The 44306-nt window shown below is 72.6% G+C and carries 36 protein-coding genes and 1 pseudogene (1 of these 37 only partly in view); 10 read left to right on the forward strand and 27 right to left on the reverse strand.

What is annotated here, in order from left to right:
• From ACYUD3_RS10900 to ACYUD3_RS10915, 4 genes are all read right to left on the reverse strand, one after another.
• Positions 1–279 carry the 5' portion of a hypothetical protein gene (locus ACYUD3_RS10900; RefSeq protein ID WP_470967319.1) on the reverse strand. Its footprint begins 39 nt before the window's first position, so 279 of the gene's 318 nt are visible here — the first part of the coding sequence; its start codon is at positions 277–279; its stop codon lies beyond the left edge, outside the window.
• Positions 276–1292, reverse strand: coding sequence for a fatty acid desaturase (locus tag ACYUD3_RS10905; RefSeq protein WP_470967322.1), 1017 nt, complete (start codon positions 1290–1292; stop codon positions 276–278). The genes ACYUD3_RS10900 and ACYUD3_RS10905 overlap by 4 nt, the downstream gene beginning before the upstream one ends.
• 174 nt (positions 1293–1466) lie before the next feature.
• The gene (locus ACYUD3_RS10910; RefSeq protein WP_470967324.1) at positions 1467–2375 is read right to left on the reverse strand and encodes a hypothetical protein; all 909 of its coding nucleotides are present in this window, start codon (positions 2373–2375) and stop codon (positions 1467–1469) included.
• A gap of 91 nt (positions 2376–2466) precedes the next feature.
• Positions 2467–3234, reverse strand: a complete 768-nt coding sequence (locus ACYUD3_RS10915) for a GntR family transcriptional regulator (RefSeq protein ID WP_470967327.1) — start codon at positions 3232–3234, stop codon at positions 2467–2469.
• 478 nt (positions 3235–3712) lie between these two features.
• Here ACYUD3_RS10915 and dapF point away from each other — a divergent pair, with 478 nt between their 5' ends.
• Positions 3713–4555: a diaminopimelate epimerase gene (gene dapF / locus ACYUD3_RS10920; protein ID WP_470967329.1), complete on the forward strand. Its 843-nt coding sequence runs from the start codon at positions 3713–3715 to the stop codon at positions 4553–4555.
• A gap of 68 nt (positions 4556–4623) precedes the next feature.
• Here dapF and ACYUD3_RS10925 read toward each other — a convergent pair.
• From ACYUD3_RS10925 to ACYUD3_RS10945, 5 genes and pseudogenes are all read right to left on the reverse strand, one after another.
• Positions 4624–5531 (reverse strand): annotated as a pseudogene (locus tag ACYUD3_RS10925) (erythromycin esterase family protein).
• Positions 5532–6111: 580 nt separating this feature from the next.
• Positions 6112–6750: a CatB-related O-acetyltransferase gene (locus ACYUD3_RS10930; protein WP_470967332.1), complete on the reverse strand. Its 639-nt coding sequence runs from the start codon at positions 6748–6750 to the stop codon at positions 6112–6114.
• Between the two features lie 121 nt (positions 6751–6871).
• Positions 6872–7096 carry a hypothetical protein gene (locus ACYUD3_RS10935; RefSeq protein ID WP_470967334.1) on the reverse strand — a complete coding sequence of 75 codons (225 nt, stop codon included), beginning with the start codon at positions 7094–7096 and terminating at the stop codon, positions 6872–6874.
• Positions 7097–7474: 378 nt separating this feature from the next.
• Positions 7475–9172 (reverse strand): hypothetical protein, encoded by a 1698-nt coding sequence (locus ACYUD3_RS10940; RefSeq protein WP_470967336.1) that lies wholly within the window; start codon positions 9170–9172, stop codon positions 7475–7477.
• A 73-nt stretch (positions 9173–9245) separates the two neighbouring features.
• A complete protein-coding gene (locus tag ACYUD3_RS10945) occupies positions 9246–11330 on the reverse strand; it encodes a hypothetical protein (RefSeq protein ID WP_470967339.1) in 2085 nt (694 codons plus the stop codon).
• A 140-nt stretch (positions 11331–11470) separates the two neighbouring features.
• On the opposite strand from ACYUD3_RS10945, the gene ACYUD3_RS10950 reads away from it, so the two are divergent.
• On the forward strand, positions 11471–11884 hold the full coding sequence (locus ACYUD3_RS10950; protein WP_470967341.1) for a hypothetical protein: 414 nt from the start codon (positions 11471–11473) through the stop codon (positions 11882–11884).
• Here ACYUD3_RS10950 and ACYUD3_RS10955 read toward each other — a convergent pair.
• The 7 genes from ACYUD3_RS10955 to ACYUD3_RS10985 form a co-directional block, all read right to left on the reverse strand.
• Positions 11859–13109 (reverse strand): TIGR02679 family protein, encoded by a 1251-nt coding sequence (locus ACYUD3_RS10955; protein WP_470967343.1) that lies wholly within the window; start codon positions 13107–13109, stop codon positions 11859–11861. The two genes, ACYUD3_RS10950 and ACYUD3_RS10955, sit on opposite strands and share 26 nt — an antisense overlap.
• A complete protein-coding gene (locus ACYUD3_RS10960) occupies positions 13106–17215 on the reverse strand; it encodes a TIGR02680 family protein (protein WP_470967346.1) in 4110 nt (1369 codons plus the stop codon). The genes ACYUD3_RS10955 and ACYUD3_RS10960 overlap by 4 nt, the downstream gene beginning before the upstream one ends.
• Positions 17216–17264: 49 nt before the next feature.
• The gene (locus ACYUD3_RS10965) at positions 17265–18458 is read right to left on the reverse strand and encodes a TIGR02678 family protein (RefSeq protein ID WP_470967348.1); all 1194 of its coding nucleotides are present in this window, start codon (positions 18456–18458) and stop codon (positions 17265–17267) included.
• On the reverse strand, positions 18451–20043 hold the full coding sequence (locus tag ACYUD3_RS10970; protein WP_470967351.1) for a TIGR02677 family protein: 1593 nt from the start codon (positions 20041–20043) through the stop codon (positions 18451–18453). The genes ACYUD3_RS10965 and ACYUD3_RS10970 overlap by 8 nt, the downstream gene beginning before the upstream one ends.
• A 116-nt stretch (positions 20044–20159) precedes the next feature.
• The gene (locus ACYUD3_RS10975) at positions 20160–20450 is read right to left on the reverse strand and encodes a 5-methylcytosine restriction system specificity protein McrC (protein ID WP_470967353.1); all 291 of its coding nucleotides are present in this window, start codon (positions 20448–20450) and stop codon (positions 20160–20162) included.
• Between the two features lie 90 nt (positions 20451–20540).
• The gene (locus ACYUD3_RS10980) at positions 20541–20999 is read right to left on the reverse strand and encodes a hypothetical protein (protein WP_470967355.1); all 459 of its coding nucleotides are present in this window, start codon (positions 20997–20999) and stop codon (positions 20541–20543) included.
• 276 nt (positions 21000–21275) lie between these two features.
• On the reverse strand, positions 21276–21677 hold the full coding sequence (locus ACYUD3_RS10985) for a hypothetical protein (RefSeq protein ID WP_470967357.1): 402 nt from the start codon (positions 21675–21677) through the stop codon (positions 21276–21278).
• Positions 21678–22602: 925 nt separating this feature from the next.
• On the opposite strand from ACYUD3_RS10985, the gene ACYUD3_RS10990 reads away from it, so the two are divergent.
• The 6 genes from ACYUD3_RS10990 to ACYUD3_RS11015 all read left to right on the forward strand — a co-directional run bounded on the left by ACYUD3_RS10990 (position 22603) and on the right by ACYUD3_RS11015 (position 30650).
• On the forward strand, positions 22603–24315 hold the full coding sequence (locus ACYUD3_RS10990; protein ID WP_470967360.1) for a Rossmann-fold NAD(P)-binding domain-containing protein: 1713 nt from the start codon (positions 22603–22605) through the stop codon (positions 24313–24315).
• A 99-nt stretch (positions 24316–24414) separates the two neighbouring features.
• Positions 24415–25293, forward strand: coding sequence for a class I SAM-dependent methyltransferase (locus tag ACYUD3_RS10995; RefSeq protein WP_470967362.1), 879 nt, complete (start codon positions 24415–24417; stop codon positions 25291–25293).
• On the forward strand, positions 25290–26876 hold the full coding sequence (locus ACYUD3_RS11000) for a serine hydrolase domain-containing protein (RefSeq protein WP_470967363.1): 1587 nt from the start codon (positions 25290–25292) through the stop codon (positions 26874–26876). Before ACYUD3_RS10995 ends, ACYUD3_RS11000 begins: the two co-directional genes overlap by 4 nt.
• A 40-nt stretch (positions 26877–26916) precedes the next feature.
• Positions 26917–28005, forward strand: coding sequence for a methyltransferase (locus ACYUD3_RS11005; protein WP_470967366.1), 1089 nt, complete (start codon positions 26917–26919; stop codon positions 28003–28005).
• A gap of 264 nt (positions 28006–28269) precedes the next feature.
• On the forward strand, positions 28270–29892 hold the full coding sequence (gene abc-f, locus ACYUD3_RS11010; RefSeq protein WP_470967368.1) for a ribosomal protection-like ABC-F family protein: 1623 nt from the start codon (positions 28270–28272) through the stop codon (positions 29890–29892).
• A 209-nt stretch (positions 29893–30101) separates the two neighbouring features.
• Positions 30102–30650: a CGNR zinc finger domain-containing protein gene (locus ACYUD3_RS11015; RefSeq protein ID WP_470967370.1), complete on the forward strand. Its 549-nt coding sequence runs from the start codon at positions 30102–30104 to the stop codon at positions 30648–30650.
• 54 nt (positions 30651–30704) lie between these two features.
• Here ACYUD3_RS11015 and ACYUD3_RS11020 read toward each other — a convergent pair whose 3' ends face one another.
• The 3 genes from ACYUD3_RS11020 to ACYUD3_RS11030 all read right to left on the reverse strand — a co-directional run bounded on the left by ACYUD3_RS11020 (position 30705) and on the right by ACYUD3_RS11030 (position 34065).
• Entirely contained in the window at positions 30705–31112 is a 408-nt protein-coding gene (locus tag ACYUD3_RS11020) for a PPOX class F420-dependent oxidoreductase (RefSeq protein WP_470967373.1), read from the reverse strand.
• A gap of 101 nt (positions 31113–31213) precedes the next feature.
• Positions 31214–32473 (reverse strand): cytochrome P450, encoded by a 1260-nt coding sequence (locus tag ACYUD3_RS11025; RefSeq protein WP_470967375.1) that lies wholly within the window; start codon positions 32471–32473, stop codon positions 31214–31216.
• A gap of 83 nt (positions 32474–32556) precedes the next feature.
• Positions 32557–34065, reverse strand: a complete 1509-nt coding sequence (locus tag ACYUD3_RS11030; protein ID WP_470967379.1) for a carboxylesterase/lipase family protein — start codon at positions 34063–34065, stop codon at positions 32557–32559.
• A gap of 158 nt (positions 34066–34223) precedes the next feature.
• Between ACYUD3_RS11030 and ACYUD3_RS11035 the strand changes: the two genes are divergently transcribed.
• The gene (locus tag ACYUD3_RS11035) at positions 34224–34823 is read left to right on the forward strand and encodes a TetR/AcrR family transcriptional regulator (RefSeq protein WP_470967381.1); all 600 of its coding nucleotides are present in this window, start codon (positions 34224–34226) and stop codon (positions 34821–34823) included.
• An 81-nt stretch (positions 34824–34904) separates the two neighbouring features.
• A complete protein-coding gene (locus tag ACYUD3_RS11040) occupies positions 34905–35792 on the forward strand; it encodes a LysR family transcriptional regulator (protein WP_470967384.1) in 888 nt (295 codons plus the stop codon).
• Here the strand turns inward: ACYUD3_RS11040 and ACYUD3_RS11045 are convergent.
• The 8 genes from ACYUD3_RS11045 to ACYUD3_RS11080 form a co-directional block, all read right to left on the reverse strand.
• Positions 35778–36545 (reverse strand): oxidoreductase, encoded by a 768-nt coding sequence (locus ACYUD3_RS11045; protein WP_470967386.1) that lies wholly within the window; start codon positions 36543–36545, stop codon positions 35778–35780. The two genes, ACYUD3_RS11040 and ACYUD3_RS11045, sit on opposite strands and share 15 nt — an antisense overlap.
• Before the next feature lie 108 nt (positions 36546–36653).
• Positions 36654–37808 carry an ABC transporter permease gene (locus ACYUD3_RS11050; protein ID WP_470967433.1) on the reverse strand — a complete coding sequence of 385 codons (1155 nt, stop codon included), beginning with the start codon at positions 37806–37808 and terminating at the stop codon, positions 36654–36656.
• A gap of 128 nt (positions 37809–37936) precedes the next feature.
• Positions 37937–38647, reverse strand: a complete 711-nt coding sequence (locus ACYUD3_RS11055) for an ABC transporter ATP-binding protein (protein WP_470967389.1) — start codon at positions 38645–38647, stop codon at positions 37937–37939.
• 251 nt (positions 38648–38898) lie between these two features.
• On the reverse strand, positions 38899–40623 hold the full coding sequence (locus ACYUD3_RS11060) for a peptidoglycan-binding protein (protein ID WP_470967391.1): 1725 nt from the start codon (positions 40621–40623) through the stop codon (positions 38899–38901).
• 311 nt (positions 40624–40934) lie between these two features.
• Positions 40935–41897 carry a hypothetical protein gene (locus ACYUD3_RS11065; protein ID WP_470967393.1) on the reverse strand — a complete coding sequence of 321 codons (963 nt, stop codon included), beginning with the start codon at positions 41895–41897 and terminating at the stop codon, positions 40935–40937.
• Positions 41898–41965: 68 nt separating this feature from the next.
• Positions 41966–42379 carry a hypothetical protein gene (locus ACYUD3_RS11070; protein ID WP_470967396.1) on the reverse strand — a complete coding sequence of 138 codons (414 nt, stop codon included), beginning with the start codon at positions 42377–42379 and terminating at the stop codon, positions 41966–41968.
• Positions 42380–42682: 303 nt separating this feature from the next.
• The gene (locus ACYUD3_RS11075) at positions 42683–43519 is read right to left on the reverse strand and encodes a hypothetical protein (protein WP_470967398.1); all 837 of its coding nucleotides are present in this window, start codon (positions 43517–43519) and stop codon (positions 42683–42685) included.
• Positions 43520–43550: 31 nt separating this feature from the next.
• Positions 43551–44060 (reverse strand): SigE family RNA polymerase sigma factor, encoded by a 510-nt coding sequence (locus ACYUD3_RS11080; protein ID WP_470967400.1) that lies wholly within the window; start codon positions 44058–44060, stop codon positions 43551–43553.
• Between the last annotated feature and the right edge of the window lie 246 nt (positions 44061–44306).

A 44306-nucleotide genomic window follows, 5' to 3' on the forward strand; every position in this document is an offset into this window, starting at 1 on the left:
CTCCCAGGCCATCCCCACACTCTTGAACAACCGGGGCCGGTCGAAGGCGGGTTGGACCTCCCCCCGGACCAGTGCCGCGAGCGGGACCAGCGCCTCCGGAGCGACGCCCGCCTGGATGAACCGACGGCCACCACAGTCGAGTCGGCCGACAGCAGGGAGCCGTCGAACAGCGGGGTGCGGGCGGGGGCCTGCCTCGGGGTCCAGTCCGGCCGGCAGGCTCGCGCGCAGGGCGGAGACGGCGGCGGGCAGGGAGGGGGCGGCGGGCAGGACGGTGATCACACGGGGGAGCCTTCCTCGGCCGCCGGACAGCGAAACCGGTCGAGGGCGCGGCGGTGCCGGGCGACGACCGAGCGCAGGGTGGCCGGGGTGAAGTGCGGTGCGGCCAGGTGGCGTTCGAGGGCGGGGAGGTAGTTCCAGCGGACGGCGGGGTGGGCCGAGTGGGCGTAGTGGTGGAGGTCGCCGTAGGGGAGCCAGGTGAGGGCGGCGAGGTGGGCGAGGGGGCCGCCGCGGGGGTAGAGGCGCAGGCAACGGCCGGCCTCGACCCAGGCGGGGGCGCCGGTGCGGGGTTCGGGGTCGAACCAGGTGTGCTCGTTCAGCAGGCTCAGCCAGGCGAGTTGGGGGTAGAGCAGGAGGCGCGGGACGAGGAGGCCGGCGAGCAGGGCGGGCCAGCCGCCGGTCGCGTACGCCGCCGCGGCGAGCAGCGCCAGGGCTGTCGTACGGTGCCAACTCCTGGTGTTCGTACGGATGTCGGCGGCCGTCGTGCGGATGCCGGTGGGGGTCAGGGGGAAGATCAGGGCGCGGCGGAAGCGGGGGCGGGAGACACCGGGGCGCAGGCCCGCGGTGTGGAGTTCGGTGAGGTTGGGGTCGGTCGTGAGGGTCGCGTGGGGGTGGTGGTCGCGGACGTGTCTGCGGCGGCGGGCGGTGACCGGGGCCAGGCCCAGGGGGTGGTGGGCGAAGAGTTCCGCGAGGAGGTGGTTGGCGCGGCGGGTGCGGGCGAGGACGCCGTGGACGGCGAAGTGGCTGATCTCCTGGAGGTGGCGGAAGTGGACGGCCACCGCGAGCGCCGCGGCGAGCGCCCCGAGCGGGCCCCGGCCGGCGAGCAGCCACCAGCCGGCGATCTGGGTCCACTGGCCGGCCAGCAGCAGGGCGGGCGTGAGGTTATTGGCCCGGGCCCGCTGGAGCGCGACCAGTTCGGCGGAGCCGGCGGTGCGCGGGCGGGACCGGGCGAAGTGCGCGCGGTCGATCTGACGCAGGGCGACGCCTGTGACGAGCAGGGTCAGGCACAGCAGCAAGGGCGGTCCCGAGGTAGCCGGAGGGGGGCGCGGTGGTCGCCCGCGCACGGTCGTCACACACGGTAAGCCGGTGAACCAGCTTTTCCGGAGGGGGAGTTGAGGTCTGTCCGAAACCCGTCCCACGGCGCCGGCACGCGCCGGGCCGCCCTGGTCACACCCGTCTCGATGCCCTTCTCACAGCCGCCCGACGATCTCCCCCGCGCGCCCCTCGTCCCACGCGTCCCCCTCCAACAACGCCCCCGCGCCCGCCTCGTACGTCTGTAGCGCGGTGGCGGCCGAGTCGGGCCCATGCCCCCAGACGGACTCGAAGCGCGCGGTCCAGCGGTCGACTCCCTTGAAGTAGACGGAGGATCGGCCCCGGGTGTAGTCGGCGTCGCCCTGTTCCTCCTCCAGGAGGACGGCGGCGGAGGCGAGGACGACGACGTCGACGGCGAGGTCGGCGCGCAGCCGGTCGCGTACCGCGAGTCCGCAGGTGACGCCCAACTCCCGGTGCATCCGGATGAGTTGGAGGAGGTCACGGGCGAAGTCGGCGCGCACGAGGTCGGCGCGGTGGCAGATGAACAGGCGCTGGATGGTGCCCCCGGCCTCGACCAGCCGGCGGTTGGCGGCGATGTACTCGCGGCGGCCGGTGAGCAGGGCGGGGTTGGTGGTGAGGTCGGTGGCGAGGATGCGCAGCGGCTCGGTGCGCGAGGCGACCAGGGTGTTGACGAGGAGGACGGAGAGGCGGGGCACTTCGGCGGCGTACACCCGCAGATGGCCGTCGACGATCTCGCCGTAGTCGGAGATCAGCTCCTGCTCCAGCTGGTCCCGGACCAGTTCGTAGTAACGGGAGTCGTCCATGTCCTTGGAATTGTTCGCGCGCCGCAATGTGATGTACCTGCCTCTCAGCCATAAGTGATTGATCGTGAGCCAGACGACGAGCAGGGTCTGGACGGCGAACAGCAGGTTTCTGACGCCTGACTGTTCATTCGCCCAGGCGATCGCGGGAATGACGATACCAGCGACGCCGATGAGTCCGTTCAGGACGGGCGAGATCAGCCAGTCCTTGACCCGGACCACCGGATCCGTGCGTGAAATGCTCATCCCGTAACCATCCCCCGGAATGATCCCGTCGATTCCGTGGATTTTCGCCGGGGGAGGGTGCGCAGTCGATTTAAAGCCGGTGCCGGGACACTTAAGACCCGGGTGTTTCGATCGGGAATTCGTACGTGATTTCCCATTGGTTCGCCGGGACCAGCACGTCCGCGGTCTCCACCGCCCGTCCCGTCGTGTCGAAGTGGGTGCGCTCGATCAGGGTGGCGCGGGAGCCGGCGGGCATGCCGAGGAGAAGCGCCTGCTCGCGGTCGATCTGGACGGCGCCGGGCACCTCGCGCACCCGGACGACCTTGATCCCGATCTCGGCCATCCGCTCGGCCACCCCGAGCCCGGAGAACGGCCCGCCCTCGGGCAGCACGACGAGGGTCCCGCCGGTGATCGACATGGGCTCCCAGCTGGTCATCAGCATCACGGGCCGGTACGGGCGCAGGAACTCGTAGACGGTGCGGACGCACAGCGCGCCCTCCGCGATCCCGAGCCGCCGCGCGATCCCGGCGGGCGCCGGCACCTTGGCCACGCTGTTCGCGTCCCACGTGCCGGGGAAGCCGACCGGGGCGATGCCCCAGTTGCCGACGCCGGAACGCCGGGTACGCCACAGCGTGAGCCGCCGCTCCACCGCGCGCACATAAGTACCGGACCCGGCGCGCCCTTCCAGGAGCCCTTCGTCTATCAAGAGTTCCTGGGCGCGGCGTACGACGTTCTCGCCGACGCCGCCGAGATCCTGGCCCAGCGCGACGCGGGATGGCAGTCTGTCGCCAGGGCGCCAGGTACCGTCCGCGATACGCGCTCTTATCGCCTCCGCCACCAGCAGGTAGGGAGCCGGGGAAGCCGAAGTCCCGTCGGCCATGCTCCTCCTCGCGGTCGCGGATCACTCTCCAGAGATTGACAAGTTAGTCCACTAGCTGAAAGCTAGTGGACCAGAAATGCGGAGGGTGATTATCGGGCGACCGGACGGCGGAGGACGTGGGCGAGAACCGCAGAAACTCCACCGTCGACGCCCTGGTCCGACGGCTCGCGGAGCTGACCGGAACTCACCCTCGCGTCGTGTGGGAATCGACCGGCGCCCGAATCGAATTCGACGTCACTCCCGAGGCGAACGCGCACTGGCGGGAGGTGCTCGGAATCCTGGAACGGGGGGTGGCATTCGGGACGACGGACTCGGGGCGGCGGAAGGTGGCGTGGCTGCGGGTTGAGGTGGAGGGGGCGGATGGGGGCGCTGGGGGAGCTGATGGCGGCGCGGGGAGCGCGAACGGAAGCTTGGGGGGCTTAGGGGGCGCGAGCGGGAATTCAGAGCGCCCCGACGGGGAACAGGGCCCCACCCCCTGATGCCTTTACCCCTGCCTTTCGCGAAAGGCCACGGCGCCCACAACGACTTCATCGTCCTGCCCGACCCCGCCGCGAACCTCGCCCTCTCCCCCGCCGACGTCTCCCGGCTCTGCCACCGCCGTACCGGCATCGGCGCGGACGGTCTGCTGCGCGCCGTGCGCTGCGCCGCGCTCCCCGAGGCCGCTCCCATGACCCGGCAGGCGGAGTGGTACATGGACTACTACAACGCGGACGGTTCGCGGGGGACGATGTGCGGCAACGGGATACGCGTCCTGGCCCGCTACCTCACCGGCCAGGGCCTCTGCCCGCCGGGCCCCACCCCGATCGCGACGCGGGCCGGCGTCCACACCGTCCATGTCCCCCGCGACGACGCTCCCTTGACCGTCGACATGGGCCACCCGTACCTCCCCGGCACCCCGGGCATCACCGTCACCACCGGCACCCACCACTGGCCGGCGACCCACGTAGACATGGGAAACCCGCACGCCGTGACCTTCGTGACGGACCTGTCCCACCCCGGCGACCTCCGCGTCCCACCCCTGGTGACCCCCCTCGACGCCTACCCCACCGGCGTGACGGTCGGCTTCGCCCACGTCCTCTCCCCCCACCACCTCTTCCTCCGCGTCCACGAACGGGGCGTGGGCGAGACCAAAGCGTGCGGGACGGGGGCCTGCGCGGCGGTCGCGGCGTTACGTCATCTGAACGGGCGGACGGGGGCGGGGAGTTATGTGGTGGACGTGCCGGGTGGGCGGTTGGGGGTGCAGGTACGGGGAGATGGGCGGATGGTGCTGGAGGGGCCGGCGGTGATCGTGGCGTACGGGGAGGTGCGGTTGGACGGGTGAGGGTTCCTTGGGCCCGTCGCTCCCGTCTGGCCCGCAAAGACGAACAGACCTGCCTCCTTTGCGAGTTCTCAGTCCTCGAGTTTCTCGGTGACCGTGGACACCGGGCTGTGGAGGATCGCGTCGAAGGACTCCCGTACCGGGATGTCCATGTACGCGCTCTGGATGCGGATCCGCTCGGGGCCCGTCAACTCCCCTGGGGTGCGGCGGAGATCGGCGATGGTGAGGGTCGACTCCGCGTCTGTGAACGCTTTTTCGATGCTTCCCTCCTCGGGCGGGGCCAGTTCCGTGGCGGTGACGGTGAAGCCGAAGCGGCTGTGCTCGGCGCGGGGCATGTCGGCGGTGTGGCCGGTGGTGCTGATCAGGCCTAGGGCGAAGTAGTCGGCGCCCAGGGCGCGTTGGAGGTAGTGGCCCATGGGGAGACCGGGGTCTTCTGGATGTGGGCGTTGTGGGCGGCCAGGACGATGCGGGTACCTGGGCCGAAGCGGTCGAGGTACCAGCGGACGGACTGTGCCATGTAGGCGTCGCGGACGGAGGTGTCCGCGGTCAGGCCGGTGCCGGAGAACAGCCCGGCCATGGCGCGGAAGGAGTGGTCGGCGTGGCAGGCGCCCTCGACGCGGCGGACGGCGATGTCGTAAGCGCGCTGATCGCTGCGGGAGACGTACAGCGGCTCCAGGGCGCGGAACCGGAAAAGCAGGCGGGCCGACACCGCGCTCAGGGCGTCCTGTTGGGCTGGCTCCAGGCGGGCCCAGGCCGGTGCGGCGACCGCGCCCGAGCCGCCCGCGAACGGTTCGGCGAGGGCCAGCGCGGTCTCGACGAGCGGGAGCGTCTCGGGATCGGTCGCGCGCAGGTACCCGGCGACCGGCGCCAGCGCGGGAAGCAGCGACCCGCCGGCGCCGGGGATGTCGACTCCCGCGAACCGTACGGGAGTTGACGCCGTACGGTTGTGGCGGCGCATCCAGTGCAGCGGGTCGGACATGCCCACGGGGATCGATCCGGCGAGGTGGTCCTCGAGTCCGTCGTCCGCCCCCGCGCCCCGTACCCAGTCGTCGATCGGGAACCCTCGCTGAACCCGAACTCGAAGGCGAGCACGATGAATCCGCAGCGCTCGACGAGGAACCGCAGGACGCGCTCGCGCAGTTGGGCGAACTCGTGGATGAAGTGGGAGCTCTCACCGAGGGCCACGACCCTCGCGTCCCCGACGATCCCGCGCAACGGCTCCAGATCGTCCAGCGGCGCCTCGGGGGCGAGGTGGGTGAGGGGGACGGCGTGAGCGCGGAGCCAGTCGGCGAAGGGGGTGGGGGCGGGCATCGACGGGGACTCGTTTCTCGGCGGGGGTGGGGGCGGGGTAAGGGGGCTGGGGGTACGGGAGTTCACGGCGCTCACCGGGATTCCGGGCTGCCGGGGCATTGGGGTGTCGGAGCGCCGGGGTGCCGGGGTGCCGGAACGCTGAGACGCCGGAATGCTGGGATGCCGGGGCGCCGGAACGCTGGGGGCGCCGGGGTGCCGGGGGCGCCGGAATGCCGGGGGCGCCGAAATCGGCTGCGCCACCCGGCCGGCTACGGCGCCACCGCCGCCAGCTCATCCACCCCGCCCGCCATGACCGTCCGCAAATGCTCACTGAGGTGCTCCAACGGCCAGTCCCACCACGCCAGTTCGAGGAGGCGGTCGATGTCGGCGGCGTCGTACCGGCGGCGGATCAGGCGGGCGGGGTTGCCGCCCACGATGCCGTAGTCGGGGACGTCGTCGGTGACGACCGAGCCGGCCGCGATCACCGCGCCGTGCCCGATGCGGACGCCGGGCATCACCAGGGAGCCGTACCCGAACCAGACGTCGTTGCCGACCACCGTGTCGCCCCGGCCGGGCAGCCCCGTGATGAGGTCGAAGTGGTCCGACCAGGAGCCGCCCATGATGGGGAAGGGGAACGTCGAGGGGCCGTCCATCCGGTGGTTGGCGCCGTTCATGAGGAACCGCGTGCCCTCGCCAAGCGCGCAGAACTTGCCGATGACCAGCTTCTCCGGGCCGTAGTGGTAGAGGACGTTGCGGGTCTCGAAGGCGGTCGGGTCACCGGGGTCGTCGTAGTACGAGAACTCCCCGACCTCGATCAGCGGCGAGGTGACCAGCGGTTTCAGCAGGACGACGCGCGGCTGGCCGGGGATGGGGTGCAGGATGTCCGGATCGGCGGGGACGAGGGGCACGCGCTTCCTTCCGCAGGGGACGCCGGCGGGCGCCGGTCTCCTGAGGGAATGTACTGAGGGCGCGGCGGATTTCTGAGCGAATTTCGGGCGGCGCGGCGGGGGCGGTCCGCCGCGGGCGGGGTCACAGCCCGAGGCCGAGGGCCAGGCAGGAGTAGTACTTCCACGAACTCTCGCCGCTGTAACGGGAGTTGACGCCGCCGGGCGGGGACTGCGGCGTCTCCTCGGTCATGTCCTCGAAGCGGACGCGGCCGGGGAGACTGCCGTAACGCTCACGCCGGGCGGCTGCCGCCGGGTCGGGGGTGTGCTGGTCGGTCATGGGCGTCTCCACTTCACACGTCGTGGACATGCGGCCAGGGTGCGCCCGGGGTGCGTCACCTGTCAAGACGGTGACGAAATCACTCCAGAGGTCGTCCCAGAAGTCGTCCCAGGGATCACCCCAGAGTCACCCTCGGAATCACCCCGGCCTCGTCCCGCAAGCAGCGGGGTGAAGCCACGGGCTTCGCCGCTATTGAAGTTCGAGTACGCCGCAAGCCACCCAGCGGCCATACGCACAAGCGAAAGCCAAGAAATCAGCCCCGCTCACCTTTCTGGGAAACAGCCGGACGAGGGAGCATCCCCTCATTCCGCACATATAGCCGCCCCGAAGCGCCCTCTCAAGAACCAGGGATCACGTAAATCCGGGCCGCACGGAAAACCACAGCGGCCCGCGGCGCAGAAACGCCCCTCAGCCCGCCCCGGCAGGCCGGGTGAAAGCCACTTGGACAACGCGCCGCCCGGTCCGGATCACCAGCCCGTTCGCCAGTTCCGCCCCGCTTCTGCCCCCCATCAGCCACAGGTTGAGCGCCGCTCCCAGCAGCAAAGGGTCGAGCCCCGGCCGCACCGCGCCCCAGGAACGCACCGTACGCGCCTCGAACAGACCGCCCCGCAGCCGTACGACAGCGGACACGTCGTCTATACGGGCGGCGATCACGGCGGCGCCGGGCTTCCGGCGGGCCTCGTCCAGGCACCACTCGGGCGGGCCGGGCTCCGCGACCGCGACGGTACGGGCGACGACGTCCGCGCTCTGCGCCCACTGGGTGTGCGACGACTCGACGGCGACGGCGTAGAAGCCGCGGTCCCGCTCGTGGTGCCCCGCGGTCATCGGCCAGCGGCGCACCTCGACCGAGCCGTCGGCCCCGACGGTTCCGGTCACCTCGTACGCCGTCGGCGGCCGGCCGCGTTCCGGGCACGGGTCCGGCACGGGGCGTGGCCGGGGCGGCTCAGGGGGCAGGCGGACCCCCTTGTGCCGCAGGAACTCGTACATACGGTTCTGGGTGAGCTCCCCCGACTTGTCGACGTCCGCCAGCTGGCTGTCGATGACGGGGCGCAGTACGCCGGGGTCGTGTTCCCGCTCGGCCCGCAGCAGTTGCTCGTACAGATCGCCTTCCGGATCGAGGGCGGGCGCGGTGCGGCCGAACGCGGCGGCGGGTGAGAGGGGGTCGAGTTCTTCGAGGCCGGTGGTGGCGAGGAGGGTGACGCGGTCGGCGGCGGCGGAGTAGAAGGTGGTGCTTCCGTGGTCGCCGATGACCCAGTCGCTGGCCACGACGGCCGCCCGCCACCCCTCCTGGGGCGGGATCACCATCAGGCCCGCGTCCATGGGCGCCCGCAACAGCTCCAGTACGGTCGCCCGGGAGTGCCGGGCCCAGACGTTGGGGTGGAAGACGGTGGCGACGGCGAACTCGTCGGCCGGCAGCGCGGTGACGAGGTCGAGAGGGAGCCGGGGGTGGCGTCCGAGCAGTGAGTGCTCGCTCCAGGTGGAGTGGATGACGACGAGGCGGCGTCCGTCGGCGACGCCGAGGCGCGCGCGGTACCAGTCGCGCCGCGCCTCGCTCTCCTTGAGCCGCTGGAAGCACCAGTCGCCGATCACCTCCGCCCGCGCCGCCGCCTCGGGGCAGGTCTGGAGCAGCCGGGCCAGCTGGTCGTGGTGCGACAGGCCGATGGCCGCGGGCACCACCTTGCCCCGGTGCACCAGTTCTCTGCGGGAGAGCCCCGCCGGGGACGTGGCGTCCCCGGTCGACTCGCTGACCAGCCGGTTGTAGCCGGCGCCGTGCGGCATCACCATCAGCGGGGCGTCCAGGCGGCGCATCGACGGGTGGACGGCGCAGGCGACGGCCAGCTCGAAGGAGCGGCGGGTGGCCTCTTTCCAGGTCAGCAGGTTCTGTCCGACCACGGAGGCGAGGTACTCGTGCAGGCCGTCGGCGAAGGCCGAACCGGGGTTGACGGTGTAGTACTTGGCGATGCCGTCCTCCGGCCGCAGCAGGTCCATGACGTCGAGGACCCGGGTCGCGGAGGTGAGCGTACGGGCGACGCCCAGGACCTTCGCCCTGGGCTCCGGCCAGGTGTCCCAGCGGGACCGGGCTCGGGGCGGGCGCGGGCGGCGCATCAAGGGCAACGGTCTCTCCGGGCATCAGGGAAATCAGGAACGGGCGGCGTGCGGAAGGCGGGTCTCGAGCGGCTCAGTGAGCCTCGGCCATCACTCCCACGCCTGTGTGCAGCACCCGCAGCTTCGCCTCGCAGGCGGCCCGCAGTCGCGTGTCGCTCGTGCTCGCGGCCAGCTCGGAGAGCACCCCCAGCGCCTGGTCGAGTCTGGCGTACTGGTGCTGCTCGTTCGCCAGCTCCGCCGCGCTGATCGCCGCCTCGCTCGCGGCCCCGAGCCGCTCCAGCCGCTGGAGCGCCCGCGCCCGGACGAGGTCGATACGGGGCAGCATCCCGGCGTCGCCGTCCGCCACGGCCTGCGCCCTGGCCCCGGTCAGCACGTCGAGGGCCTCCTCCTCGCGCCCCGCGGCGACCAGCGCCTGCCCGACGTTGTACGACTGCACCACGACGCCGTGCGCGTCCGGGACGGCGGAGTTGGCCTCCAGCGCCTGGACGAACAGTTCGTGGGCCTCCTGCGCGGCTCCCGAGGCGAGCGCGATCAGTCCTTGCGTCTCCCGGATCATGCCGCTCAGCCGTGCGTCGGCGACCTCGGCCAGCAGCGGCTCGGCCAGCGTCAGCGCCCGGCCGGCCTCGTCGTACTCGCCCAACCCGTAGTGCGCACGCGCCAGTTGGTTGCGCATGCGGATCTCGGCGTCCGGGCGGCCGGCGTTCCTGGCCGCCGCGATGCCCAGGCGATGCGCCTCGACGGAGTCGAGATGATGCCTGCGTCCGTCGAACAGCGCCCAGAGTGATTCGCAGAGCTGCCAGACGGTCTCGTGCCACTCCTCGTCGGCGGCGGCGCGCAGCAGTGCCAGCAGGTTGCCGCGTTCGGCGTCGAGCCACTCCCGTGCCTGCGCGCCGTCCGCGAACAGGTCCTCGCCCGGGGAGAGTTCGGCCAGGGAGGAGGCCGGCGGCGGCTGGAGGCGGAAGCGGCCCGCGCCGAGCGCGGCGATGTCCGCGTGCGCCGTGGCCGCCGTGTAGAAGTCGGCCACGGCCCGCAGGAGAGCACTCCGCTCGGGCTCCGGGAGACCACGCCTGGCGTGCTCCCTGATCGCGTCGTGCGGCCGGTAACGGCGTGGCCTGTCCGGCGAGTTGACCTCGGTCATCCGGTCGGCGCTGAGCAGCTCGCCCACCGCGCCCTCCGCCTCGGGCACACCGGCCGCCGCCGCGAGGCCCGCCGTGAACGTCGTGCCCGGCAGGCAGCCGATGAGCCGGTACAACTGTGCGGCGGGGCCCGGCAGGCCTTCGTAGGCCATGTCGAGAGCTGTCTTCACCGATGTGGTCCTGTCCTTCGCATCCGGTATGGCGTCCGCGTCGAGTGCCCGCACCGCGTCGGCCAGGCCGAACTGCGGGTGCTGCGCCAGCCATTCGCCCACCCCGCGCAGCGCCTGGGGCAGACCGCCGCACAGCCGGACCAGCGTCCGGGCCTCGCTGTCGGTGTCGGCCGCGCGCCAGCCGCGTACGAACTCCACCCCGGCCCGTTCGTCGAGCGGAGCGAGGGGGACGGACACCGCGCCGTCCATCGTCAGGCCGGGCAGCTTGGTGCGGCTGGTGGCCACGAGCAGGCCGGTGGCCGGGATCAGCGGGCGCACCTCCGCCGCCTGCCGGGCGTTGTCGACGACGACGAGCATGTCCCGTTCCGCCGTGAGGCTGCGGAACAGCGCGGCGCGTTCCCCCAAGCCGGCCGGGATGAACTGATCGTGCACGCCGAGCGCCCGCAGGAAGCCCTCGAGGGCGCCGTTCACGTCACCCGCGCCGTCCCGGCGGCCCGAGCCCAGGTCGACGTAGAGATGGCCGCCGGGATAGGCGGGCGCCAGCTTTCTGGCGACCCAGTGCGCCACCAGCTGCGTCTTGCCCACCCCGCCGAACCCGGAGAGGACGACGACGCCTGGCATCCGCGACGCCCGCAGCGCCTCCGCGATCTCGCACAGGCGGGCGAGTTCGGCCGTGCGGTTGACGAACGAACGGTTGGCGGGCGGGATCTGATGGGGAGTCACATGCAGCGCGGGCAGCGTCACGTTCATCGACTCCACCCGCCCCGCCATCAGGAGGGGACCGTTGATCACCGCGTTCCCGGAGACGGAATTGTGCGTGGTCGTCATCGCACCGGCTTCCCGTTCGTCCACGCCATCCCCCTTTTGTTCGCCCGGACCAGGCCTCAACGTACCCGCCGCCGGCCTGTGGCACCGGTACCGGTTCGCAGCATACGGTGGACGGCCGGAGCAACGTGGAGAGAAGAAGCGGGGGCCTTGTGGAAGCGGAACTGATGACACTGATCGGGACCGGCGCGACGACGGTGGTCGGGCTGATGGTCACCGACGCGTGGGAGCAGGCGCGGCAGCGACTGGCGCGGCTCCTCTCCCGGGGCGGTGAATCCGCCGCCGTGGCAGGCGAGTTGGAGGAGTCCCGCACCGCTCTGGTCGCGGCGGCCGGAAGCGCCGACGAGGAAGAGCTCGCCGCCGACCTGACGGCTTCGGTGCGGCTCCAGTTGCGCCGGCTGCTGACGCGGGACCCTGACGCCGCCGCCGAACTCCGGCTCCTGGTCGAGGAGTTCACGCCCGTGCTGCGTTCCGCTCCGGCGGAGACGGTGCACAACAGCGTCTCCGGCGGCACGCAGCACGGTCCCGTCGTCCAGGGGCACACCTTCACGAATCTCACGTTCGGTGCCGGGCCGGCTTGAGATCGCCCAAGAGGTCGTCGAGGACCGTCTCCTCCTCGACACGGACGCCGAGTTCGGTGAGTGCCTGAGCGAGCGCCGGGTCCCAGGGCGCGTCGGCCGGTGTGCCGGTCAGGCTCAGCGAACCGGGTCCCGCGCCCGCCGCCGCGCGGTAGTCGGCTGCCGTATAGCGCCAGGGAGTCCACGGCACGCTCCGCAGCAGCGTCGAGGCGATGCGCAGGCCGCCCCAGTCGAAGTCCCCGTGGTAGCGGAGAGCCGCTCCTTGCTCGTGCATCCGGCGCAGCAGGGTGAGCGCGGCGGTGGACGGCTGGCCCTGGAGACAGACCATGGGCGGGCAGCGCGGCCCGTAGGCGTCCGCCGCGGCTGTGAGGACGGCCGGGTTCTCACACACGTGCACCCACGCCGGTGCTCCCGCGAGCGGATGCCGGACCAGCTGGCGCAGAGTCAGCACCGCGGGCTCCCCCAGGTCGGCCGTCCAGTCCAGGGCCGGTGTGCCGCGGAGGCTGAGGGTGAGCACCGTCGAAGACACGTCGTCCTTCAGCAGGCCCACCGAGGCCCACACTTCCCGCTGCCCGCGGGCGCCCTTCTCCTCCTCGCTCCCCGTCAGCGCGTGCACCGCGGACCGTACGACGGTCGTCAACGGCCGTCCGTCGTCCAGGGCGTGGGCGTCGCCGAGGGTCTGTGCCGCGAACGCCGCCAGGGACACGGCGGGTTCGGCGGGCAGCGCGGCGAGCGCCTTGACGGCGTCCTCCACCAGGGCGCGCGCCGCTTGCGGGGTGCGGGTGAGCCGTCGTATCCGGCCGCTGCCGGTCAGCTGGGCCGCCCACTCGGCGAGGCCGAGGGCGGGGGCGAACAGCCGCAAGGGGGAATACGCTTCCTCCCACGCCTGGGCCTCCGCGGCCTTCCGCTCGCCGGCAAGGTCCACCCCGCCGGTCAGGGTGACGACGGCGGCGGCGAGACCGGCCGGGCTCGCCCCGGACCGGCGCAGCACCGCGTCCACGTCCTCGAGCCGTACGGTCAGCGAACCGCCGGCACCCGGGCCACGGCCCAACAGGCGTTCGGCCGCGCGGCGTTGGGCTTCGGTGGGGGCGGTGAGGGTGACCGTCGCGGTGAGCGGTCTCGCGTGGGCCATGCGGTGCCGGACGCGCTGGAGGAGCCAGGACAGCTCCGGGCCGCCCAGGAGGCGCCGCAGCCGGTCCTCGTCCGCGTCCGCCGAGGGCTCGGTCATGTCCACAGTGCCTCCTGGTCCCGCTCCGCCTCCGGCACGGGGTCGTCCGGTCCCGCGCCCCGCACCCGCGCGGCCCCGTCCCACTCCCAGCGTGTCACCAGCACCGCCGCGATCCCGTCGACCCGTGAGAGCTGCGCGATGGCGATGCCCGGGACCTGCGGGTAGCAGGCCCACTCGCGTTCGCTGGTCATGACGACGTCGAGGTCGAAGGCGTGCAGCAGTCCGAGGCACTTGGCCCGCGAGTCGTCGTCCACTCCGGCGAACGCCTCGTCGAGCGTGACCAGCCGCGGCGCGTACGGCGCCCGCGCGCTCGCGTAGTGGGAGGACGCCGCGGCGAACAGGGGGACCGACACGGCGAGCACGCGTTCTCCGCCGGAGGCGGGGCCCGTGGCGGAGACCCACTTGCCGTGCTGCTGGCGCTCGATGCCGAACTCGTGCCAGGCCCGGTAGTCGAGTGCGGCCGTCAGGTCCTCCAGCCAGCTGCCGGAGCTGCCGTCGGCCTGCCGGCGGGCGATCTGGGTCTGGAGGAACTCCCCCACCGCCGCGCGGTCCTCGGGGGACCAGGCGTCCGCGGACTGCCGCAGCCGTTCACGGGCCTGCGCGAGCCCCTGGGGTGCCTTCCGGGACCCCCGCCACACCAGGCGCAGTCTCATGCCGGTCGAGGTGGGCCGTTCCTCCAGCTCCGCGTTCATGGCGCGGACCTGCCGCTCGGCGGCGCCGATCAGTTCCTGGAGGGTGCCGGCGACCTCGGTGATCAGATGGGTCTCGAGGACCTCCCGCTCGTGCGCGGACAGGATGCGGGTCAGCTCCTCGACCTCCGCGCCGAGCGCCTCGGCGATCTCGGGCACGGTCCGCTCGCGGCCCTGGTAGACGATGTGGACCCGCATGCCGTCCTCGCCCGGGTACGCCGTCGCGCTGTGGCCGTTGCGGGACAGGGCGTCCTGTAGCTTGGCGAACTCCTCGCTCAGCCGCTTCTGCACCCGCTCCCAGGCCCCGTCCGAGTCGTCGACGCCGGAGAGTTCCGCCTCCATGGCGCGGGCCAGGGAGATCGCGGGGGTGGCCGCCCAGACCCCGGTGGCCGCGTCCGTGTCCGGGACGGCGGTTTCCGGCAGGGCCACGGTGAGCAGCCCGGTCGCCGCGAAGCGCCGCAGGGCGGCGATGGCCCGCTCCCGGGCCGCCGTGGCGTCGATCAGGTCCTTCCCGAGCTGTTCGGTGCGGCCCTCGGCGTGGCTGGCCCGGCGGTCGGCGTCGGTACGGGAGGCCTGGGCCGCCTTGAGGCCGTCGGCGCAGCTCTGCCGGGCCCCGGCGGTCTCGGCGAGCCGCCGCCCGAGTTCGGCGACGGCGGCCCCCACGGTGGAGAGCAGGGTCGTGTGCCGTTCGCCGGCGGTGTCCGCCGCCCGCGCGGCGTCGGCGGCGCGTAGCGAGAGCTCGGCCGTGCGCCGGGCCGCCCCGTCGGTGTCCGTCCTCTCCTGGCCGACGGACCGTCCTGCTTCCGTGTGCTCGCGCAGGGCCGGCCAGAACGCGGCCAGCAGGGTGGCGAGTTCGGTGAGGGCGCGGCGTACGCCGGACAGGCCCTCCCGGTCGGCGGGGAGTCCCATGTCGGCGGCGGTGGTGGTCAGTTCGGCGGTCGCCGTGTCCGCGGCCCGGGTCGCGTCGGCGAGTTCGCCCGCCCGTTCCTCGTGCCGGGCGCGGGCGCGGTGTGCGGCGTCCGAGGCCGCCGCGACGAGCGCGTGGGCGGTGCGCAGGGCGTCGTCGTCGGGGAAGGACGTCAGTTCGTCGTCCAGGGTGCGGCGGAGCTGGTCGACCGCTCGCAGTTCGTCCCCGGCCGCCTCCGACCGGGCACGCAGGGAGGCGAGCTGGGCGCGTACTTCCTGAACGCGGGCCCGGCGGGCGGCTTCCCGGGCGCCTTCTCCGACGTACTGGGCGGCGGGTTTGGTCCAGCTGCCGGTGAGCGCGCCGGAGCGGAAGCGGCCGTCGGCGGACACCCAGGTTCCCGCGACGCGGGCCTCGGGTGCGGCGCCGCCGTCGGGGACGAGGCCGATCGCGGCCAGCAGCCTGCGCACCACCGGCTCGCCGACGGCGGCGGCCCGCGCGTCGCCGTGGTCCACCGCCGGGCGCAGCGCGTCCGCGAGGCTCGTCCCGAAGACCGGTGCGTTCGGGTCGAGGAGGACGTCGTGGCCGTCCCCGGTCAGCGCCGGGCCGGCCGGTGAGACCCAGGCGTCCAGCAGGCCGGAGGCCTCCAACGCGGCTTCCAGGCCTGCGCGTTCACGCTCGGGGACGGTGTCGTGGAACTCGACGAGCCGCCACAGCGGTGCTCCGTCCCGCCGGTCCCGGATGCCGGGGGCGCGGGTGCGGGGCGCGGGGGGAGCGGACTGTCCGCCGCTCTCCAGGGCGGCGAGTTCCTGTTCGAACAGGCGGCACTGTTCCACCAGTTCGTCCCGGTGGCGGGTCAACTGTGCTGTCCGGTAGGCGAGTTCGGCCGCGCGTGCGCGGTGTGCGCCGGACGCGGCGGCACGGGCGGGGTTGGTCCCGTCCAGGGTGACCACCCAGTCCTGGAGACCGTCCAGCAGCCCGGGAAGTCCAGGGACGGCCAGTTCCTGGCAGGCGGCGAGGTGGACGCGTACCCCGTCGACGAGGGCGCGTCCCTGGCCTGCGGCGTTCTCTTCCGCCTCGGCCTGCCGCACCCCGCTGTGGACGGCCTCCTCCTGCGCCTCGTCGGCCCGCCGGAGCGCGGCCCGGCGCTCGCCCTGCGCCCGGTCCGAGCGGTCCGCGAGCAGCTCCAGGTGTTCGACCGTACGGCGCCGCCGGTCGGCCGACTCCCCTGTCGTGCGGCGCAGTTCGGCCTCGGGGACCCCGTGCGGCACGAGGTCGCCGGTGATGCGCGCGGCCGTGGCGGTCTCCCCGACCCGGGCCCGGAGTTCACCCAGTGCCCGCTGCGCGGCGGCCTGCCGGCTCTCGGCGGCGGTCAGCCGGAACGCGGCCCGGTGGTGGGCGGTCTCGGCCTGTCTGACGTCCTCGTCGGCCCGGGCCCGTTCGGCGGTGGTGCGGGAGGCGTCGGCCGCCGCCTGTTCGAGCGCCCGCGCGTCGCGCATCTCGGGTCCGGCCCGCAGCGCGGCCTCCTGCGCGGTGAGGCGGGTGATGCGCGCCTCCAGCTCCGCGGTCTCTTCCTCGGCGGCTGTCCGGTCCGCCAGGGCGCGCTCGCGGTCGGTGTGCGCATGGGTCAGATCGCGTTGCAGCTGTTCGTAGCGGGCGTGTTCGCTGCGGGGCAGCCGGGCTCGTCTGCGGGCGGCGACGCGTGCGTAGCGCCGGTAGTCGCCGAGGAACGCGGCGGCCGCCTTCTCCGCCTCGTTCGCCGCCCGCAGTTCGGCCTTCTCCTCGTCCAGGGAGCGGAACGCCTCGGCGACGTCGGCGATGACCGCCTGGTCCATGGGCGGGAGCGCCTCGGTGAGGGCGCGGGAGAGCGCCGCCTCGTTGGGCCGCTTGGACAGCTGCGGCTGGCGGAGCTGGATCAGCAGGTCCACCAGCGCGCCGTAGCGCCGCTCGCCGAGGCCGAAGAGGGTCTCGTCGACCGCGCGGCGGTAGGACTTGGCCGTGTCGTGGACCATGCCGTGCGTGCCGACGGCCTCGGCGAGCCGGTCGCGGGACAGGGCGGTGCCGGTGGCGTCGAGGAGGGCGAGGTCGCGGCCGACGCGCTGGTCGGTGACCGCGAACCAGTGGCGGGCGATGCCGCGTCCGCTGGCCGCCTTCAGGCCGCACAGCAAGGTGCAGAAGTGTTCCTCTCCCGTCGTCCCGTCGCGGCGGCCGAATTCGATCCAGGTGTAGCCGAGCCGTTCGGGGTGCGGGTGTTCCCCGCCGAGCAGCAGGTTCCACTCCATGCGTTTGCCGGGGTCGCCGTCGGGCTCCACGCGGCGGGCGGAGAGGTCGCCGTCGAGGAGGAAGGGGAGGGTCAGGGCGAGGACCTTCGACTTGCCGGTGCCGTTGTTGCCGCGCAGCAGCAGCCGGCCGTCGTGGAACCAGAACTCCTCGACGTCGTAGTGGAAGAGGTCGACGAGTCCGATACGCAGCGGGCGCCACCGGCCGGGGGCGGGGGTGGGCAGTGCGGTCACCGGTGGGCCTTTCGTAGTACGGAGGCGGAGAGCGAGGCCGGCCGGCCGGTCACCGCTGTCTCACCTGGGGTGCGCCGACCGCGTACCGGGCCAGGGCCGGGCGGGCCACGACCCCTTCGGGCGTCCGTGTCACCAGCCTGAGGGCCACGAGCCGTTCGACGGCCCAGGCGACCAACTCGGGTTCGGCACCCGGTTCTTTGGCGGCCTTCAACCAGAAACTGCCGTGTTCGACGGCCAGTTCACGGACCTTCCGCTCCAGTTCGGCCAAGCCGACGCAGCCGTCGCGCGCGGCCAGATGCCCGGCGAGCAGCAGGGTGATGTGGCCGTGGGTGCCCTGCTCCGGCATGCGTACGTCGGTGAGGTCGTCCAGCGGGTCGACCATGGCGATGCCTTCGGCGCGCACCTCGGGGACGAGTCCGGTCAGTTCGGTGACGCGGGCGGTGAGGAAGCCGCGTTGCCGGGTGAGGTAGATCAGTTCGTCGTCGGTCAGCTCGTCGTAGTAGAGCACCGGGTCGTCGAGCAGGCGGCGGGTGAGCTTGCGGCGGATCGCCCGGAACCGCAGTTCGTCGCTGTCCAGGGCGGTCTCGGCGGTGAGTTCCGCCAGCCGGTCGTCGAGGGTGGTGGCGGTCACCATGGACGGGCCGCGCCGGGTCGCCGGCACCCCGGCGAGGACGCGGCGCCGGACGTCGTAGAGCACGTCGCCCACCCCGTTGACGTACGCGTCCTCGTCGCCGGCCACCCGGCGCAGGACTCCGAACCGCAGCAGCAGCCGGACCACGGCGGCGAGGTCGAGGCGCTCGTCCCGGCGTTCCAGTGTGAACGTGATGCCCGCGGCGGCCAGGTGGGGGTCGGCCGCGGCCAGGACCACCTGTTCGGCGAGGCGGCCCAGGGCGACCTGTGCCTCGCCTCGTTCGAGCGCCGCCAGGGCCAGGCAGAGCAGGACGTAGCGGCGGCGGGTGAAGGGCAGGGCCGCGCGGCCGGGCTCGCGGGCCGGGTGGGTGGCGTCGGTGAGGCCGCCCGGGTTCTTGCGCAGCCGGGCCGCCTCCGCGTCCACCCGCACGGACCAGCCGACGTTGCGGTCGAACCAGTCGCGCAGTTCCGTCTCGTACCGGCGGACCAGGCGGAACTCGTCCGCGTACGGGCCCGAGGCGGTCAGCAGCGGTTCCTTCAGCAGGGCGCGGGCCGCTTTCTGGATGTCGGCGGCCCGCTGGCCCTCCAGCACCTCGCCGAGCGGGTCAGCCATCGGTGTCCTCCGGGGCCTTGCGGGTCTCGGTCAGGTCGACGATCTCCACGAGGTGGTCGGGCCCCCGGAACACGCCGTGCGGGGTGCGGATCTCGGCGCGGGTCCCGTCGTCCAGGGCCGTCAGCCGGATCTCCATCGAGCCGTCGCCGCTGGTGGCCACCGTCCGGGTCATGCCGGGCCGCCACGTCGAGAGGGCGTCGCCGAGCAGCCGCAGGAACAGGGCGAAGGCGAGCGGGTCCAGCTCGCCGAGCCGGGACAGCCTCGTCTCGCCGCCGGTCGCGAGCGCGGCGCGGGCCCGCGCCGTCTGCCCGCGCTCCCGGGCGGCCAGCTCGGCCAGGTACCGGCGGGCCTCGGTGCGGTCGGTCACCCGGCGGGACCTGCCGCGGCGTTCGTAGCTGCCGGTACGGCGCAACTGCGGGCTGATGCGCACCGGTTCGGCCTCCCGCCACGGGGTGGCGGCCGGCACGGGGGCGGCCGTGCGGGCCGCCAGGGTGTCGCCGTCCACGGTCAGGTGCCGTGCGGGGTACAGCCCGAAGGCCACCCGCCACAGGCGGTGCCGTGCCTCGTCGTCGGGGGCTTCGGCGAACCAGCGGGCCAGCGTCCAGAAGTCCGCCGACCGGTCCGAACGCCCGGCCCGGCGGTCGTTCAACTGCCGTACGACGGACAGGAGTTGCGGAATCGAGCCGAGCGCTCTGCGGCGCAGCAGGCCGGCCTGCGACTCCCTGCCCTCCTCCGACACGAACCAGTCGGCGAGCCCGCGCCAGCGCGCCTGCCAGCGCCGGTACGCCTCGGCCGCGGCCCGCTCCGCCTCGCCGGGAGCGGCGTCGACGGCCTCCCGGGCCGCCGCGAGCCGCAGCAGCGGTTCCACCTGGCCCTGTTCGGTGAGCGCCCCGATGAGCGCGGCGATCCGGCCGCCCAGGGTGATCAGGTCCTGGATGAACCGCTCCAGGTACTGGATCAACCGGTCCTTGTAGGCGAGGAAGGTGTCCACCTCGACGCCGTGCAGGTCGATGGTGCGCTGCAAGGAGCCCATGAACGCGCGGGCGTTGTCGGCGAGGGCGGTGAAGCGGTCCGCGAGTCCCAGCAGAGCGAGGTGGGTCTTCGCCGGATCGGCCTCGTCCTGCGCGGCGATGACGAGGAGGGCGCGCAGCTGGCTGACGATGTCGTGCAGGGCGACGGCCTGGAGTTCGCCCCGCCGGCCGAGCGCGGCGTCGTACGCCCCGAGTGCGGTCTCGGCGGCCTCACCGGCCTGGGTGAGCTGGTAGATGAAGCGTTTGCGGTAGAAGTCCTCGGGGGTCGTGACGCGGGCCGTGTCCGGGTCGGCGCGCAGATTGCCCCACTCGGCCAGGCTGTCCAGTGCCTTGACGAGGGCGTCGAGGTCCGAGGGGCGCTCGGGCGCGGCCAGTGCCGCGTACACGTCCTCCGGCCGCAGATGCACCGCGAAGCGTTCCTTGGCCTCGGTGAACACCCGCATCACCGTGCGGTAGAGGGCGGTGTTGGGCACGGTGAGGTGCGCGAAGGGACCGTAGCCGGGCCGGCCGACGTCATCGGCACGGCCCTCGGAACCGGCTGTCGAGAACGTCATGGCGCGTCCATGATCCTCAAGACCGGACATGGTCAGGCCCGAATGGCCGAATCCTGTGGGCGATTGCCGCGAACCTGTCCGGAATACACCTCCTGAATGCGCGTACGTCGCTCATGTCACCACCCTCGCGCGGGGCCTCGGCGATGGTCCGGGCCAGTGGTGGAGGCCGCCGGCGGATGAGGCCGGCTGCGGCCGCCCATGTGCCGTTCGAAGGCCGCGCCCAGAGCGCTCGCGAGAAAGTCCTCGAAGACCTTCTCCATGTTGAACAGGAGGCCGTCCGCACGGACGGGCCGCCCGTCCTCGTACTCGAACGAGGCACCGCGCAGGGCGATCTCCGCGGTGACATCCTCGAGCCGGGCGTCGAACCGGCGCAGTCGGGCTCGCAGAGCCTGCGGGACATCCGGCAACCGCGCCAGCCGGCGGGCGGCACCGGGCAGCAGCTGGTTCTCGGGGATGCCGGTGGTGTGCTCGTCGTACGCGATCTCCGGGGGTGTGGCTCACCCGGCTCGCAGGCCGGCGCGGCTCGGGCAGTACGGGGCGCGTACCGGTCCCGACGACGGTCGTCCGATGGCTCCCGGCGCTGCCTGGACGCCGGGCTCCAGACCGGTCTCCTCCCGAAGCGTCTCCAGGCCGTGCTCGGCTTCCACATCCACGTCGTCGCCCCAGTGGAGCTCAGCGAGGAGAGGCAGGATCTGATGCCGCCGGACCCGCTCCAGTCCCTTGGGCCGGGTATGCACGGCGGCGTCGGGCCGGAACTCCTTCCGCTTCAGCCGGTCGGCCGGAAGGAAGTTCACCGGTTCCCGTGACGGGTGCAGTTCCACGAAGGAGAAGCGCCGGCGCACGGCCGCGTCCATGAGGGCGATGGAGCGGTCGGTGGTGTTCATCGTGCCGATGATGACGAGGTTGCGGGGCAGCTGGAAGCGGCGGCCTTTGTCCGAGCTGTAGAGCAGGTGCACGAACTCTCGGCTTCCTCGGCGAGCGTCTTGAGCGGTCCGGGGACCAGGTCGAACACGATTCCCGAACCGGCGTCGGACAGCCCGCGGCCGTCGGTGAACTCGCCCGGACCGCTCGCCTCCTCCGCCACGAGGGGCACCGCGCTCGGCCGGAACCCTTCGAAGAAGTCCTCGCAGGAATAAGCCGGATGGAACTGCCCGGCGGCCCGTGGAGGATCAACTGGGGCCGGTCGCGGAGGAGTTCGACGCAGTCCTGGAGCCACTCCGGGTCCCGCGTCGTCAGCTCGTCCGCCGGCTCCTGTGCGGCGTCCGGGAGTTCGGCTTCGGCGACCGAGCCGCTGGGGTCTGGACGGGGTCTTCGTCCAGGAGGACTTCGAGGTCCGCGGTGAACTCGGACAGCTCCAGCAGGCCGACGCTCATGCTGCCCAAAGGGTCGGCGAGCTGCGGGGGCACGTCGGCGAGCGTGAGCGGGTTGTCGAGATTGGCCCACTGCACGGGGCGTTGCAGCGCGGCACGCAGCCACGTGAGCGGGCCCTTCCCGACCTCACCGAGGTAGATCCGGTCACCGTCCATCGTGATGACGATGTCGTCCTCGCGCATCCGGGAGAGAAAGGCGTGCAAGACAGCGGCGGTCTCGCCGCGGCGCGCCGGGCTCAGGTCGGTGTCATGCGTGTCGACCATCTCACGGACCTCCTCCGGTCCCGCCCCCGGGCCGAGAGTGGGCAACCGCCGGTCGGCCGTGAGGGTACAGACGTTCTCGTCCCGCCACAGGGAACGGATCAGAGGCGACCCGGCACGGTCCGTACCGAGGATCAGCCAAGTGCGGCGAAATGGTTCGGACTTGACGGGTGTGGTGCGGTGGAGGCGGGCCCGCGCAGTAAGGCCGGCCGAGGCCTTGAGGTCAAAGACGCGACTCGCTTCCAACAGGCCGCGCCACTCGGCGTGTTCGCCTTCCGGGAGCCCAAGTTGTGTGGGCACCTCCCCACCTGGCGCCAGGGCGAGACGGGCTGCCTGGATCCAGGCTCGCAGCGGCTCCTCTTCCAGGCCTTGGTCCGGGCAGTGGTCCTGGCCTCAGGGAACGCCTCCTCCCACTCCGCCTTCAGCGTGCCGTCGATCTCCAGCACCCGGCTCCACACCTCGGCGAACGCCGGCCCGTACCCGGCCGGGAGCCGTGACAGCGCGTCCATCGCCGCATGTACGCCCCGCGCGCTCAACTCCGTGACAGCACTCATGGCATCCCCCTCCTCGCGGACTCCGACCGCCCGCGCGACTCACCGGGTAAATCGACTCCGGTGCCCCAACATATCCATCACCACTGACAACGCGAGTCCAGCAAAAGTTTCATGTCCCGGCTCGCCCGGACAGTGAAAGGCGCCGGCGATCGGCCTTCGTACCGCATCTTCACGGCGCGGGGCGGACACCCGGACACCCCAGCCCCCGCCGACCTGACCGACCGGCAAGTACCAACATCCCAGGCAGCAGCACCGGATAGGGGGTCGTAGGGGTATTAGGGGGTAGGGGCCCCGGTCCGCTCTTCGTAGGCTTCAAACGCAAACGCCCAGCGAGGCAGCGTCACCGAACAGCGCACAAGAACGAGGTCGAGGCGATGGAGTTTGCCGTAAGCGATTCCGTGGGCGTCACGGTCGAGGACGGGATCGCCGCACATCACTTGACCGGCCGCTACGAGATCATGGCCGGCCGAATGACAATGGCGGACCTGCTCGACACGATTCTCTCGGTCCTGGGGGAAGAGGGAATATCCTCCGGGGAAGTTCAGGAGACCGAAACTCAGAAGACCCCGGAACTTCAACAGACCGGCACGCTTCAAGAGACCGGCACACTTCAAGAGACCCTCCAGGAAAACAGCCCCACTGAATACCGGCTCACCCTGGACGGCACGCCGACAGCCGTCCGCGCCCGCCCCCTCCCCACCCCCCTCCCCGGCACCCTCGACCCCGTCCACCCCCCGGCCCCGCACACCCAGATCCTCCTCGCCGCCGCCGGCCCCCTCTCCGCGAAGGCGGACGCCCTCTTCGACCGGCTCGTCCACGCTCTGGAGCTGCGCGGCCGGCGCTACACGGACGCCGAGATCGAGTCGATCGTCCGGGCCATGCCCCTGGTCGACCGGTACGCGGTGCCCGAACCCGCCTTCCAGGACTGGGCGTTGATCTTCCGGGACCACTACACCGAGAACAGCGTCGGCTTCCTGCTCGGCATGGAGCGCGCCGGGATGGACCCGCGGTGGATCTTCGCGCTCTCCACGGGCGACCGGACGCTGCACCGGGACCGGGTGCACGCGTGGTTCCTGCACCGCGGGTACCGCAGCGACACGCTCGACGACGCGGCCGTCGACGGCTCGGCGGACATGGCGGACCGCGCCCACGCGCTCGCCGTCGACGAGCGGGTGGACCGGTTCATCCAGGAGGCGCACGCCGCCGGGCGCAAGGTGCTGGTGATCGACGACGGCGGGCTGCTCGTCCAGGAGTACGGCGGCGCGCTGGAGCAACACGTCGACGCCGCCCTGGAGCTGGGCGTCGGCGGGCTGAAGCGGATCGACCGGGCGCCCGGTGAACTCGCCGTGCCCGTACTGAACTTGGCGCGCTCCCGGCTCAAGACCATGCTGGGCTACCACGAGATCGCCGACTCGTGCGTGCGCCGGCTGCGGGCGATCCTGCCCGGTGAGAAGTTCCTCGGCCGGCACGCGCTGCTGCTCGGCTTCGGCACGCTCGGCGCGCGGGTGGCGCACTATCTGCGGCTCCAGGGCGTGCGGGTGGCGGTGGTCGACACCAGCATGCTCGCGCTGATCGCCGCCGCCGAGCACGGGTACGAGACGTACCTGACCGCGGCCGAGGCGCTGCGGGCGCACACCCCGTTCCTGATCGTCGGCAACACCGGCGAACTCGCCCTCACCGAGGAGGAGTTGCCGCTCCTCCCGGACGGCGTCTTCCTCGCCGGGTTCGCCGCCGAGGACTTCAGTCTGTTCAGCGAGGGTTTCGAGGGGCTGGAGTCCGTCGAGATCCCCGGTGTCGGGGTGCGCCACACCCTGCCCGCCGGCACCACCGCGACCCTCCTCGGCGACGGCCGCTCCCTCAACCTCTTCGAGTACGAGGGCGTCGCCAACCGGGGCTACGACGCCTACCGCGCCGGCACCCTGATCGCCGCCGGGCTGCTGTGCCGCACGGCCGGCGCGCTCGGACCCGGCGTCCATCTGGCACCCGTCGACCAAGTCATCGACGAGGCCGGGCTGTTCACCGCGTACTACCAGCAGTACCTGGCCTCGGGAGCCCGCCGCGCGGCGCTCCCGGGCGACGCGTCCTGAACACCCGCTGAGGTCTCTCTCCCCCACAAGCCCGTCTGTGAGGTCTCTCCCCATGCGCATCCACGTACGAACGTCCGACGACTGTGAGGAGCGGAGCATATGAACAGCACAACGGCCGACACCGTCGTCACCACCGACACGGACGGAAAAGTCGCGCTGGCCGCGCTCTTCGACCGCAGCGCGCCCGACTACGAACGCGTCGGCGTGGACCACTTCGCGGCCCTCGGCGAACGCCTGGTCGCCCACGCCCGCATCGCGCCCGGCCAGCGGGTCCTGGACGTGGGCTGCGGCACCGGAGCCGTCCTCGTGCCCGCCGCGCGGGCGGTGGGCGCGGACGGGGACGTGACCGGGCTCGACCTGTCGGCGGGCATGGTGGCCCGCTCGCAGGAGGCGATCGACCGGCTGGGGCTCACCCAGGCCCGCGCGGTGCGCGGCGACGCGGAGACGGTCACGCCCGACGGGCTGCCCGCCCCGGAGCCGGGCTCCCTCGACGCGGTCCTCGCCGGCATCTGCCTGTTCTTCTTCCCCCACCCGCGCGAGGCAGTCGCCCGCTACCGCGAACTGCTGCGCCCCGAGGGGACGTTGGGGGTCTCCTGGTGGGGTCCCGGCGATCCCCGGTGGGCGCCGGTGTTCGCGGCGAGCGCGCCGTACGGGCAGGCCGTGTCGTGGCACGCGATCGACGGCGACGGCAGCCCGTTCCGGTCCGTCGAGTCGTTCCACGCGCTGCTGGAGGACGCGGGGTTCACGGAGGTGGAGACCTTCGAGGAGGACTGCGTCACGCACTTCGCGGACGCCGCGCAGTGGTGGGAGTGGGTGTGGTCCACCGCCGGGCGCGCGTTCTGGGAGAGCGTGCCGCAGGAGTCCCGGGCCGCCGCCAAGGCCGCCGTCGACGCCGAACTCGCCCGGATCGCGGCCCCGGACGGCAGCCTGACCAGCGTCTCTCCGGTCCGGTACACCCTGGCCAGGCGTCCCCGGTGACGACGGCCGGCGTCCTGAGCACGGGCATCCGGCACCCGCTGTTCTCCGCCTCCTGGCTCGCCGCGGCGGACGCGGAGTGCGCGGGACCCCCGCTGGACGAGACGGCGGCCGTCGTCATCGGCCTCAACGTCGCCGCCACCTCGGTGCAGCTCCTCGCCGACCTGGCCACCGGCGCCCTGCGCTTCAAGCCCGGCCCGCCCGACGGCCGCCCGACCTGCTCCCTCGACCTCGGCCACGAGGCCGCCGTACGGCTGCTGTTCGGCACCGGCGCCGAGCGGGCCGCGCTGTTCGAGGACGGTGAACTCCGGCTCGAGGGCGCCTACATGTTCGTCTTCTTCCTCGACCGGCTGCTCCAGCAGGACCGGCACGGGACCGTGGCCCGGCTGCGCGCCCTCACCGAGGGCGCCCCCGACCCGGCCCCCGAGTGGCCGCCGGCAGCGCCCGCGGTCGTCCCCGAGGCGGAGGCGCGGGCCGAGGCGCACGCGGCGGAGATCCTGCCGCGGACGATGGCCGTCCTCCGTGGGGAGCTGGGCGTCAGCACCCCCGGCGCGCAGCTGTACGTCTCGCACGCCCCTTCGGGGACGGTGGTCTCGGTGGCGCTGGGCGAGGCCAGGCCCGGGGTCGCGTTCACCCGCGCGTCCGCCCCGATGTGGTACTGCGCCGCCAAGTCGGTCGGCACGGTGGCGTTCGGCCGGCTGTGGGAACAGGGCCTGGTCGGACTGGACGAGCCGGTGACGGCGTACGTGCCGTGGTTCACCGGCGGCGGCCGGGAGCGCGTCACCCTCCGGCAGCTGCTCACCCACACCTCGCCGGTGCCGATGGCGCTGGACCCGCTGCACGGGGCGCTGACCGCGCCGCAGGAGGTCCGCCGGGAGCTGGTGCGCACCATGACCGTCCCGGCGGAGCGGGCCGGCGGGCGGATCAACTACTCGCCGTGGTGGGCCTGGTTCATGCTCGCGGAGGTCCTCACCGCGGTGGACGGCCGCAGCTGGGAACAGCTCCTGCGCGACGAAGTCCTCCTCCCCTGCGGCATGTCCGACACCCGCGTCACCCTCCTCGACGACTCCTGGCCCGAAGAGGCGCGCCGGCTCCCGCTGTTCTACGTCAGCGGCGGCGGCCTGCCCGCCCAGCCGACCCACTGGTGGGCCACCCGCGCGGGCTGCACCCAGCCCCTGTTCGGCGTCAACACCCGTGGCCCGGTACGGGATTTGGGGCGGCTGTACGAGATGCTGCTGGCGGACGGACGCGGCCCCGGCGGCCGGGTGCTGAGCCCGCAGACCACGACGGCGCTGACGGCCCATCACCGCGTCGGCCTGACCGACCCCTACGGCAACGCCGACTGGGGCCTGGGCTTCCGGCTGGAGTCCCGCCACCTCGGCGAGCTGTTCACCTCCTTCAGCCGGTACGCGTCACCGCGCACGTTCGGCCACTACGGGCTGTGGACGTCCCTCGCCCTCGCCGACCCCGAGGCCGGCCTGGTCACCGCCTTCCACCTCAACGGCAAGACCCTCCAGGACGAACACCAGCGGCGCACCCTCGCGATCGGCGACGCCGTGTACGAGGACCTGGGCCTCACCTCCTGACCCCCGCTCCGCCCCCCTCCTCTTGAAAGGCATCCAGCACATGACCACGACGCCCCAGCGCCGGTCCCCGCACGAGATCATCTCCCTCGCCACCGCCTTCTGGACCTCGAAAGCCCTGCTGAGCGCCGTCGAACTCGGCGTCTTCGCCGAGCTGGTGAACGGCCCCCTCGACGGCGAGGAACTGGCCGCCCGGCTGGGTCTGAAGGGCCGCGGCACGCCCGACTTCCTCGACGTCCTGGTCACCATCGGCCTGCTGGAGCGCTCGGCGGACGGGGAGTACCGCAACGGGGAGCTGGCGGCCACCTACCTCGACCCGGGCAAGCCCGCCCAGGACATCTCCGGCTACCTCGAATACCTCAACTCCGCGTTCCCGGCCTGGTCGCAGATGTCCGAGGTGCTGCGCAGCGGTGACCGGCTGGACTTCTCCGAGGCGCTGTCGGCGGCGGCCAACGGCGGCGAGGAGACCGTCTCGGGCGCCACGCTCGCGGACGCCGACGCCGAGGCCGACACCTTCGGCGAGGCGTACTCGACCCCGGAGCAGGTCACCGGTTTCGTCCGCTCGATGACCGGGTTCAGCCTCGGCGCGCACCAGGCGCTGACGTCCGCGTTCGACTGGGCGCAGGTGAACGAGGTCGTCGACGTCGGCGGCTGCGAGGGCGCGTTCCTCGGTCACGTCCTCGGCGCGCACCCGCACCTGAACGGCACCGTCTTCGACCTCCCGCAGGTCGAGGACCGCTTCCGGATCCACCTGGAGAGCGTCGGCGTGGCCGGCCGCGCCCGGTTCGCGCCCGGCGACTTCTTCACCGACTCCCTGCCGTCCGGGGACGTCCTGGTCATGGGGCACGTCCTGCACGACTGGAACACCGACATCAAGAAGATGCTGATCGGCAAGGCGTACGAGGCGCTGAAGCCGGGCGGCTCCCTCCTCGTCTACGAGATGCTCGTGGGCGACGACCGGCGCAGCAACATCACGGGCCTGCTGACCAGCCTCAACGTCTCCATGGTGTCGGCCGGCGGGCTCGGCTACACCGGCGCGCAGGCCACCGAGTGGCTCACCGAGGCGGGCTTCCGCGAGGTGACCGTCACCCACCTCGACGGCCCCGAGTACATGGTCGTCGGCGTCAAGTGACCTGATTTTCCCAGGAGTTCCAGGCAGGGCGGACGGGTGATCCCCGTGCGCCCTGCTCTGCGTGGCTGCTACTGTGTGCGCCGACCTGACTCGTGAGAGGAACCGCGGACGTGGCGGGTGACGACGACATCTCGGGGTGAGACCCGATCCGCAGGCCACCGGCCGGCGCTCAAGCGCCCTGCCTGAGTGGCCCGTTCGTCGTACCCCTTTTCCCCACGTCACCCAGGGCAGAGCTCTGCCCGCGCACCTCCGAGGTCGTCTCTCATGTCCGACGTCGTCTGCTCCGCCCTGTCCTTCTCCTGGCCCGACGACACTCCCGTCTTCCGGGACCTGTCCTTCACCGTGACCGCCGGGCGCACCGGCCTGGTCGCGCCCAACGGCGCCGGCAAGAGCACGCTGCTCAAGCTGATCGCCGGTGAACTCACGCCCACGAAAGGCTCGTTGACCGTGGGCGGCACCCTCGGTCACCTCCCGCAGAGCCTCCCGCTGTCCGGCCGGCTCACGGTCGCCGAGGTGCTCGGCGTCGCGGACGTGATCCGCGCGCTGGACGCCGTCGAGTCCGGCGACGTGCGCGAGGAGCACTTCGCGACGATCGGCGACGACTGGGACGTCGAGGAGCGCACCCGCGCCCAGCTCGACCGGCTGGGCCTGGCCGCACTCGCCCTCGGCCGGACCCTGGGCACCCTCAGCGGCGGCCAGATCGTCTCCCTCGGCCTCGCCGCCCAACTCCTCAAAAAACCGGACGTGTTGCTCCTGGACGAGCCGACCAACAACCTCGACACCGAGGCCCGGCACCAGCTGTACGACGTCCTCGACGACTTCTCCGGCTGCCTGCTGCTGGTCAGCCACGACCGGGCGCTGCTGGACCGCATGGACCGCATCGCCGAACTCGCGGGCGGTGAACTGCGCTTCTACGGCGGCGACTTCACCGCGTACGAGGAGGCGGTGCGGGCCGAGCGGGAGGTCGCGGAGCGGAACGTCCGCAGCGCGGAGCAGGAACTCAGGCGGGAGAAGCGGGAGTTGCAGCAGGCCCGTGAGCGCGCCGAGCGCCGGCAGTCCAACGCGGCCCGCAACCTCAAGAACGCCGGGCTGCCCCGGATCTTCGCGGGCACCATGAAGCGCGGCGCGCAGGAGTCGGCGGGCCGGGCCGGGCAGACGCACGCGGCCCGGGTCGGCGAGGCCAGGGCGCGGCTGGAGGAGGCCGGGCGGGCGCTGCGCGACGAACAGCGCCTCAGCCTCGACCTGCCCGACACCCGGGTGCCCGCCGGACGCGACCTGTTCGTCGGCGAGGGGCTCCAAGTCCGGTTCGGGGAACGGCCGGTGTTCGCGGGCGACGGGCTCGCCCTGACCGTGCGCGGCCCCGAACGCATCGCGCTGACCGGGCCCAACGGGTCAGGAAAGACCACCCTGTTGCGGCTGATCACCGGCGAACTCGCCCCGGACGCCGGGGAGATCAGGCGCGGCGAGGGGCGGATCGCGTATCTCTCGCAGCGGCTGGACCTGCTGGACCTGGAGCGTACGGTCGCCGAGAACTTCGCCGCGTGCGCGCCGGAGCGGCCCGAGGCCGAGCGGATGAACCTGCTGGCCCGGTTCCTCTTCCGCGGCGCGCGGGCACAGTTGCCAGTAGGTGTGCTGTCCGAGGGCGAGCGGCTGCGGGCGACGCTGGCGTGTGTCCTGTGCGCCGAACCGGCCCCGCAGTTGCTGCTGCTCGACGAGCCGACGAACAACCTCGACCTGGTCAGCGCGGCCCAGCTGGAGAGCGCGCTCGACTCCTACCAGGGCGCGTTCATGGTGGTGAGCCATGACGAACGGTTCCTCACGGAGATCGGCGTGAACCGCCGACTCCGGCTCGCGGAGGGGGTGTTGAGGGAGCACGGGACGACCTGACCCGACGCCCGCCCGCCCCCGACCCGAAGGAACCCCCATGCCGGCACACTCCCCCACGACCGCACCCTGGGCTCCCTCTCCGGCGGTCGTCGTCGCGAGTCATGACCGGTGGCGGGGGCGGGAGGTGCGGCTGGGGTAGCGGCGGCGGGGAGGCCCCGGCGGGTTCCCGGGGCCTTGCCCCTCCCCCCGTCACCTGCCAGGATGGTGACGTGAACCTCGACCACGTCTTCGTCTGCGGACACCCGGCCCTCGACTTCGCGGCCACCCTCCGCGCGCGGCGTTCGACCAGGTTCGAGATGTTCGTGACGCCGGAGCGGCTGAACGCGTGGTACCTGGAGTCGGGTCTGGTGGACACGATCACGCCGGGCACCGAGGACGACGTCCGGGCGGCGACGACCGTACGCGAGGCCCTCTACCGGCTGATCGGCAGCCGGCGGCTCGGCGCGGAGCCGGACCGGGAGGCGCTGGCCGTCCTCAACGCCGCCGCCCGCGCGACTCCGGTGACGCCGCAGCTCACCGTCTCGGGGCGGCACAACGAGGCGACGTCCGGGCAGGCGCTGGCGACCGTCGCCCGGCTCGCCGTGGAACTCCTCAGCGGCCCCGACGTCCCGCTCCTCAAGGAGTGCGGCAACCCGGAGTGCACCCGCGTGTACATCGACCGCTCCCGGGGGACGCGGCGCCAGTGGTGCGGGATGGAGTCCTGCGGCAACAAGATCAAGGCGGCGGCGTACCGGGCACGGAAGAAAACGGCCCTCTGACCAGCCACCCCCGGGGCGGGGACTCACCTCAAGTCCCCGCCGGTGCAGGAGAGTTCAGAGCCGCGAGATGACCTTGTGCGGGGTGACGCGGACGACGACACGGTCCGCGTCGTCCTTCGAGGCGGGGTTGAAGACGGCGTACGGCTGCCCCGTGTACTTCAGGGACAGCTCGTCCGGCAGCTCCTTGTCGAGGTCCGGGGTGACGGTCGCGGTGCCGCGGATCTCGGCGTAGGTGTACGGCGCGTCCGGCGGCACGATCATCACCGTCACCCGCGGGTCACGCGCGAGATTACGCCCCTGCGCCCGGTCGACGGTCGTCGAGAACAGCAGGTCGTCGCCGTCGCGTTTGATCCATACGACGGTCAGGTGCGGGTGGCCGTCGCGGGACAGGGTGGCCACGGTCGCGAAGACCTTGGTGTCGTCGAGGTGTTTCTTCAACTCGTCGGTGAGCTCGGCTGCCATGGTTCGGGCTCCTTGCTGAAGAGATACTGAAGAGAAGCCGGGTCCGGGAGGACACGGCTCCGCTTCAACATCCGCGGCGGCCCGCTTGTTCCGGCCAACCGCTACCAGGTGACGGGGAGTTCGTAGGCGCCGTAGACGAACCCGTCGTGCTTGAAGGGGATGTCGGACAGGTCGGCCGCGAGGCGCAGGGTGGGGATGCGGCGCAGCAGGGCCGGGTAGGCGATCTGGAGTTCCATGCGGGCCAGCGGCTGGCCGAGGCACTGGTGGACGCCGTAGCCGAAGGTGACGTGGCGGCGGGCGTCGCGGGTGAGGTCGAGGCGGTCGGGGTCGGGGAAGACGTCCGGGTCGCGGTTGGCGAGCTCGTTGACCGGGATGATGCCCTCGCCGGCGCGGATCGTCGTACCGGCGATCTCGATGTCCTGGGTGGCGACGCGGCGCAGGCCGCCGTGGGTGATGGTGAGCCAGCGCAGGAGTTCGTTCACGGCGGAGGCGATCAGGTCCGGGTCGTCCGTGTCGCGCAACAGGGCGAGCTGGTCGGGGTGTTGGAGCAGGGCCAGGGTGCCGAGGGTGATCATGTTGGCGGTGGTCTCGTGGCCGGCGAACAGCATCAGCACGCCCATCGAGGTGGCCTCGGCGCGGGTCAGCTCGCCGGCCTTGACGCGTTCGGCGAGGTTCGAGAGCAGGTCCTGCGCCGGGTTCTTGAGCTTCTCGCCCATCAAGTCGTCCAGGTATTCCTGGAGTCGGAGCCGGGCCTCGTAGCGCTCGGCGGCCGGGGTGCTCTTCTTGACGATCAGCTGGCTGTTGCCCTGGAAGAACCCGTGGTCGCCGTAAGGGACGCCGAGCAGCGCGGAGATCACGAGGGAGGGCACGGGCAGCGCGAACGCCTCGACGAGGTCGACGGGTTTCGGCCCGGCGAGCATCGTGTCGAGGAGGTCGTCGACCACCTTCTGGGTGGGCCCGCGCAGCGCCTCGACGCGCTTGATGGTGAACGCGCCGGTCGCCATCCGGCGCAGCCGCGCGTGCTCGGGGTCGTCCATCATGATGAAACTCAAGTCACCGGCAGAACCGGGCTGTTGGCGCATACGCGCGCTCGCCTCGGCCTCCCCCGGGGAGAGTTTGGGCGCGCCGGGGAGCAACGGGTCCACGCTGACGCTCGGTTCGGACAGCGCGGCCCGGTGCTCGGCCCAGCCGGTGACCAGCCAGGCGACCGTGCCGTCCCAGAGCCTGATCCGGATGAGGGGCGCCTCGGCCTGGCGGGCGCGCAGCGCGGGCGCCGGGTCGAAGGGGCAGCGGGCCGGGCGGGAGGTGTCGTACGCGGGGATCTCGGGGGTTTCCGGGGTGTTGGCTAACGTACTGGTCACCGGGCGCTCCTTCGTGGGGGTGACGGGGGCCGGGTACTTCAGGCAACACCACGGGGAACGTCGAGTCAATCGGTTGATTTAAATCATGGGGCCGTCAGGAGGGGCAGCGGCTCGAAGCGGTGGTGCCGCCAGAGGCGGCGGGAGGTCTCCAGGGGGTAGGGGGCGGTGGACGGGGTGGTGTCGAAGATCCGGGTGAGGCGGCGCTCCGGGTCGTACGCGGGCCAGCCCGGGTCGCCTGTCGTGGCGAACTGCGTCCAGGCGGTGCGGAGTTGGGCGGTGAGGGTGCGAGCCTCGGCGGTGTGGTCCGGGCCGATGGCGACGGGGCCGAGGTGGGCGTCGTAGGTGCCGAAGAGGAGGGGGCCGTCGAGTCCGTGGCAGGCACGCAGGAGGCCGCCGGTGCCCGGGGACTGCCAGGCGAGGTCGTACAGGTACGCCGCCCCGCCGCCCTCGGTCTGGGCCTCGGCGAGCCGGTGGGTCGGCATGCGGAACAGCCAGTCGGACTGGACGCGTTCGAAGAGGTCCTCGGCGCTCGCCTCCGGGAACGCCTCGCGGTAGCCGGCCGGGCCGAACTGCCGTAGCGCTTCGGCCGCTTGGTCCTCGGTGACCTTGCCGAAGAGGCCGCCGAGGAGGAGGAAGGTGCGCCACTCGTCGCGGTTGTGGCCGATGATCAGGTCGATGTCGCGGCCGGCGCCCTGTGCGAGGCCCTGCCAGGGGGCGACGGGCAGGACGTCGCCGTCGACGACCGGGGAGAAGAGGGACTGGGTGTGCGCGAAGACGCCCCAACTCCCTTCGTGCTGGCGCATCTTGGCCTCCAGCGCGCGGCCGGCGGCAGGCAGAGCGCGCGGGTCGGTCCCGGCGAGGGCGTCGGCCGTCGGCCGCACTCCCGCCTCCGCCGCGATGAACTCGCCGACGTCGCGGGCGAGTTCGGCCGAGAGGTAGGTGCCCGGCAGGCTCTGTCCGACGGCCCGGCAAAACAGTCCCCTGGCGCGCGGCATGACCATCAGGGCGGCGATGGAGCCGGCGCCGGCCGAGTCGCCGAGGACGGTGACCTGGCCTGGATCGCCGCCGAACGCCTCGATGTTGTCGCGCACCCACTCCAGGGCGGCGACCTGGTCGAGCAGGCCCCGGTTGGCGGGGGCGCCCTCGATATGCGCGAACCCCTCTATGCCGAGGCGGTAGTTGAGGGACACGAACACCACGTCGCCTTCGCGGGCGATGTATTGGGCGTCGTAGCCGGGGCTGCCGGAGAAGCCGAGTTTGTAGGCGCCGCCGTGGATCCAGACCATGACCGGGCGGCGGGCGGCGGGGTCGGGGGCGGGGGTCCAGACGTTGAGGGTGAGCCAGTCGTCGCCGGTGTCTGCGGAGGGGGGACCGGCGTCCCGGCCGCCCATGAAGGTGTCCTGCGGGGCGGGCGGCCCGAAGTCGTACGCCTCGCGGACGTCGGTCCAGGGGCGTACGGGGCGCGGGGCCTGGAAGCGGGCGGCGCCGGTGGGGGGCTGGGCGTAGGGGATGCCGCGGAAGACGGCGAGGCCGGCTTCGGTGCGGCCTCGGAGGGGGCCGGTGGTGGTGCGGACCTGGGGGGTGAGGGGCACGGGGACTCCGTACGTCGTCAAGGAACCGGCGGGGCGGCCCGGCCGTCGGGTGGGCCGGAGAGCTGGCCCGGCCGTCGGGTGGGCCGGTGAGGCGGCCGTCGGGGGGCCGCCCTCTTTGACAGTTGCCTATTTTTTGACATCTGTCTACCGTCGAGGGCATGCAAGCCCGCCAGGACCGCCGCGTCCTCCGCTCCCGGACCGCCCTGATGACCGCCGCCGTACGCCTGGTCACGGAGCGTGGCACCACCGCCCTCCCCGTCGCCGAGCTGTCCGCCGCCGCCGACGTCAGCCGCCAGCTCGTGTACCTCCAGTTCGGCGACCGCGACACCCTCCTCGTCGCGGCGGCGGCCGATCTCGTCGCGCGCGAACTCCTCCCCGAACTGGCCGCCGCCGACGCCCCGTACCGGGCCCGCGTCCTGGCGACGGCCCGCCACTTCGCCCGTCACCGCCCCTTCTACCGCGCCCTCCTCACCGGCTCCTGCGCCTTCCCCATGACCCGCGAGCTGAACAGGCTCTTCGGCTCGCTGATCACGCAGGAGGGGCTGCGGCAGGCGTACGGGGAGCTGGACGCGGGCACCGTCGCGGACGTCAAGGAGTTCATCACGGGCGGGACCGGGGCGATCGTGAACGGGTGGCTCGTGGACGGGGAAGAGCCTTTGGACGCCGAGGAGTTGACGGATCGTCTGCTGCGGGCGGGGGCCGCGCTCATGGCGCGCCGGGCGCTGACGGCCGATGCGGGGGAATCCCTTCCGGCGTGACCGGGTTACCTGGTTCGACCGAACGCCGACCGAGCAGCGGCCGGACCACGACCGAGCTTTGCCCGACCCACAGGAGGCCCGATGAGCCTGCGCCAGTACGAGTACGCCCTGGCCGTCGCCGAGGAGGGCTCGGTGACGGCGGCGGCCGAGTCGCTGCGGGTCGCGCAGCCCTCGGTCTCGCAGCAGATCCGGGTCCTGGAGCGGGAGTTGGGGGTGAAGCTGTTCGCGCGGACCACGACCGGGCTGGTCCCCACGGTCGTCGGCCGGGCGTTCCTGCGGGAGGCGCAGGTCGCGGTGAGCGCCGCGCGGCGGGCGACGGCCACCGCGCGGGCCGGGGCCGGCGAGCTGACGGGCGAACTCACCGTCGCCGTCCAACTGGGCTTCGGTGCCCGCCAGTTGCCGAGGGCCCTCGGCATCCTGCGGTCCCGGTTCCCCCGGCTGGAGGTCACCGTCTTCGAGGAACCGTCCGCCGCCGAGCTGGAACGGCTCTGCAAGCGGGGGGTGTTGGACTTCGCCCTGATGGGGGCCTGCGACCGCAGCCCCCTCGACGCCCATCACCTCGGCGACGAGGAGTTCACCGTGGTGCTGGCCGAAGGACACCCCCAACTCTCCTCGGAACGCGTCGAGTTGAGCGCGCTGGCCGGGGAGCCGTGGGTGCGGTTCGACCGGGACAGCGCGCTGGACGCCGTCCTGCGGTACGCGCTCCAGGACGGCGGCCTCGACGCGGCGGTCACCGGCGCCCGGGTCTCCCAGACGGGGACGGCCGTGCGCTGGGCCGCGCACGGGCTGGGGGTGACGCTGGTGCCGAGGGCCGCCGTGCCGCACGGCTACGAGCACCTCGCCCGGCCGGTGTCCCCGGCGGTGTCGCGTCCGGTGATCGCCGTGACCCGGCAGGACGCGGGGCCTGCGGAGAGGGAGTTGCTGGAATTGCTGCGCCAGGAGAAATGGGGCGGGTCACCGGATCACTGAGGAAATTCCCCCCCCATCCACAACGAAATTACTCCCGGTCACCCACCCCGCCCGCCCGGAAACAAGAAACAGCACCGCCTGCGCGATATCCGCCGGCTCCCCCACCCGCCCCAGCGGCGGGACATCACCCGCGCCGACCGGACCCCCGGCCTCCCCCAGCCGCGCCCACTGCTCGCGCACCTTCTCCCCGCCCGGCGTGGCGACCCGCCCCGGGGTCACGGTGTTGACCCGCACCCCGAACGGCGCCAGCTCCAGCGCGAGCCCCCGGCTGTAGTTCTCCAGCGCCGCCTTGGCCGCCGTGTAGTGCAGGAACGGCCCCAGCGGAGTCCGTACGGCGGCCGAGGAGACATGGACGACCGCCCCCGCGCCCCGCTCCCGCATCCCCGGCACCAGCAGCGCGTCGAGCCGCACCGCGGAGAGGTAGTTGTGGTCCAGCGCGCCCTGCCACTCCTCGTCGGGAATGGACGCGGCGTCCTTGAACGGCTGCCCGCCGCCCGCGTTGTGGACGACGATGTCGACCCCGCCGAACAGCGACTCCACGGCGTCGGCGAGCACCCGCGCCCCGGCCGCCGTCCGCACGTCGGCCGCCACGAACCGGGCCCCTTCCGGCACCCGCCCCGACTCGCTGCGCGCGGACGTCAGCACCTCGGCGCCGGCGTCGAGCAGCCCCCGCACGACGGCCGCCCCGATCCCCCGGGTACCGCCCGTCACCAGGGCCCGCTTTCCCTTGAGCCCGCTGAATTCCTCGGTCATTTCCCTTGCCTTTCCGTTCGCGTGAATTCACGGTAGTTCCGGGAACTCACGCGGGGCAAAGACGAAATATGAGCGGCCCCTATAGAGAACTCCTATACCGATACGCCCTCACCGCCGCAGCGCCTCCGCCGGTTCGATCCGCGCCGCCCGGGCCGCCGGATAGAGCCCCGCCAGCAGCCCGGTGACCAGCCCGACGACGGGCGCGGCGGCGACGGTCGCCGGATGGACCACCGGCGTCCAGTCCCGTACGACCGCCACCCCCACCACCGTGATCACCCCGACGCTCGTCCCGACCAGCCCGCCCAGCGCGCCGAGCGTGCCCGACTCGGCGAGGAACTGGAGCGTGATGTGCCGCCCGCGCGCCCCCAGCGCCCGGCGCAGCCCTATCTCCCCGGTGCGTTCCAGGACGGCGACCAGGGTGGTGTTGGCGATCCCGACCGCGCCGATGACCAGGCAGATCGCGGCCAGCAGCAGGAAGAGCTGGCCGAGGTCGGAGGTGACCGACGTGCGCAGGTCGCGCGGGTCGGGCGGCGGGGTCGCCTTGAGGTACTCGGGGTGGTCGGGGCGCAGCGCGGTCGGCGCCTCGTACGCCACCTGGGCGGCGGCGCCCGTCCTGGTCGCCACCAGCATCTTCGCGCCGCCCTCCGCGGGCGCGCCCCACAACTGCCGTGCCGTGCCGCTCGGGACGACGACGCTGAGCAGGAGGTCGGCCTTGCGCTGGACGTCGGCGACGATGCCGATCACCGCGAAGGGCTCGTCGTCGATGAAGACCGCCGGGCGGGTGTCCAGGGTGGTGATGCCGAGCCGGGCGGCCGTGCCGGCGCCGAGGAGGGCGACCCGGGCCGCCGTGTCCTGCTGGAAGTCGTCGTACAGGCGGCCCTGCGCGAGCGTGGGCAGGGCCGCTTCGAGGGTGCCGGGGGAGGCGGCCAGGATCTGGGCCCGTTCGCCGGGCGCGTCGGCGAGCGGGGAGGCGCGGACCGTGTCGGAGCCCGTGGGCCGCACCTGCCAGTAGACGCCCGCGTGCCGGACGCCGTTCAATGCCTCGATCCGCTGGTCGGCGTCGTCGGGGAAGGCGTAGCCGGCGAACTCGTTCGTCTCGCGGCCCACGTCCTCGATGGTCACCTCGGTCGCGCCGAGCAGGTCGAAACGCGAGTCGATCTGCGAGGAGGCGGTGGCGGTCAGGCCGAGCACGGCGACGAAGGTGCCGACGCCCAGAACGGTGCCGAGCGCGGTGAGCGCGGAGCGGGCGGGGCGCTGGAGCATTCCGGCGAGGGATTCGGCGAGGAGGTCGCGGGGGGCGAGGGCGGAGGGGGCGACGGGCGGGCGGCGGCGCGATCGTAGTCGCAAAAGTCGCTTTCGTAGGGCCCAATTCCCCTTGCTGCGTGGGTAGTTCACTCAGCACCCCCCGCCTTCTCTTCCGTCAGCACGCCGTCCCGGATGGTCACGGTGCGTCCGCCGTGGGCGGCGACCGCCGGGTCGTGGGTGATGACGAGTACGGTCATGCCCTCCGCGTGCAGTTCGTCGAGCAGCGCCAGGACGCCCCGCGCGGTCGCCGTGTCGAGGTTGCCCGTGGGCTCGTCGCACAGCAGCAGCGAGGGCCTGGCCACCAGGGCGCGCGCGATCGCGACCCGCTGCCGCTCGCCGCCGGAGAGCCGGGTCGGCAGGGCGTCCATACGGTGGCCGAGCCCCACCCGGGTGAGGGCGGCGCGCGCCCGTGCCGTGCGGTCGGCGCGGGGGGAGCGGTTGTAGACCATGGCGAGCGAGACGTTCTCCAGCGCGCTGCGGTGCGGCATCAGATGGAACGACTGGAAGACGAACCCGATGTGCCGCCCGCGCAACGCGGCCCGCACCGCCTCCCCCGCGCCGGCGGCATCGGTCCCGTCGAGGAGATACGCCCCCTCGGTCGGCGCGTCGAGCAGCCCGGCCACATTGAGAAAGGTGGACTTCCCGGACCCGGAGGGCCCGATGACGGTGACGAACTCACCGCGCTGGACGGTCAGATCGCAGGGGCGGAGTGCGGGGACGGGAGGGGGGCCGGGGTAGGTGAGGCCCACTTGACGGAACTCGATGACTGGGGGGTGGGGGGTGGGTGGGGGTGGCATATCAGGCAGGGGTGGCGTGTCGGGCGGGGGTGCTGTGTCGGGCGGGGGTGCTGTATCGGGTGGGAGTGCCGTGCCGGGCGAGGGCGTCGTATCGGGCGGGGGCGGCGTACCCGGCAGAGGCGCCGTGCCGGGCGGAGGCGGCGTACCCGGCAGAGGCGCCGTGCCGGGCGGAGGCGGCGTACCCGGCAGGAGCCTCGTATCGGGCAAGGCCCCCCGCGCCCCCTCCCGGCGTCGGCCCAGCGGGCGCAGTCTCATCCGCCACCCCCGCCGGACGACCCCGCCCGCCGCACCCCCGTGACCACCAGCGCCCCCGGCTCCAGCCGCCCCCCGTCCACCGGCACCACCGCCACCTGTCCGTCCCCCTGCGTCCCCGCCCTGACCCGCACCCTGCGCTGCGCGCCGTCCGCCGCGACGACGGTCACCGCGCTCTTGCCGTCCGCTCCGACGGAGACCGCGGTGACCGGTACGACCAGTGCCGCGCCGTCCGTTGACCCGGCCTCGACGGTGAGCCGGACGTCCTGGCCGGCCAGCGCGCGGTCCAGCGGCTTGTCCGGCTTGACCACGACCGGGTAGCCCTGGGGCGCGGCCGGGGCGCGTTCGGCGTCGGTGCCGGCCGTGGCCGACGTACCGTCCTGCGGCTGGCCGGCGTCCTGGTTCTCGGCCACGGAGACGACCTTCCCCGGGACGGTCGTACCGGACCGCTCGTCCAGGATCTCGACCCGCTGACCGGCTCTGACCAGCCCCTTCTGCCGCTGTTGCAGATATCCCCGGACGACGAGCGCGCCGGCCGACACGGTCATCACGGCGCCGCTGACCCGCGAGCCGACCGTGGCGGACACGGAGTCCACGCGGGCCGGGAACCCGGACAGGAACACGACCTCGGCGGCCGGCAGCATCGGTCCGTCGGCGGCTTTGGCGTCGGCGAGAGCTTGACGGGCCGTCGCGAGGTCTTCGCGGGCCCATTTGAGGGCACGGCGGGCTTCGGCGACGGCGCGGGGGTCGGGGGCGGGGTCGGCGGAACTCTCGCTGGCGGAACTCCCGCTGGCGGAGCCTCCGTTGACGGAACTCCCGTTGACGGAACTCCCGTTGGCCGAGCCTCCGTTGGCGGCGCTCCCGCCGGTGGAGCTGGCGCCGGTGGAGCTCCCGCCGGTGGAGCTGGTGCTGGTGGAGCTGGCGCCGTTGGAGCTGGCGCCGGTAGAGGTGGAGCTTGCGGCAGTTTTACCGGTGCCGCTCCCGCCGGTGGCCGCGCCGCCCGTGCCCGTACCGCCGGTGCTCTTGCCGGTACCGCTCCCGCCGGCACCGCTTCCCCCCGTACCGCTCCCCCCACTGGAACCCGTAGGCGTAGCCATCGCCGCATCAGCCGCCGACTGCGCCTGTTCCAGGGCCCGTTGGGCAGCCCGGACCCCCTGTTCCCCCGCCTTGACCGCCGCGCCGTCGTCGACCGCCGGCCGGGGGTCGTAGCCGAGCCGCGCGTAGAAGGACCGCAGCGCCGCCTTCGTACCGGAGCCGAAGACACCCCGCGCGTCCCGGCCGGTGCTGTGCCCGAGGTCCCGCAGGGCCTTCTGCACCTGGGCGACGTCATCGCCCTTCGCCCCCGGCCGGAGGTCCCGGTACACGGGAAGCGCCCCCTGCATCGCGAACACCGGCCGCCCGGACACCTCCAGCAGCAGTTGCCCGGCCCGAACACTGCCCCCGGCACCGACCGGCAACTTCGTGACGACGGGTACGCCGCTCCCCTCCCCACCCGCCACGGGCGTCACGGTCACGGACTCCCCGGCAGTCGCCGTGGCCCGCAACACCACGGTCTCCTTCAACACCCGCCGCTCCACCGGCGCCGTCAGCACATCCGCGGCGGGCGGCCGAGTGTCGGCGGCAGCCTGGGCAGGCGACTTGACGACTTGCGCGGCACCGAACCCGGCCGCGGCGAGGAGGGCCGACCCAGCGGCAACGACGGCGACCCAGCGACGCCGGGTCATGTACGGCGCCCCTAGCTGCCCCGACGCCCCCAGCGACTCCGACACCCCTTCCGGCAACCCCAGTTGCCCTCGCGACTCCGGCGGGCCCGGCGGCTCCGAATCGCCCGGCACCTCCGGCGAAACCGGCAGCCCCCGCGCCTCCGGCGGACCCGGTGATTCCGGCGGACCCGGCGACTCCGGCGCCCCGAGCGCCCCCAGCTGCCCCGACGCCCCCAGCGACTCCGACACCCCTTCCGGCAACCCCAGCTGCCCTCGCAACCCCGGCTCCCCCTCCCCCCTCACTCCCCCACCCCTCAACTCACCCATCCCCCTCACCCCACCGACACCGCAGCGGAAGCTTTCAGCATCCCGTCGATGTCCGACTTCGCCTTGCCCAGCGCCTCCGCGTTCTGTTCGACCGCCTGTTGCTGGTAGGCGTAGTCGACGGCGAACCAGACGCCCACCACGTTGTGCTGCGCGCGGCACTGCTGGTCGGCGACGGCTACCTGGATCTCCTGCCGGGTGGGCTGCGGAGTCCTGGCCCACTGTTCGTCGCCGCCCGCGGCCAGCGGGTCGGGGTAGTCGTACCCCTTCTCCTTCATGCACGTCGACCACTGGGCGAACACCGCGCGGGTGCGGGCGTCCTGTTGGGCCTTCACCAGGGTGTCGAGTTTGAGGTCGGTGGAGAGCTGCGGGTCGCCCACGTCCCCCTCGACCGAACCGGTGAGCTTCTTGCGGGTCTCGCCGACGCAGCCGTGGTCGGGGACCGTCTGTCCGTTGACGGTCTGTCCGCCGGGGCCGAACTTCTCCTTGGGGTCGGACGATCCGCGCTCGGCGGTGAGCATCTCGGGCGTGGTCTTCTGGCCCTTGTTCCCCCAGGCACCGCCGCTCTCCTGCGCGGGGACGCCGCCCACGGGGTGGTACCCCCACTTCTCCGCCTGCTGGGCGCTCTGGAGTCCGAAGCGGCCGTCGGTGCGGGTGGCCGGGGAGCCGGCGGAGGCCTGTGACTGGGTCCGCGGGGGCGTGTAGTCGAACCCGAACCGTTTCATGCAGTCGGACACGAACCCCGCGTAGGCCTCGTCGAGAGTCCGCTTCTGCTCCGGGTTCAGCAGATAGGTGTCCAGCGGCATCGACTTGTCATTGGCGTCGGTGATTTTCGGGGTCTCGGTGACGGCCGGCGGTTTCCTGGATTTCTCCTTCGCATTCGCCGACGGACCACCCGAATCCGAACAGCCGGCCAGGAAGAACGGCACGCAGACCAGGAGAGCGGAAAAGCGGCGCGAAGTGCGGGACACGGCGATGCCTTCTTTCGGTGCCGGGGGCACGGACCTGGATCCGTACCCCCGGATCTCTTGGTCAGGAATCAGACGACCCGGCCCGACGCGTTGTTGTTCTTCATCGTGGAGTTGAGGTCGACGGTCGCGTAAGGCGCGACGCTCTGGCAGGCGACGTTGCAGTTGTAGCCGCTGTTGTAGTACACGCGGAACGTCGAGCTGAGCCAGCTGTCCACCGCCGCGGTGTGGTTCTTGACCGCGACACCCGCCCCGGAGCTGCCGTTTCTGCCGGCGCTGAAGTAGTGGCCCGCGTAGTCCGAGATGTCGTACCGCTGCACGAAGACCGCCCCGTACCCATAGGCCGAGGAGTTGTAGTACAGGCAGGCCTCGCCGACCGTGCAGTCGTAATTGATCGCTGCCGCCGCCGGTGACGCCGTCACCAACCCTGCGGTCAATGCGCCGCCCGCCACCGCGGCCGCCGCGATGAGTTTCCTGATACGCATGCCGATCCCCCTTTTTCCCGGTTCGGATTTCGGGCCGCGCTGCCCGCCGCCCGGAAATCGCTGCACCAAGAGTAGGTCTGGCTTCGGCAAAGAGCCCGGCCCTGTTTTTCAGGGGTGTCCGAAAATCGAGCGGTCCGGCCGGCTTCCGATGGGTGGCGCCCTGTAACTCGCCGCCCGGAATGTGGTCCTTCATTACAGAATATCCCCCAATGGAATCAAGAGTTCCATCTATATGGAATGTCCGACTCTGGCGCGAACCTTTTTCCCGATGGAGCACGGCGGAGCACGTTGGATCACGGCGGATCAGGGAACCGCCCCCTCCGCCGCCTCGTTCACCCCCGGATCGACCCACTCCTGCCAGCGCGGGCTCGTCGCGAGCTCCCGCACCTGAGCCGCCCGGTACCCGGTCCCGGTCGCGGTGACGACCACGCGGGTGCCGTCGGGGCGCAGTACGTCGGCGGTGAGCCGGGCGCCGTCCGTCCTGAGGAGCAGCACCGATCCGTTCCCGAGCTTGGCGATCGTGCAGCCGTCGTCCCCGGCCGCGCAGGAGTAGTGCCGCCCCAGCTCCGCGCGCCACGGCAGATGGGCCTGACCGCTCGGGTCCGAGGGCTTGCTCGTCGGCCGGCCGGCCCATGAACCGGCCTGCCCGCTCTCCTCCGCCTTCCGCACGAACCCGCCCTGGAGGGACACGGCGACGGTCCCGCCCCCGCCCGCCAGCGCGACCTCCCCGTACGTCTGCACGGCCGTGTACCCGGGGTCGCTGTCCCGCGCCTCGGTGATCGTCAACTCCGGTTTTCCCGGCAGGAGTTGGGCCAGCAGTGCGGCCGTCGCGGCACCGCTCACGGGCTCCTTGCCGGTCGGCGCCGAGCCTGCCGCGGAGGAGAAGTCGGGCAGGGTGACCGTACGGACCGAGCCCGCCGGCTGCGGCGGGGCGAGGAGCAGGGCCGCCGCGGTCAGCGCCGCCGCCGTCGCCGTACCCGCCGAGATCCACAGGGCCGTCCGCCTGCGGCGGCGGGCGCGGGTGCCTCTGGTCAGCGCGGCGGAGACCAGGAACTCGGTGCGCGGTACGAGGTCGTCCAGCGCGGTGTGGAGGGTGCGGGACAGCTCGGGGCCGTACCGCAGGTCGTCGTCGTGCGGCATGGGGCAGCGTCCTTTCCGGTGGCGCGAGGGGTCAGTGGACGGCGATCGAGTCCCGGCCGTCGCCGATCGTGCGGCGCAGTCTGGCCAGGGCTCTGCTGCTGCGGTTGCGGACCGAGCCGCGGGTCATGCCGAGGACGGCCGCGGTCTCCTCCACGCTGCGGTCCTCCCAGTAGCGCAGGACGACAACTGCGCGGTCCCGTAAGGGGAGTTCGGCGAGGGCGGCGAGGAGGGTGAGGCGCAGGGCGCTGTCGGGGGCGCCCTCGGCGGAGGGTTCGGGGAGGGCGGCCACGGGGTGTTCCGAGGAGCGGCGCAGCCGGCGGTGGGAGATATAGGTGCGCATGAGCACGGTGTGCGCGTACGCCTCCAGGTTGTCGGCGCGGCGGGCCCGCGACCAGGAGGAGAAGAGCTTGCCGAGCGCCGTCTGGACCAGGTCCTCGGCGAGGTGCCAGTCACCGCTCATCAGCAGGGCGGAGCGGAACAGCCCTGGTGTGACGGCGTGCGCGAAGCCTTGGAACTCGTCGAGAGCTCTTGCCGACGTCACCAGGTCCCGCCCTTCCCCCGCCGCTGCCGGATCCCGTACACCCGGTAGACGCCTCGGGACCCGGTCCGTGTCGCACCCGGGCCGGAACTTTTTTCGTTTCGGGCGCGGGCGCCGGGGCAGCACGCTATTAATTAACTCAAGTAATTTAATTGCCGGTTGCCCCCACCAGCCGCCTTCCCGAGAGACATCTCGCGTGCCTAACAAGTCAAGCCGCTGCGGCCAGAGCCACTGAATGACCGGAGGTGA

The organism is Streptomyces sp. AMJ-169 (assembly GCF_055597585.1).

Bases quoted from the DNA above. Each gene is read 5' to 3' on its own strand.
- ACYUD3_RS10955 (WP_470967343.1), bottom strand. From the start codon at position 13,109: ATGACCGAGCCCTCGGCGGACGCGGACGAGGACCGGCTGCGGCGCCTC.
- ACYUD3_RS10950 (WP_470967341.1), top strand. From the start codon at position 11,471: ATGACACTGATCGGGACCGGCGCGACGACGGTGGTCGGGCTGATGGTC.
- ACYUD3_RS11060 (WP_470967391.1), bottom strand. From the start codon at position 40,623: ATGACCCGGCGTCGCTGGGTCGCCGTCGTTGCCGCTGGGTCGGCCCTC.
- ACYUD3_RS10935 (WP_470967334.1), bottom strand. From the start codon at position 7,096: ATGTCCACGACGTGTGAAGTGGAGACGCCCATGACCGACCAGCACACC.
- ACYUD3_RS11075 (WP_470967398.1), bottom strand. From the start codon at position 43,519: ATGCCGCACGACGACGACCTGCGGTACGGCCCCGAGCTGTCCCGCACC.
- ACYUD3_RS10965 (WP_470967348.1), bottom strand. From the start codon at position 18,458: ATGGCTGACCCGCTCGGCGAGGTGCTGGAGGGCCAGCGGGCCGCCGAC.
- ACYUD3_RS10970 (WP_470967351.1), bottom strand. From the start codon at position 20,043: ATGACGTTCTCGACAGCCGGTTCCGAGGGCCGTGCCGATGACGTCGGC.
- ACYUD3_RS11045 (WP_470967386.1), bottom strand. From the start codon at position 36,545: ATGACCGAGGAATTCAGCGGGCTCAAGGGAAAGCGGGCCCTGGTGACG.
- ACYUD3_RS10940 (WP_470967336.1), bottom strand. From the start codon at position 9,172: ATGCGCCGCCCGCGCCCGCCCCGAGCCCGGTCCCGCTGGGACACCTGG.
- dapF (WP_470967329.1), top strand. From the start codon at position 3,713: ATGCCTTTACCCCTGCCTTTCGCGAAAGGCCACGGCGCCCACAACGAC.
- abc-f (WP_470967368.1), top strand. From the start codon at position 28,270: ATGTCCGACGTCGTCTGCTCCGCCCTGTCCTTCTCCTGGCCCGACGAC.
- ACYUD3_RS10910 (WP_470967324.1), bottom strand. From the start codon at position 2,375: ATGAGCATTTCACGCACGGATCCGGTGGTCCGGGTCAAGGACTGGCTG.
- ACYUD3_RS10915 (WP_470967327.1), bottom strand. From the start codon at position 3,234: ATGGCCGACGGGACTTCGGCTTCCCCGGCTCCCTACCTGCTGGTGGCG.
- ACYUD3_RS11055 (WP_470967389.1), bottom strand. From the start codon at position 38,647: ATGCCACCCCCACCCACCCCCCACCCCCCAGTCATCGAGTTCCGTCAA.
- ACYUD3_RS10995 (WP_470967362.1), top strand. From the start codon at position 24,415: ATGAACAGCACAACGGCCGACACCGTCGTCACCACCGACACGGACGGA.
- ACYUD3_RS11035 (WP_470967381.1), top strand. From the start codon at position 34,224: ATGCAAGCCCGCCAGGACCGCCGCGTCCTCCGCTCCCGGACCGCCCTG.
- ACYUD3_RS11005 (WP_470967366.1), top strand. From the start codon at position 26,917: ATGACCACGACGCCCCAGCGCCGGTCCCCGCACGAGATCATCTCCCTC.
- ACYUD3_RS11070 (WP_470967396.1), bottom strand. From the start codon at position 42,379: ATGCGTATCAGGAAACTCATCGCGGCGGCCGCGGTGGCGGGCGGCGCA.
- ACYUD3_RS11050 (WP_470967433.1), bottom strand. From the start codon at position 37,808: ATGCTCCAGCGCCCCGCCCGCTCCGCGCTCACCGCGCTCGGCACCGTT.
- ACYUD3_RS11020 (WP_470967373.1), bottom strand. From the start codon at position 31,112: ATGGCAGCCGAGCTCACCGACGAGTTGAAGAAACACCTCGACGACACC.
- ACYUD3_RS11040 (WP_470967384.1), top strand. From the start codon at position 34,905: ATGAGCCTGCGCCAGTACGAGTACGCCCTGGCCGTCGCCGAGGAGGGC.
- ACYUD3_RS10985 (WP_470967357.1), bottom strand. From the start codon at position 21,677: ATGGTCGACACGCATGACACCGACCTGAGCCCGGCGCGCCGCGGCGAG.
- ACYUD3_RS10990 (WP_470967360.1), top strand. From the start codon at position 22,603: ATGGAGTTTGCCGTAAGCGATTCCGTGGGCGTCACGGTCGAGGACGGG.